The sequence below is a fragment of the Nitrospirota bacterium genome, from assembly GCA_016195565.1.
Classification (GTDB): Bacteria; Nitrospirota; Thermodesulfovibrionia; order Thermodesulfovibrionales; family UBA1546; genus UBA1546.
The window spans coordinates 57672-115342 of record JACPZK010000017.1 but is presented as its reverse complement, the minus strand read 5'-3'; the positions used below and the strand labels follow the sequence as shown (position 1 = coordinate 115342).

Below are 57671 nucleotides of genomic sequence, written 5' to 3'. Positions count from 1 at the left end.
TTATGCCGGCAATAACAAATAAAACTCTAAAATCGCCGCAAAATGTTGTTGTTGAAGTCGGCGGAGCTAAATCAGTAAATTTCATTATGCGCAACGGCGTTCGAACGGAAAAGGCGGTTAACGGTAAAATTAATTTTGTTTTAAATAAAGAACCGGTTTTTATAGAAACGGTTAACTGATAAATTTATCCAAAACATCCAAAGACAAGCTTGTATTTGTTGAAGAGAAATAATATGAACAAACTAATCATTCCAATAATTGTTACCGTAATCCCTGCCGCAGGTATCGGCGCCTTTTTTATTTTTCAAAAACCCGCTTTCCTGAGCCCAAAAATATCCGAAACTCTTTTTTTGAAGTGCATATGTAGCCTCAGCAGACTAAATCATTAAGGAGACTGCTTCAATTTTGCTGCAATCCGATGACGGCACGTAGAGATGAAAATGAAAAAGGGGTACTCGCTGTAACCCCTTGATTTTCAATGGCGTCCCCAACGGGATTCGAACCCGTGTTACCGCCTTGAAAGGGCGATGTCCTAGGCCGGGCTAGACGATGGGGACACATGGTGAGCCGCGAAGGATTCGAACCTTCGACCCACGCCTTAAAAGGGCGTTGCTCTACCAACTGAGCTAGCGGCCCGCGAAAAATAGATTTGTAGAATACAATTATTTTGATTTCATTGTCAACTTCAGGCTGGGTAAAATTGTATCCTTCTGACTGAGTGTCAAATGAAAAACTTTAAGTATTCTTGCATGGAGAGCACAGCATTCCCATAACCAAGACTTATTGATTCATTTCTATTTCTGCATTGACAGCCTTTCCTTTGCTGTGCTAATTTTAAAGTCCACATCTGAAAGGAATTTTTGGCATGGAGAAAACTCTTGAAAAGATTCTGAAAGAAAACAGAGAAAATGAGGGCAATCTCATATCTATTCTTCAGGATATTGAGAATGCCTTTGGATATATCTCTGAGGAAGCTGTCAACTGGTTTGCATCAAGGCTGGACGTCAATCCCAGCAGCTTCTACGGAATAGCCACATTCTATGCGCAGTTTCACCTGAAACCGCGGGGGAAAAATATTATCACTGCCTGCTGCGGCACTGCATGCCATGTCAAAGGCTCCGAGAGATTGATAAACGGAGTAAAAAAGGAGCTTGATATTTCGGAGGGTGAGGAAACAACAAAGGATATGCAATTCACGCTCGAAAAAGTAAACTGTATTGGCGCCTGCAGCATTGCTCCGGTCTTCATAATCAATAAAAAGGTCCATGGGAAGGCAGCAGCTGATAAACTCATTAAAGAAATACGTTCTATCAAGGGTGCAAACAGTGAAGCCGACTAACATTGTTATAAAAGTATGTATGGGCACGGGCGGAATAGCAGCCGGCGGCTCTGAAGTTATGGATGCCTTCAGGACAGAACTTGACGCATCCGGCATTGAGGCGACGGTAGCGAAAAACTGCTTGACGCATAAGGTGGGATGCCGCGGCCTGTGCGCTAAAGACGTTCTGGTGGATGTGATAGTAAAAGGACAAAAAACAACATACCAGTATGTAAAGCCTGAGATGATATCAAGAATAGTAAAAGAGCACATCATCGAAAACAATCCTGTAACCGATTGGGTTGTGGGAGATGACTATCATAACTTCCATAAAAAACAGCTTAAGGTTGTTCTTTCGGACTGCGGCTCTATAGATCCCGAGGACATAGATGCCTATATTGCAGGCAAGGGCTATGAGGCGGCAAGAAAGGTTCTTACCTCATCTGCCCCCGAGGATGTAATCGGAATTATCAAGGCTTCAGGCCTCAGAGGCAGAGGCGGAGCAGGGTTTCCTACGGGAGTTAAATGGGAAGCGGCAATGAAACAGGCCTCCAGGCAAAAATACATGATTTGCAACGCAGATGAAGGCGATCCCGGCGCATTTATGGACAGGTCTGTTATCGAGGGCAATCCCCATGCTGTAATCGAGGGAATGATAATAGGCGCTTATTCCATCGGCGCTGATAAGGGCTATGTTTACATAAGGGCTGAGTATCCGCTTGCTGTTGAAAGGCTGAGAAAAGCTCTCTCTGATGCGAGGACAAGAGGGTTTCTCGGAAAAGATATCCTCGGCACAAAATTCAGCTTTGATATAAAGGTAAAACTCGGCGCCGGGGCCTTTGTCTGCGGCGAAGAGACGGCTTTAATCGCCTCCATTGAGGGGCAGAGAGGAATGCCGAGGGCAAAACCGCCCTTCCCTGTCTACAGCGGATTATGGGGAAAACCAACAGTGATAAATAATGTCGAAACCCTTGCAAATATTCCATATATCATAAGGAACGGCGCGGAGTGGTTTTCTTCCTTCGGCACAGAGAAATCAAAAGGCACAAAGGTATTTGCCCTTACTGGAAAGATCAAGAACTCAGGGCTCATAGAAGTGCCTATGGGAATTCCGCTTCGGGAAATAATCTACGACATAGGCGGAGGCATTGAAGGCGACAGGGCGCTTAAGGCAATCCAGACAGGAGGGCCTTCAGGCGGATGTATTCCTGCGGAAATGCTTGATACCCCTGTTGATTTTGAGTCGCTTGCAAAAGTAGGTTCTATAGTAGGCTCAGGCGGAATGGTAGTGCTCGATGAAGATAACTGCATGGTTAACATGGCGCAGTACTTTCTCCAGTTCACGCAGATGGAGTCATGCGGGAAATGCGTGCCGTGCAGGATAGGAACTAAAAGACTTCTTGAAATTCTCGACAGAATAACAAAAGGCAAAGGGAAAGAAGGAGACATAGAACTCCTCGGGAAACTCAGCGCTGATATTAAGGCCGCATCACTCTGCGGTCTTGGCCAGACAGCGCCAAACCCTATCTTAAGCACTATAAAATATTTCAGAGATGAATACGAAGCGCATTTAAATGGAAAGTGCCCGGCGGCAGTCTGCAAAGAACTGCTGACTTACTATATTCTTGAGGAATTCTGTAAAGGATGCGGAGCGTGCTTAAGGGCATGTCCTGCAAAGGCAATAACAGGGGAGAAAAAGAAACTGCACAAGATAGACTCTGCAATGTGCATTAAATGCGGGGCCTGTTTTGATGTATGTAAATTCAAGGCAGTGGGGAAGGAGTAGATTCAAAGTGTCAGAGGGTCAGAGTATCAAAGCAATGATTAAACTGAATATTAACGGCAAAGCAATAGAGGTTGCGGAAGGCACAACTGTGCTTGACGCAGCGCGTATGCTGAATATAGAAATACCTACGCTCTGTTATCATCCGAAACTTACACCATTCGGAGGCTGCAGGCTCTGTATTGTTGAAGTAAAGGGTGTTCCGAGGCCGCTCACATCATGTACAACGCCTGTTTCAGAGGGAATGGAAGTGACAACTTCAACTCCAGCCCTTGAGGGCTTAAGAAAAACAGTGCTTGAACTTATTCTCTCAGACCATCCGAATGACTGTATGGTATGCGAAAAGGCAGGAGACTGCACCCTTCAGGAACTCGCATATTTCTATGGCATAAGGGAAAACAGGTTCGGAGGGGAAAGAAGGATATACGAAAAAAGGGACGGCAATCCTTTTATTGAAAGGGATATGGAGAAATGCATCCTCTGCGGCAGATGCGTAAAGGCCTGCGATGAGATACAGGGCGTGGGCGCTATAGATTTTGCATACCGCGGTTTTAAATCCAAGATATGCCCGACATTTGAAAAAGACCTTGACTGTGAATTCTGCGGACAGTGTGTGGCTGTATGCCCGACAGGCGCTTTAACAGGGAAAATGCGGCAACTCCGCGGCAGACAGAAAGACATAAAAGAAATTGACACTACCTGCTCATACTGCGGAACAGGGTGCAACCTCACCCTTCACGTAAGGCAGAATAAAGTTATAAGAGTGACTTCAAAGGAAGACAAGTGGAACGAGGGATGGCTGTGCGTTAAAGGCAGGTTCGGCTATTCGTTTATCAACAGCCCCGACAGGCTCACGAGACCTCTTATTAGAATAAAGCCAAAAGAGCATTCAGCGTTCAGCGTTCAGACACCCCCCCTTAATCCCCCCCTTAGTAAGGGGGGGCGTGGGGGGGTAGGCTTCGAACTCTTTAGAGAAGCATCGTGGGATGAGGCTCTCAATTACATAGCCTCAAGACTCAGGGAGATAAAGGAAAAGCACGGCGCTGATTCAATAGCAGGACTTTCTTCTGCAAAATGCACTACAGAAGAAAACTATCTGTTCCAGAAATTTATGAGGGCAGTAGTAGGGACCAATAATGTGGACCACTGCGCCCGTCTCTGACACGCTGCAACTGTAGCCAGTCTGGCTACAATATTCGGCTCAGGAGCAATGACCAATTCCATAAGAGAGATTGAGGGGATGGAGGTTCTCTTTGTAATCGGCTCCAACACGAAAGAGACCCATCCTGTTATCGCAAACAGGATGATAAAGGCATTCAGAAAGGGCGCAAAGATAATCGTAGCCGACCCGCGGAAAGTGCCTATGGCAAGATTTTCAGAAGTTTTCATGAACCTGAAACCGGGGACAGATGTTGCCCTGATTAATGGCATTGCCCATGTGATATTAAAGGAAGGGCTTCACGACAAAAAATTCATAGAGGAAAGAACCGAGTTCTTTGATGAATGGACAAAGTCATTGGAGAAGTTCCCACCAGAGGCAGTCTCACAGATTACAGGCGTGCCTGCGGAAAATATAATTAAGGCTGCAAAGCTTTATGGGGGCTCAAGAAAGGCGGGAATATTCTACACCTTGGGGATTACCCAGCACACTCACGGTACAGACAATGTAAATGCAATAGCCAATCTTGCCATTCTTACAGGCAATATCGGAAGAGAGCATACGGGAATAAATCCTCTCAGAGGACAGAACAACGTTCAGGGCGCTTGTGATGCGGGCTGCCTTCCTAATGTATATCCCGGCTATCAGAGGGTTGACATGCCCATGGTCAAGAAAAAATTTGAGGATGCATGGAAAGTCCGGCTTTCCGATAAAGAGGGGCTGAAATCAACAGAGATGGTAGAATCAGCCTTCAAAGGAAAACTCAAGGCGCTTTACATAATGGGAGAAAATCCAATAATTACAGACGCAAATGCAAATCATACGAAAGAAGCGCTGGAAAATCTTGAGTTCATGGTGGTTCAGGACATATTCCTTACAGAGACAGCGGCTCTCGCAGATGTAGTCCTGCCTGCTACCTGCTTTGCTGAAAAGAACGGCACTTTCATAAATACAGAAAGAAAAGTCCAGCTTGTAAGAAAAGCGGTAGAGCCGCCGGGAGACGCAAAAGAGGACTCATGGATAATAGCTGAATTATCCAACAGGATAGGATACCCCATGAAATACTCTTCTGTTGAAGAGATATCTGAAGAACTCGGCAGTTTATGGCCCGCTCTTTCAGGCATATCCTACAGCAGGATACGCACCCATGGCATCCACTGGCCCTGTCCTACAAAAGACCATCCCGGCACAGAATATCTGTACAAGGCAGGGTTTCCGAGAGGCAAAGTATCATTTACTCCGGTAAAATATCTTCCGTCTGCAGAGCTTGCAGACAGCGATTATCCATTTATACTCACGACAGGCAGAAACCTTTTTCAGTATCACAGCGCTACAATGACGATGAGAGTTGCGCCTATTGAAAAGCACGCAGGCGAACCTTATGTTGAGATAAACACGGAAGATGCGAAAAAAGCCGGAATAAAGAATGGTGAAAAAATCAAGGTCAGATCAAGGAGAGGGCAGATTGAGATAAAGGCGCGGATAACGGACATGGTATCAAACGGCGTTCTTTTTATCCCGATGCATTACAGCAAAGCCGCTGTAAACGTAATAACCTCAGACGCTCTTGACCCCCACTCAAAAACACCTGAACTCAAGGTGTGTGCGGTAAAGATAGAGAAATAAGAAAGGAGAGATTATGACAAGCATCAGCGAACTTAAAAAACAGATTCTATTTGAAGACATTGGCACTGCCGAACTTGAAAAGTTAACAAAAGTCATAAAAGAAGTCTCATTAAAAAAAGGAGAGTTTCTTTTTAAGGAAGGCGAGGACACAAAAGGCATTTATATGATTCGTTCAGGGAAGATTGAGATAAACAAGGTAACGCCTGACGGCTGGAAACAGACACTTGCGGTTCTGACTCCGGGACATTTTTTTGGAGAGCTTTCGATTATTGAGCATCGCCGGCATGAAGCTAATGCAATTGCCATTGAAAGCGCAGAACTGTTAAAGCTTCCCAAAGATGAATTCGAGAAACTGGAAAAAGAAGATGTTGTTCTGGCTTCCCAGATACTTAAGAAACTTGTATTGGTCCTGAGCAAAAACCTCAGGCGCATGAACGAGAAATTCTTAAATGCATTGATAAATTACTAAATAAGGAGGATTTTGAAAATGGCCTTTGATGCAACGAAGTTAGCTGACTGGCAGATTTCAGAAGAAGCTGAAAAAAATATGCCCTCACCTGAAGAGTGGCGTGAGAAACTCGGTCTGCAAAAAGACGAGATGCTCCCCATGGGACGCCTCTCCAAAATTGACTTTCTTAAGGTCATCAATCGTCTCAAAGACAAGCCCGATGGCAAGTACATCGAGGTAACGGCCATCACGCCGACCCCTCTGGGCGAAGGCAAAAGCACAACATCGTGCGGCTTGATGGAGGGACTTGGCAAGCGCGGCGTGAACGTTGGAGGAGCGCTGCGTCAGCCTTCCGGCGGCCCCACAATGAACGTAAAAGGCACTGCTGCCGGCGGCGGCAACTCTTTGCTGATTCCCATGACCGAGTTTTCATTGGGACTCACAGGTGACATCAACGACATCATGAACGCCCACAACCTGGCCATGGTAGCAATGACATCCCGTATGCAGCACGAGCGTAATTATAACGATGAGCAGTTGAAGCGTCTCACCAGGATGAGGCGGCTCGGCATAGACCCTACCCGCGTGGAGATGGGATGGATAATGGACTTTTGCGCCCAGAGCCTCCGCAATATAATCATCGGCCTCGGCGGCAGGCAGGACGGTTTTATGATGCAGTCAAAGTTCGGTATCGCAGTAGGCTCAGAGTGCATGGCAATTCTTTCAGTAGCCAATGACCTCGCTGACCTGAAACAGCGCCTGAACAATATCACAGTTGCTTTTGATAAGAGCGGCAAACCTGTTACCACAGGCGATCTTGAAGTCGGCAATGCCATGGCAGCCTTCATGCGCAATACAATCAATCCAACCCTCATGTGCACGGCTGAATACAACCCCTGCTTTGTACATGCCGGGCCTTTTGCCAACATTGCCGTAGGCCAGTCCTCAATCATAGCAGACAGGGTCGGACTGAAATTGTTCGACTACCATGTGACCGAATCCGGTTTTGCGGCAGACATCGGTTTTGAAAAATTCTGGAACGTCAAGTGCCGCTTCAGCGGGCTGAAACCCCACGTATCCGTGCTTACCACTACGGTCCGCGCCCTGAAGATGCACGGCGGCGGTCCCAAGGTAGTGGCCGGCAAGCCCCTGCCTGAAGAATACACAAAGGAAAATATAGCGCTGGTAGAAAAAGGCTGCGCCAACATGATACACATGATTAATGTTATCCGCAAGTCCGGCATAAACCCTGTGGTCTGCGTCAACCGTTTTTATACTGACACGAATGCTGAAGTGGCTGTTGTCAAAAAAGCCGCTGAAGCAGCAGGTGCCCGCTGCGCTGAATCCCAGCATTGGCTAAAGGGCGGTGAGGGAGCTTTGGAACTTGCCGATGCGGTCATTGACGCCTGCAACCAAAAAAATGACTTCAAATATCTGTATCCTATAGAAATGAAGCTGCGCGACCGCGTAGCAACCATCGCCAAAGAAGTATACGGCGCTGACGGCGTCTCATGGCTGCCTGAAGCTGAAGCCAAGGCGAAGATGCTGGAAGACGATCCCAAGTACGCGGACTTCGCCACCATGATGGTCAAGACCCACTTGAGCCTTACACACGACCCTGCCCTCAAGGGAGTTCCTAAAGGGTGGACGCTGCCCATCAGAGATATATTGATTTACTCCGGCGCCAAATTCCTCTGCCCCTGCGCAGGCACTATCAGCCTCATGCCCGGCACAAGTTCCGACCCTGCATACAGAAGGATTGATGTGGATGTGAACACCGGAAAGGTCAGCGGATTGTTCTAAGAGATTAAAAATTAAACTTAAAAAGCCTCCGGAATTTCCGGAGGCTTTTTAAAATTCACTTTCGCACTTCAAGGCCTGAGCCCCATTTTTGCTGTTTATGGCTGATAGTTGTAAGCCGACCCCTTCCTCTATTGCAATTATTGCTGAAAGCTTTTAATATTGAGGGGAAATTTTGCTGTGAATCAGAGAAGTCTCATGATTTGGTTATTTAAGTTTAACCGGGGCCGCTTCCTACTTCAACAACTCAAAGGGACATGGCCTAATTTCTTGAGGGAGGGATAATAACAACATGAGAAGGTTGAGTATATTTTCCCGGCTGATTAGTGTGTATCTCGCCATATTTGTTCCTGCTATGGCGGTGAATGCATATACCATTTTACAGTTACAACAATTTGAGCAGGTTACCCGTTATACGCTGGACGCTGATAATAAAATGAGAGACTACGAAAAGAAGCTCACAGACTCTCTTCTGTCACAGGTGAGGCACGAGAGGAAATATATTATTATAAAAGATGCTGCGCTTTACAGCCAGTTTCTGCTCGCTGAAAGGGATTTCAGTCAATATCTTAATGAGGCAATATACATAGCAGACACCGCCCATAAAAAAGATATATTGCTTAAGATAAAGGATTATCATCAACACTATAAATCTCTTTTTGATGAGGAAATAGGGTTTGTCAGGGCCGATAAAAACTATCCTCAAAATTCGTATAGAGGAGAGAAAGAAAGGATTGTGGATGGAATAATAGAAGAGTTGAGGAGATTGAAGGTCTACACCGAACAAGATACCTATGAAAAGATAAAAGGACTGGGAGAGACCGGAGCCAGGGCGCATAGAGTGGCCATGATGATGACTGTAAGCACTCTCCTTTTTGGAATCATAATCTCTATCTTTATTACAAGAAGTATCACCAGACCACTTTCTTTTATGAAGAAAAAGACCGGAGAGATTGCAAGAGGGGATTTTGAGGGTAACTTAAGCCTTTCCTTTCCACCCGAAATACGAGATTTAGCACAGGCCTTTAATCTTATGTGCAATAAACTTAAAGAGATGGATAAGATGAAGTCGGATTTTTTCTCATTGATGGCCCATGAACTGCGTACCCCCCTTGCCTCCATCAAGGAAGGGAGCAATCTCTTATGGGATGGTATCGGAGGAGAGGTTACGGATAAACAAAAAAGACTTTTGACAATCATCACTGAAGAAAGTAATCGTGTGATTGACCTGGTTAATTCCCTGCTGGATATTTCGAAGATGGAGGCTGGAATGGCGATATTCAACTTTACTGACTCAGATATTAGGCCTCTGATAAATAGGGCTGTTACTGAAATAGAACCCTTGGCGGTGGCTAAAAATATAAGTCTTAAAGTGGACATCACGCAGGAATTACCAACTGTCAAAATGGACAGTGAAAGGATACTTCAGGTACTTCGGAATTTGATAGGGAATGCTATAAAATTTACACCCAACGGTGGTCATGTTAAGGTATCTGCAAGACCTGTTGAGCAAGGCATGGAGGTCTCTGTGGCGGATACTGGACATGGTGTCCCAAGAGAGGATTTAAACATAATCTTTGATAAATTTAAGCAGGCAATGATCACAAGTTATAATAAAATCAAGGGAACAGGCCTAGGGCTGGCCATTGTTAAACATATCATAAAAGCCCATGGAGGTAAGGTTTGGGTAGAAAGCGAATTAAGACATGGAAGTACTTTCATCTTTGTATTACCGGCCTGATACTTCTATCCTTTCTTGGTTGCGCTACATTGAAGGAGATTGAAAATGGGAGAGAAGCGCGCGAATCTATTATTAGGAGTCAAAAACTCCTTGTCCAGGGAGATTACGAGGGTTCTCTGAAAGAAAACCGGAAGGCTTTATCTCTCTCTAATAACAACCCTCCTGGAGATGAGGCCCTTTTTAACATGGGGCTTATTCATGCCCATTCTGAATATCCAAAAAAGGACTATAAAAATTCTCTTAATTTCCTTAGAAGGCTGATTAAAGACTATCCCCAGAGCCCTCTGGTTGAGCAGGCCAAAATCTGGATAGGGATACTACAGGAGAACGAGAAATTAAGCAAAGGGAATGAGGAATTAAATAAAACTATCAGAGAACTAAATAAGGCTATCCAGAAATCACAGCAGGTGGATATCGAGATAGAAGAAAAAAAGAAAGGGCTTTAAAGTCATGTCTTCAAAAAAGATATTAGTAGCGGATGATGATAGTAACCTCTTAGAACTGATAAGGATGAGGCTTGAATCGGCAAACTATGATGTAGCCACCGCACTTAATGAAAATGAGGCGATAGAGGAGGTTAAAAAAGAGGCCTTTGACCTTTCTATTATTGACCTCAGGCTTGTTCACAGGGACGGTATATCATTGATGGAGGAGTTACATTTAATAAACCCTGATATGCCTGTCATCATACTCACTGCCCATGGAAGTATTGAGAGCGCTGTAGAGGCAATGAAAAAGGGGGCCTTTGACTATCTCACCAAACCCTTTAGTCCCCAAGAACTTCTTCTACAGGTCGCAAGGGCCATGGAGAATCGCAGGCTAACCTCTGAAGTCAAAAGGCTTGAAGGGCTTCTGCAGGAGAGATATGATTTTGAAAACATCGTGGCCAAAAGCCAAAGAATGCAGAGGGTATTGGAGCAGATATCCCGCATTGCAAACACTGACTCCACTGTTTATATCTATGGAGAAAGCGGCACAGGTAAGGAGCTCATTACCATGGCCATCCACCTTGCCAGCGAAAGGAAGGGCAAACACTTTGTTGCTATAAACTGTGCTGCTATCCCTGAAACACTTCTCGAAAGCGAACTCTTCGGTTATGAGAAGGGGGCCTTTACCGGCGCTATACGAAATTCAAAGGGTTTATTTGCCCATGCTGCTGGAGGCACAATATTCTTGGATGAAATTGGTGATATGCCCCTTCTGACTCAGGCTAAACTATTAAGGGTGCTTCAGGAGCGACAGTTCTATCCTGTTGGGAGCCAAAAACCAGTAGACATAGATGTGAGGGTCATCGTAGCCACAAATAAAGACCTGGAGGCTGAGGTCAAAAATGGTTCTTTCCGAGAGGATCTCTTTTACAGGATTCATGTCATTCCCATTTATCTGCCTTCTCTCAGAGAAAGAAAAGAAGATATCCCACTTTTAGTAGACCATTTCTTAAAAATATTCAGCCGGCAGATGAAAAAGGAGATAAAGGGCCTGACACCTATGGCAATGCAGAAACTCATGCTTTATGACTGGCCAGGGAATGTGCGGGAGCTGGAGAATACCATCGAGTATGCAGTTGCCATGACACAGCAGGATGTTATCACCGATGACCTGATCCTTCATACAAAGGGTATTGTCCAGGAACCATTAAAGCCCCTTAAGGAGGCAAGGGATGCCTTCGAAAGGGAATATCTCCTTCGCCTCCTTGAACTTACAAGAGGCAATGTCAGTAGAGCAGCAACACTGGCAGGAAAATATCGGGCTGATTTTTATAACCTCTTTAAGAAACACGACATCAAACCTGAGAACTTTAAGAAGACTTGAAAATGAGATACAGGATTGCTAATAAGGTTCTTTTCATAAGCATTCAAATGAGATAATTCAGTTCTTTTGATACGTAAAAGTAAAGAATGTTTTTGAGATGTAGGATAATCCATACATATGGATTATCCTTAAAATTTCTTGCTAAAGGACTATCTTTTATTCAATTCTCATAATCTCTACTGCATGAAAATCCATACAAAAGCCCCTTTAAGGTTAAGACGCCTATCACAATATTCTAATTTAAAATCAAGTACTTAAAGGATACTATTTCTTTTGGTATGCCTCTTGCTAATAAAGAAAAAGCAGCTTAGCTTAACATTAATACCAAGGGAGGGGTATGGAACACAAATCAGAAAAAAGGTCTAGTGGGAGACAAAGCTTTAACAGACCAGTCAGCTTTGAAATATGCGCGACAAAAACCAGCCAATCTATGGATATTCAGCAAAATGGACTTGGAGTAGATATAAGCGCGGAGGGTATAGGCCTCGCCACAGACTATGACTTGAGGAAGGGTGATATTTTAAAGCTCTATCTTCCGATTAATAACGTTGAAACGAGGTTGCCTGCTTATGCTGAGGTAATGTGGTCCAAGCCCGCTGATGAGAACCTCAGAGGGGGATTAAGGTTTTTGGCATGAAGAAAAGTTTGTTTAACCTATAGAACATCGTAAACAACTTATTAAGTTTCAAACTGAAAGGAGGAATTATATGTGCCAAAAGATGCGAGGTGGTGTATGCGATGTCGTGGGTATTGAACCATGGTATATCGAGTGTGCCGATAAAAGTCTCTGCCATTCTAACAACCCCTATGAACACTGCAAGCTCTACATAGCTGAGAAACTCATCAATTATGAATTCCAAAGGTCTATTCTCAGCAATGCAAGATGAGAGAACATAAAGACATAAATTTCTTAGCGCCTTCCCTCCCATTTTACAGGGATATAAGTATAAAGGGAAATTCAGGGCTTATATCCCCACCTCCCCTTTGTATCAAGGCCTCGAGGGAATATTTCCACTTGCTTGTTCCGGTACGGTGTCCACCTTAATAAGTCAATAAGATTGAGGAAAAAATAAATCCTGACTTTCTAACTTTTTGAAAACAAAGGAGGCAAATGAGATGTTAATACCTGGTCAATTTGTAAGTAAGCTAAAATTCAGCTTAATTCCTGTTGTTATGGTTATGATTATGATTATGGTTCTTGGGACTTATGCTCTTGGAAGTGAGATAAAGATCGGCGCAGGGGCTGCACCGGTAGAGAATATTTTAAAGCCTGTGAAGGAGCCATTCGAAAAGGCGACCGGAATAAAACTCACCATTATACCATCAGGGCCTAAGAATGCGTTGATTGACCTCGATAGAGGCCTGACAGATGCAGCAGCAGCAGGCCTCACACTCCAAGACTGGATGGACCTGATGGAGAAGGATGGAGCAAAAGTGAAGGATATGGCATCACTTCAGCAGATTACAATCGGGAAGGACATGATTGTTGTAATTCACCATAAAAATAACCCCGTTTCAAAACTCTCGCAGGAGCAGCTAAAGGGAATCTTTTCAGGAAAGATAACAAACTGGAAGGATGCCGGCGGAAAGGATATGCCCATTACTGTTGTCTGGGGGAAACTTATTCATGGAACTAACAGTCTATTTGAAAAGCGCATCCTTGATGGCAATCCACCAAAGGGAAACATCCTTGAGGCCACTACAGCCGATGATATCAAGCAAAAAGTAACATCAAATCCGGGAGCAATCGGGATCGGCCCATCAGGTATAGTTGATGATACCGTTAAGTCTCCCGAGACACCCGAAATATCAAGGCCGATAATTATGATTACAAAAGGTAACCCCTCACCAAATACCCTTAAACTCGTTGACTACATTAAAGGTGAAGGACAGAGATACATAAAGCAGTAAATAAAGAATGAGCCTGCCTGTATCCAAAGTCGGGGTTTAATCCGGGAGGGGGGTAGTGGAAATATGGGATGTGGAGTCTCATATTTCCACTACCCTCTCACCGCCCCACATAGCGCGATAGTTCAAAAATTCAAAAGCTGAAAAATCTCTATTCCACAACTTTCACCTTCATCTCAATCCTCTCATCAGGATTGTCGTGTGCGTCCCTTGGCTGGTTCACTATCCTGTCCACTGCATCCATGCCTGAGGCCACCTCTCCAAATACCGTGTACTGCCTGTCAAGGAAAGGCGCATCAGCAACGCAGATGAAAAACTGGGAGCCCGCACTGTCCGGATTTGCAGACCGAGCAGCAGAGAGAGTTCCTCTCTTATGCGGCATGTTATTGAATTCAGCTTTAATCGTATATCCGGGGCCTCCCATTCCATGTTTTGACTTGTCAGGACTTTTAGAATTTGGATCTCCTCCCTGTATCATAAAACCCGGAATAACACGGTGGAATATCGTGCCGTCGTAAAATCCTTTTTTTGCAAGCCCTGTAAAATTATTAACGTGATTGGGAGCAACATCAGGGAAAAACTTTAACTCAATATTCCCGAATTTAGTCTCTATTACTGCCTTTGTCTCTGCCATTTTATAATCTCCTTTTTTGTGATTTTATATTAATGCTTGAATACCCTCTGTCCTGTAAATACCATCGCCACTTTTGGATTCGCTTCGTTACACGCCTCAATAACCTCAAAATCACGCTCCGAGCCTCCGGGCTGGACAACTGCTGTAACTCCCTGCTTTATTCCTACTTCAATTCCGTCCCTGAACGGGAAGAACGCATCGGATACCATCACAGCGCCAATAAGCCCTCCTTTATTCTTCCTCGTCTCTTCATCAATCTCCTGAAGCAGGCCTGCATCACGCTCTCCTCGCGCAACTTCCATCTCAAGGGTCTTGTAAGGGATTCCATAGTTCTTAAAACATAATGCATCCGCATATTTTGTATATGCCTTGAATACCGCAATCTCCGCAACGCCCACCCTGTCCTGCTCTCCTGTGCCGATACCTACTGTCTCTCCGTTTTTAACATAGATGACAGAGTTCGATGTAATGCCCATCTCAACGCTCCAGCCGAAAATCATGTCTTCATATTCTTTATCAGTCGGCATCCTTTCTGTGGCATATTCTTTGTTCTTGTATACAGTCTTTGCGGGAAGAAAATCAGCTTTTGACTTTATCCTGCTTAACTGTGACTGCTGGACTATCAAACCGCCGTCAATCAACGACTTGAAATCAACAAAACGGAAGTTCCTGTATTTTTCAAGCTCATTGATTTTTTTGACTCTTATAATCCTGAGATTCTTCCTTTTTGCGAGAATATCAACAGTGCCTTCTTCAAAATCAGGCGCTGCAACAACCTCAAGGTAATTTTCGTTAACAGCTTCTGCTGTTTTTTTATCCATCGGCCTGTTTACAACAAGGCATCCACCGAATGCGGCAATCCTGTCTGCCATATTAGCCCTGTCATATGCATCAGCAATGTCTGTCCCATGCGCTGCGCCGCATGGGTTATTATGCTTCAAGATAACAGCAGCAGGTTTATTTGTGAGATATTTTAGTATGTTTAAGCCATTATCAAGGTCTGTCATGTTAGTTTTACCCGGATGTTTTCCTGCCTGTATCATGTCCTTTTCTGTGATACTGCTTACAAGCCCGTTTCCGGCATTGATATACTCGCATCCAGCGAAGACAAGATTTCCGTTTACCAGTTCATAAATGGCAGCCTGCTGGTCAGGGTTTTCGCCGTAGCGCAACCCCTTCTCTATAACCTCGCCTGTTCTTGCATCCGGAATCTTCCATGCACGCTTTTTATAAACGAGTGTCTGATTCCCTAATTTTATTGTCATATCATCCGGGAAATTGTCATCCATAATAGTGCGGTACATCTTTTTTAGTTCAGACATAGTGCCTCCTCGGGATTAAAAATAGATGTAAATATAATAACAAAAATATAAATAAAAGATTATGAAAATTCATCAAGAGGCTGTGTCTGGATTGAAGCAAGATTCACGGGTCAATCAGAATAGGGGCTGAAGTCGTAATGAAATGTAGCGGATAGCCCCGCACGGGAATTTGCAAAAACCTTAATATATGGTACTAACATCTTCACTTTTACAAAGGTAGTTTAATATTGCCGAAAAACAGATACAGCCTCCTGTATTCCTCATGTAAAGACAACAGGAACAGTTTTGAGCGGAAAAGTTTTTGAATTCTGTTATTATTTATGATATGAAAAAGGTTGGATTAATCTATGACGATATATTCCTTGCGCATGAAACTCCGCAGTGGCATCCCGAGTGCAAAGAGAGATTAATCGCAATTATGGATGCGCTCAAATCCTCGGCGATTTGGGATAAACTCATACACATAAAACCCCGCAAGGCTGAGTTCAAGGATATAGAGGCTGTTCATCTGCACGATTATATTGAAAGGCTTAAGGGGATGAGAACCGGCTATGCCGACCCTGACACATACATATCAGTGAACAGCCTTGAAGCTGCGCTGTATGCGGCAGGCGCTGTGATAGAGGCAATAGACAGATGCAAAAAAGGAGAAATTGAGAGGGCCTTCTGTGCTGTTCGGCCTCCGGGACATCACGCAGAGGCAGGCAGGGCCATGGGCTTCTGCATATTCAATAATGTCGCAGTTGGAGCGCGGTATGCGCAGAAAAGAGGATACAAAAAAATATTCATCATAGATTTTGACGTCCATCACGGAAACGGCACGCAGCATATATTTGAGGAAGATGATACAGTGTTTTATTTCAGCACCCATGAGTATCCTCACTATCCCGGAACAGGCAGCGGCTCTGAAAGAGGAAAAGGCAAAGGCGAAGGATACACTTATAATGTACCTCTGAATTCCGGCTCCGGCAATAAAGACTATCTCCATATATATCAGGACATGCTTCCTGATCTTGTAAGAAGGTTCACGCCGGATATTATCATTGTGTCCGCCGGTTATGACATCCGCGCCGAAGACCCCTTGTCAGGCATAAGGGTTTCTGACGAAGGAATAAGAGGCCTTGTGAACAGCATATTGTCATGCGCAGAGGTTCCTGTTATCTTTGCGCTTGAAGGAGGTTATGATTTGCAGGCGCTCGGCAAGTCGGTTTTACTAACAATCAAAGAGATGCTGGCATAGTCCGAATTACTCTTTAAGTCTCTTGAAAACCAGACAGGCGTTTGTTCCGCCAAAACCGAATGAATTGGACATAACGCAGTTAACATCCATCTTCCGTGCTTTATGAGGAACATAATCAAGGTCGCACTGCGGGTCGGGATTATCAAGGTTTATTGTCGGAGGAACAATATTATCTCTCATGCATAAAACACATACAACAGCCTCAACGCCTCCTGCCGCGCCGAGCAGATGCCCTGTCATGGATTTTGTTGAACTCACTGCAAGCTTATATGCATGGCCTTTAAATACTGTCTTTATAGCGATACTCTCAAGTTCATCCCCGTATTTTGTGGATGTCCCGTGTGCATTTATATAGTCAACTTCTGAAGCGGCAACTCCTCCGTCTTTTAAAGCTATAGCCATGCACCGTGCAGCGCCTTCTCCCTCAGGAGCAGGAGACGTCATATGGTAAGCGTCTGCTGTCATCCCGTATCCGGCAATCTCGGCATATATTCTGGCGCCCCTTGAGCGTGAGTGTTCGAGGCTCTCAAGCACCATTATGCCAACGCCTTCTCCCATAACAAAACCATCCCTGTCTGCGTCAAACGGCCTGCTTGCCTTTTCAGGTTCATCGTTTTGTATAGAAAGCGCCTTCATTGCATTGAACCCGCCGATTCCCATCGGCGTTATAACAGATTCAGCGCCGCCTGCAATCATTGCATCTGCGTCTCCTCTCTGAATTATCTTGAATGCGTCGCCTATTGAATGGCTGCCGGTAGCGCATGCGGTTGCAACTGCAGAAATTGGGCCCTTGGCGCCATATTTCATGGACACATGGCCGCCTGCAAGGTTTATTATTAGCATAGGGATAAAGAAAGGAGTTATCCTTCTGGGGCCTTTTTCAAGGAGAACAGAATGGTAATGTTCAATTGCCGGCAGTCCGCCCATGCCTGAGCCGATTATCACACCGACACTTTCGGCATTGCTGTCCGTTATCTTTAACCCCGAATCCTTTACAGCCATATCCGAAGCTGCAATGGCAAGATGGATAAAACGGTCCATCTTCTTTATTTCTTTAGGCTCTATATAGTCCTCAGGGTTAAACCCCTCCACCTCGCCTGCTATCTGAGTTGCAAAAGCAGAAGCGTCAAACCGGGTCAGTTTTTTTATACCCGACCTGCCTTCAATAAGCCCTTTCCAGCTTTCTTCGACTCCAATCCCTACAGGCGTGATAAGGCCTACACCCGTTACAACAACTCTTCTTTTTTCCATTAAGCTTTTTTACTGTTGATATACGCTATAGCGTCCTTGACCTTTGTTATCTTTTCAGCATCCTCGTCGGGTATCTCTATGTTGAATGACTCTTCAAATGCCATTACGAGCTCAACCGTATCCAGCGAGTCTGCGCCCAGGTCTTCAACAAAGGATGCTTCCGGCGTCACCTCTGAAGCATTGACGCCAAGCTGTTTTGATATAATCTCTTTTACCTTTTCTTCTACCATTTAAAACACCTCCAAGTTTAGTTCAAGTTATAAGTTAAGAGTTAGGAGTTAAAAATTCACAACTTTCAACTTCTAACTTTTAACTCTTAATTTGTGTTACATATACATCCCGCCGTTAACATGTATCACCTGTCCTGTTATATAACCCGCTTCCGGCGATGCGAGAAAGACAACGGCATTTGCAACATCATCTGTAGCGCCGAACCTTCCAAGCGGAATCGCCCTCTTCATATCCTCCTTAACGTTTTCAGGCAGGGCCTCGGTCATGGCAGTTGTTATAAAGCCCGGCGCAACTGCATTTGCGGTAATCCCCCTGCTCGCATATTCTTTTGCGGTAGTCTTTGTCAGTCCGACTATTCCCGCTTTTGATGCGCTGTAATTTGCCTGTCCCGGATTCCCCATAAAAGCAACCACTGACGATATATTTATAATCCTGCCGTATCTCTGTTTTGCCATTACTTTAACCGCCTCCTTAGAACAGAGGAACACGCTCTTCAGGTTAATATTAATCACGGCATCCCAGTCTTCTTCCTTCATCCTCATTATAAGCCCGTCTCTTGTTACGCCTGCATTATTTACAAGAATGTCTATTTTACCATAGTCTTTTGCTATCTCTCCGAATACTTTAGCCACTTCTTCTGACTTTGAGACATCAAGCCCGACTCCGGTTGCCTTAACACCCAGCTTTTCTATCTCAGCCGCTGTCCCCTGCGCCTGCTCGCTGCTGATATCGGCAATAACGATATTGACGCCTTTTCTTGCAAGCGCCTCGGCTATTGTCTTTCCAATCCCGCGTGCGCCGCCTGTGATAACAGCCACCTGTCCTTTAAAATCCATCAATTCCTCCAATCAAAAAATCGGCTATAATTTTAACAGAGAGTTCTATTTATTTTCCAGTCCTCTCAGAAAAATTTCCGATTAAAGACAAAAAAGCAGAATAAAATTTACCGATGAATCTTATCTCACAAAAACAGAAAAAACAAGTGTGATATATGTTATAATTTAAAATTGCAATGCACTATCTTATCACAGTAGTCTAATTTTTATGAAGAAAAAAATGCGTAAACAAATAAGGAAGGCTATATTCCCTGCAGGCGGGCTTGGCACAAGGTTTCTGCCTGCTACAAAGGCATCGCCCAAGGAGATGCTCCCGATTGTTGATAAGCCGATGATACAGTATGCGGTAGAAGAAGCCATCGCATGCAACATTGAGGAGTTCATAATAATCACAGGCAAATATAAGCGCGCTATCGAAGACCATTTTGACTCGGCATACGAACTTGAAGAAAATCTCAGGCAGATGAAAAAGAAAAAGCTTCTCAACGAAATAACAAAGCTCAACCATTTGAACTTCGCATACATAAGGCAGAAAGCGGCGCTCGGCCTCGGGCATGCAATTCTCTGCGCAAGGCCGTTTGTAAAGGATGAGCCATTTGCGGTGCTGTTAAGCGACGATGTAATCGCTCCGGAAGAAACATTGCTGAGAGATATGCTGGGGCTGTATGAAAAACTTGGCTGTCCGATACTCGCGCTTGAAGAAGTTCCAATGACTGAGATACATAAATACGGCGTAATAAAGGGGAACCCTTGCGGCAGCGGGGTATATAAAATCAGCGACCTCGTTGAAAAACCCGCAAGAGAAAAGGCGCCGTCCAACCTTGCAATAATAGGCAGATACATTCTCACACCGCAGATATTCGGCGTACTCGAGAAATTGCCTCCGGGCAGGGGCGGAGAGATACAACTGACAGACGGACTCAAAAAACTTCTTAAAAAGGAACCCATTTACGGTTATATTTTCAAAGGCCGGCGGTATGACGCAGGAGACAAGTTAGGTTATCTTAAGGCAACGGTAAACTTTGCCCTGAAAAATCCGGAGGTCTCGAAACCGTTCACCGAATATCTGATTGATATAGCGGCAATGATTAAAAAATAAAGGGTCAGGGATTCAGGTAAATTAACCGGACGGATTCGCACCCTGTATTCAGGAGATAAGAATGGCAAAAGCAGCGGAAAAAGAAGAAAAAGAAAAAGAGATTGAGATTCCTCAAAGCCTTCCTGTGCTTCCTATAAGGGACATCGTTGTCTTTCCTTATATGATACTCCCTCTTTTTGTGGGAAGAGAAATGTCCATAAAGGCGATAGAGCATTCATTAAGCACAAACAAGATGATAATGCTAATTGCTCAGAAAGACCTTAATGCTGAGAATCCGTCGCCTTCCGACCTCTACCATGTAGGCACTGTAGGACTCATAATGAGGATGCTCAAACTCCCTGACGGCAGAGTCAAGGTGCTTGTGCAGGGGCTGAGCAAGGCAAAGGCAGTGAAGTTTCTCAAAGAAGAGCCGTTCTTTACTGCGACCATAGAAAAAATAACAGATACTCAGCCCGAAGAAATAACTATAGAGACTGAGGCCATAATGAGAACTGTGAAGGAACAGATAGATAAAACAGTCTCTCTCGGAAAAACAATACTCCCTGATATCATGATTGTGATTGAAAATCTTGAAGACCCCGGGAAACTTGCCGACCTCATAGCCTCAAACATCGGATTAAAAACAGAGCAGGCGCAGGAAGTGCTTGAAATAACCGAACCTGCCCGGCGGCTGAAAAAAGTCAGTGAAATACTGAACAGAGAGATAGAACTCCTCACTGTTCAGCAGAAGATTCAGACAGAAGTCAGGGGTGAGATAGACAAGAATCAGAGGGAATATTTCCTCAGGGAACAACTGAAGGCTATACAGAAAGAGCTTGGAGACATTGATGAGCGCTCAGAAGAGATAAAGGAATTCAAGAAAAAGATTTTGGAAGTAAAGATGCCTGAAAAAGTTCAGAAAGAGGCAGAGAAACAGCTTAAGCGCCTTGAGAAGATGCACCCTGACAGCGCCGAGGCAGGAACTGTAAGGACCTATCTTGAATGGATGGTTGAACTGCCGTGGTCCAAACAGACAAAAGACAATCTTGATATAAAAGCAGCAAAAAAAGTGCTTGATGACGACCACTATGACTTAGAGAAGGTAAAAGAGCGGATACTTGAATATCTCAGCGTAAGAAAGCTGAGGAAAGAAAAGATGAAAGGCCCTATACTCTGTTTTATAGGCCCTCCGGGAGTTGGAAAGACATCACTGGGAAAATCCATTGCAAGGTCCCTCGGAAGGGAATTCGTCCGCATGTCTCTGGGAGGAGTCAGAGACGAAGCAGAAATCAGAGGGCACAGAAGGACCTATGTAGGAGCGCTTCCCGGCAGGATGATACAGGGTATAAAAACAGCAGGCACCAACAATCCTGTTTTCATGCTTGACGAGATAGACAAGATTGGAATGGATTTCAGGGGAGACCCGTCATCAGCGCTTCTTGAGGTGCTGGACCCTGAACAGAACAACACCTTTGTGGACCATTACCTTACAGTTCCCTTCGACCTTTCAAGGGTGATGTTCATAACAACCGGGAACCTTGTTGACACAATACCAAACCCCCTGCGCGACAGGATGGAGATAATCTATCTCTCGGGATATACGTCAGAGGAAAAGCTCGGCATTGCAAAAAATTATCTTATCCCGAAACAGCTTGAAGAACATGGGATAACAGGCAAGGTGTTGAAGATAGCAGACTCCGCAGTTCTTACAATAATATCTCAGTATACAAGAGAGGCGGGCGTCAGAAACCTTGAAAGGGAGATAGCCAATCTTTGCAGAAAAGTTGCAAAGAAAATAGCGGAGGGGAAACAGAAAAATTTTCTTATAACTTCAAGAAATCTGCATAAATTTCTCGGCATCCCAAAATACCTTCTCGAAGAAGAGATGGAAAAAGACGAGGTCGGCGTTTCAACCGGCCTTGCCTGGACCGAGTCGGGAGGCGACATAATTTATGTTGAGGCTACTACCATGAAGGGCAAGGGCAGTCTCACGCTGACAGGACAACTCGGAGACGTTATGAAGGAGTCTGCACAGGCAGCTTTAAGCTATGTCCGCTCAAAGGCTAAGTCACTTGGGATAAAGGATGAGGTCTTCTCAAAAACAGATATTCACATACATGTCCCTGCAGGCGCAACACCCAAAGACGGACCTTCAGCAGGCATAACAATGGCGACTGCAATTGCATCAGCGCTCACAGGAAAACCTGTAAGAAAGGATTTTGCAATGACAGGCGAAGTGACATTGAGAGGCCGGGTGCTTCCGATAGGCGGACTCAAAGAGAAGGCTTTAGCGGCAAAGAGAATGGGCATAAAACATATAGTTATTCCGAAAAGAAATAAAAAAGACCTTGAAGATATTCCGAAATACGTAAAAAAAGACCTGACATTCATCTTTGCCGATACAATGGATGATGTGCTTAAAGCAGCGCTGAAAACCAACAAGAAAAAGTGAACAGTTTTTTAACTAATACAAACTCAATAAATACTTTTTCATTGTCATTGCAAGCGACCAACGGGAGCGTGGCAATCTCACTTGTAGCTATGAGATTGCTTCGTCGTTTCACTCCTCGCAATGACACCTTACTTATTGCATTTGTATTAAATACTATTCACTAATAACTGTCATGAAACTTTCTGCTATCGGCGAATTATCCCTTCTGAAAACAATCCGCAGAAGATTTACCGTAAAATCAAGAGATGTCATCGTAGGCATAGGCGATGACACGGCAGTAATAAAACCGTCGGGCAATAATTTATTGGCAACCACCGATATGATGGTTGAAGGCATTCACTTTGACCTGAATCTTATAACGCCCTATCAGCTCGGATTTAAACTCGTCTCCGTGAATGTGAGCGACATATATGCCATGGGCGGAAGGCCTCAATACCTTTTGCTTGATATTGCATTGAACAAAAACACGGAGCAGTCATTTGTTGACAGATTTTTTGACGGCATACGCTGTGCAATGAAATTATACGGAGTCTCTCTCATAGGCGGAGACATTTCTTCCTCAAGGAAAGATTTGGTCCTTGCAGCAACGCTCATAGGCGATGCGAAAAAGCATATAAGACGCTCAGGCGCAAAACCCGGTGACAGGATATACGTAACAGGGAATCTCGGTGATTCAGCATGCGGGCTTGAGATTCTTAAAAGACTGACGCCTAAATCAATACAAACAGTTAAAAGTGAAAAGTTAAAAGTGAAAAATGAAACGATAAAAAATATTTTCTTAACTCTTAACTCTCAACTCTTAACTCTCAACTGGAGCATGGCGAAGCCATTGCTTAGAAGGCATCTCATGCCTGAGGCAAGAAATCCAAAAAATTTTACCAGATATGCAACAGCGATGATTGACTTAAGCGACGGGCTTTTTATTGACCTCTCAAGGCTCTGCGACGAAAGTAAAACCGGCGCAAAGATATACATGGAGCGCATCCCTGTTTCCGGCAAGATGAGAACTGCGTCTTCTCTGCTTGGGCTGGACGCCATGAAACTTGCCTGCTCAGTCGGAGAGGACTATGAACTGCTTTTCACGACATCTCCAACCTCCCCCATCCCCTCCTTGTTAAGGAGGGGCTTAGGGGAGGTTAAAATAACTTATATCGGAGACATTGTAAAATCAGGAAGAAAAATCATAGATACAAACGGCAGAGAGAAAAAGTTCTCTCCTTCAGGATACCGGCACTTTGAAATTCAAAGATAGACTCAGAGACATCTTAACCATCAAGGATTCTCCTCACAGGCTGGCAATTGCCTTTGCCGCCGGTGTTTTCATAGGCATGTCTCCCCTGCTGGGCTTTCATACTATTCTCGGAATCGCAGCAGCCTGGATTTTCGGACTGAACAGGATTGTCACCATCACAGGTGTGTTCGTCACAAACCCGTGGACTATCGTCCCTATCTATACTTTCAGCGTTTATATCGGCGCAAAATGCCTCGGCATAAAACAGGCGATGCCCAAAATAGACTGGGCGCATATTACCTTCAGCCGCTTTGTGCATGAACTAAAGCCTCTGCTCATACCTTTTGTCTTTGGCACACTTTTGATTGGTTTCATCTCAGCTGTTATCAGTTATTTTATTATCTACCATGCGGTGAAAAAGGCGCACTCCTATGGCAAATAAATTTTCTCTTGTAAGCCTGGGGTGTCCGAAAAACCTTGTTGACTCTGATAATCTTACGGAGAGACTCGTCAACAGCGGATTATCGTACCTTGATAATCCTGAAAATACAGACATTCTCCTTATAAACACATGCGGTTTCATACAAGACGCAAAAAAAGAGTCAATAGCAGAGATACTAAAGCTTGCTGAAATAAAGAAAAGGACTCATGTTAGCGTGACAGTGAATAGTGACAGTGTCGGTAAAAAACTGACACTGAAACCTGACACTGATACTAACCTGCCCTCTCAAACCCATGAACACCATCCAAAACTGATTGTCTTCGGATGTCTTGCAAAGCGATATAAAAACGACCTGATAAAAGAGATTCCCGATATAGATGCTATATTCGGAGTCGGAGAAGAGGAAAAGATAGTTGAATACTGCGAAAAAATACAGGTTCCAAGTGTTAGCGTGTCAGTGAATAGTGTCAGTGTCGGTAAAAAACTGACACTGAAAACTGACACTGACACTAATCTAACCCCTTCACCCATTCACCCATTCAGCAGCTACGCCTATCTCAAAATTGCGGAAGGTTGCAGCAGGAAATGCACATACTGTGTTATCCCCTCAATCAGAGGAGAATACAAAAGCATCACGCCTGATGAAATCCTTAAAAAAGCAGAGGGATATATAAATGCAGGGATAAAAGAGCTTATTCTTATTGCACAGGACACTGCTTCCTACGGCAAAGGCCTCAAGGGATATGACATTGCTGCTCTCCTTAAAGGCCTCTGCTCAATAAAAGGTGATTTTTGGATACGGCTGCTCTATGCCTATCCTGCGTCAATAAAAGACCCGCTCCTGAAGGTTATTGCCGGAGAAGAAAAGATATGCAAGTACCTTGATATACCTTTTCAGCACTCTGAGGACAGAATCCTCAAGCTCATGAAAAGAGGAGGCAGCAGAAAGGGATACCTGAACCTCATCAGAAAAATCAGGCACACCATACCTGATATTGCGTTAAGGACAACATTCATAGCGGGTTTTCCCTCCGAGACAGAGGAGGAATTCAATTCGCTTATAAAATTCATAGAGGAAGCAGAATTTGACAGGCTTGGCGCCTTTAAATATTCAAAAGAAGAAGGCACACCTGCCGCAAAACTCAAAGAACATCTGACAGAGGCAATAAAAAACAGAAGGTTTGATACAATAATGAGGCATCAGGCAGATATATCGCTGAAGAAAAACAAGGCATTAATAGGCAGTAGATTTAAGGCTATAGTTGACGAGATTGACAATGGGATAGCCATCGGAAGATTGTATTCCCATGCGCCTGAGATAGACGGAGTGGTGATTATTGAAAATTTAAAGTTAAAAATTCAAAATTCAAAATTGAAAGTCGGAGATTTTGTGACTGTAGAGATTACAGATGTTTATGATTATGACTTAAGAGGAATCATTATAAGTAAAGAGTCATTGCGAGGAGCATTAGCAACGAAGCAATCTCAAGAGATAAGATTGCCACGCCTTCGGCTCGCAATGACACAAAGAGGTCGTTCCAGATGAAAAAAATTCCGTGGCTGCACATAGTTCTTTTTATCGCCACATTTTTTTCCACTCTTACAGTGGGCGCACTCCAGACACAGACAATAGAAGACATAATTAAAACTCCGTCAAAAATAACAGCCGGACTGCCGTTTTCAGTTACCCTTATGCTTATACTTCTCTGTCATGAGTTATCGCATTATATTGCCTCAAGAAAGCATCATGTGAAGGCAACCCTGCCCTATTTCATTCCCGCGCCTACCTTAATTGGAACACTCGGCGCATTTATAAAAATGAAATCTCCCATCACTACAAGAGAAGCGCTTATAGACATTGGCGCATCAGGCCCTATCGCAGGCTTTATAGTCTCGCTTATGGCAGTCATCATAGGACTTCCGCTGTCCAGGATAATAGTGGCAAAAGGGCTGGAAGGCGGCCTGTCTCTCGGAGACTCTCTGCTTTTCTCTCTGCTTTCGCGATTAATTCTGGGCGATCTGCCGGAATCGTATGATGTGCTTTTGCACCCCATTGCATTTGCAGGGTGGATAGGTTTCTTTGTCACGGCGCTGAATCTGATACCCGTAGGCCAGCTTGACGGAGGGCACATTGCGTATGCCCTGTTGGGAGAAAAACATGAGAACATGTCAAAGATATTGGTCCTTTCCATGCTGATACTTGGGTTCTTATTCTGGGAGGGATGGATTATATGGGCCGTGCTCCTGCTTATTCTGGGTCTGAGGCATCCGCCTGTTATGTACTGGGAAACGCCTCTGGACGGCAGAAGAAGGCTCATCAGCTGGATTACGGCAATAATATTCATCCTGACATTTATTCCTGTGCCGTTTAAGGTAATGCCGTAAACCCTTTTGCGCCCAACACTGCTTCGGCTTACCTTGCCTCGTGACTTCAAATCATTTGTGATATACTTATGCTATGAGTAAAGAAATAATAGAAATTAAGGATACCCTTATGCCGGTCTTTCAGAAATACGGTGAGAGAATTTTGTTTGCTTACCTCTTTGGTTCAGTCTCGCAGGATGAAGCCCTTCCCTTAAGTGATATAGATATTGCAGTGTTTTTCTCGGGCAAAGCGGGAGAATCTTTTTTTGAGTTGAGAGTCTCCTTGTATGCTGACATCTGCAGGGCATTAAAAAGGAATGACATTGATATGGTTGTCCTCAATACAACACGCAATATAATGCTTCTTGACGAGACAATAAGACAGGGTGTTGTTTTATTTGATAAAGATGCAGAATTCAGAGAAGAGTTTGAACACAGAATTCTGCACCGTGCAATTGACTTTAAAGAACAAAGGCTTTCTGTTATAGGGATTTAATGGAAAGAATTCATCAAAAGATTGAAAGGATTAAGGAATATCTTTCATTAATCAGGTCAATCAAGGAGGATTGCCTGAAGCGTTTTGCCGCTGACTCAATTTATCGCGGGGCGCTGCTTCATTATCTTTATTTGCTTACAGACAGCTGCATAGCCCTTGCAGAGCTTGTCATTAAACACAAAAAACTCAGGCCCCCTCAGTCTTATCATGAGGCGTTTGATATATTGGGAGACAATAAGATATTAGAGCCTGATTTCGCCTATTCCTTCGCAAAGGTAGCAGGTTTCAGAAACTTCTTAGCGCATGACTATGAACAGATAGATGCAAAGTTCATCTGTGAAGAGATAATATCCAGACTTAAGGATGTGGATATTTTTATTAACCAAATTGAAAACAATCTGGGGCAGAACTAAAGTCCCTCCTGTCATCTTAAAAAACCTCAGATTCCCCTTGATTTTTATCATGGTTTAAACCAAAATAGTAGTTACTAATAAGACCATAAGTAACGCCACGTGTTCAGCCTGTTTTGTCATTCCGTGCTTGACACGGAATCCAGTGTCTTTTCTGGATTCCCGTTTTCACGGGAATGACAATCATGTGGTCTTACTTATGAACTCCTTAGTAAGAAATACAATTCGCTACCAAAAATCATTATATATTGGAGTTCAATAAAAAAGGAGGCCTATAAATGAAAGTAATTCTCAAAGAAGACGTGAAGAATCTCGGCAAGATGGGCGATATTGTCAATGCCGCTGAAGGTTATGCAAGAAATTTTCTTATCCCAAAAAAACTGGCAGTGGAGGCAATCACAAAAAACATAAAGGAGCTTGAGCACCAGAAAAAAATAATTCAGGCAAAGGCAAAGAAACAGAAGAACTCGGCTCAGACGCTTTCCGGGAAAATAGCATCGCTTAACCTGTTCATAAAGGCAAAGGCGGGCGAAGAAGAGAAGCTCTTCGGCTCCATAACCTCGATGGACATTGCATCAGCGCTCAAAAATGAGGGCATTGATATAGACAAGAAAAAAATATCCATAGAAGAGCCGATTAAAAGGCTCGGCGCTTACACTGTGAGCATAAAGGTTCACTCTGATATAACAACACAACTGAATATTACGGTAATCGCAGAATAATGAAAGATACAGACCTGACAACAAACAAGCTGCCGCCTCAGAACATTGAGGCAGAGCAGTCTGTCCTCGGCGCAATCATGATAGAAAACGATGCGTTCCCGAAAATCATCGAGATTATCACGCGTGAAGATTTTTACAAGGAATCGCACAGGAAAATTTTCGATGCGATGATAGAACTCTTTGAAAAAAACGAGCCTATTGACCTGATAACAATCTCGGAAGAACTCAGGAAAAGAAACGACCTTGACGCAGTGGGCGGAGAACCATATCTGTCCGCCCTTGCAAGCCAGGTTCCCACCGCTGCGAACATAAAATATCATTCAAAGATAATCCGCGAAAAAGCTCTCATGAGGTCGCTCATAAAATCCGCTTCTGAAATTGCAGGCAAGGTTTATGAAGACAACCTGGACGCCGACGAACTTGTTGATAATGCGGAGAGAATAATTTTCAATATATCGGACAAGCGCATAAAGGCGTCCTTTGTAACTTTGAAAGACCTGATAAAGGGCAGCTTTGAGACTATAGAGTACCTTTATGACAAAAAGAGCGCAATAACAGGCGTTGCGTCAGGGTTTACCCAGTTGGATGAGCTGACGTCAGGATTTCAGAGGGGCGACCTGATAGTAATAGGCGGAAGGCCTTCTATGGGGAAAACAGCATTCAGCCTTGATATTGCCCGTCAGGTTGGTGTTGAGCTGAAAGAACCAGTCGCAATATTCAGTCTGGAAATGTCAAAGGAACAGCTGGCGCTGAGAATGCTCTGTTCGGAAGCAAGGGTTGATTCCAACAGCGTAAGAAAAGGTTTCATAAGAAAAGAGGACTGGAGCAAACTCACCAATGCCGCAGGCAAACTCACAGAGGCGCCTGTCTTCATAGATGATTCCTCAAACATAAATGTCCTTGAGATGAGGGCTAAGGCGCGGCGGCTTAAACTTGAACACAAGGGATTAAGCCTTATAGTAGTGGACTACCTCCAGCTGATGAGAGGCAGAGGAGGCTTTGACAAGAACAGGGAACAGGAAATCTCCGAGATATCCCGTTCGCTCAAGGCGCTGTCCAAAGAACTGCAAGTGCCCGTAATAGCTCTGAGCCAGCTAAACAGAGGCGTAGAGCAAAGAAACGACAAAAGGCCTAATCTCTCTGATTTGAGAGAGTCAGGCGCAATAGAGCAGGATGCGGACGTCATAATCTTCCTCTACAGGGATGAATTCTACAATAAGGATTCTAATGACAGGGGCAAGGCGGAAATCAATGTTGCAAAGCAGAGAAACGGGCCGACCAAAACAATCAATCTCGCATTCTTCCCGCAATACACAAGGTTTGAAAATTACAGCGACAGGGAATATCAGGAAACTGAAGATGTCTTTTAATGTCATTGCAGGAGCAATAGATGCCTCACCTGTCATTGCGAGGGACGAAGTCCCGAAGCAATCTCATTACAGGCTCGGAACAGTCTCCGCAATCTCAAAAAACAAGATTGCTTCGCTCCGCTCGCAATGACAAAAGCGAAGGGACTTGCAATGACAGATGAGAGGAAAGCATGAGAAGGTCTCCCGCAGTTGCAGGACAGTTCTATCAGGGCACAGCATCAAAACTGACACAGCAGGTCCAACAATACATAAACATCAACGCCGTAAAAGAACACACAATCGGGATACTCTCTCCTCATGCCGGACTCATATACTCGGGCTCTGTTGCAGGAGAGGTATACTCAGCAATAGAGTTTCCTAAAACATTTGTGCTTATAGGCCCTAATCATACAGGCATTGGCGCAAAGGTTTCCATGATGGCGTCAGGCGAATGGGAAATACCAACAGGTGTTTTTTCCATAGATGAGAAGCTTTCACGGAGAATAGCCGCAAACACACCGATAATTTCAGAGGATGCACAGGCACATGCATTTGAGCATTCACTTGAAGTGCAGCTTCCGTTCATAGCTTATTTTTCAAAAGAGCCGTCCTCCGCCTTAGGCGGATCAGGCGGGCCGAAGATCGTGCCGATTACAGTTATGTCAGCCTCTCTTGAAGAGTGCCGTTTGCTCGGCGAGGGAATCGCAAAATCAATAAAAGAGGTTAATTATGCCGTTGTCATAGCTGCAAGCTCTGACATGAGCCACTACGTGCCTGATGATGTAGCAAGGCAGAAAGACAAAAAAGCGATAGAAATGATTAGGTCCCTGAAACCTGAAGGGCTTTATGAAGTTGTAGGAAGGGAGAGAATTTCTATGTGCGGCTATCTTCCGGCAACAATAATGCTCTTTGCGGCAAAGGCGCTCGGAGCTATTGAGGCAAGGCTCGTAAAATACGCCACATCAGGCGAAGTCAGCGGAGACTATGACCATGTAGTGGGTTACGCAGGCATGATAGTGAAGTAGACCCCGTTAGAAGACTTTGCCTATTAACGGGAAGGCTCACACGGGGCATTCTAACGGGGTAGAGAAGCCGGCGGGGTGGACCCCGATATTATCGGGACGACCTCCCTCAAAGGTATGGCGGGGTGGACGGGGCTCGAACCCGCGACCTCCGACGTGACAGGCCGGCGTTCTAACCAGCTGAACTACCACCCCAAGGCAAAAATCTGTAAAACAGATTTTTGAGTTACAAGTTAGAAGTGAAAAGTTGAAAGTGAAAAAAACTCTTAACTTCTCACTCCATTTTTGCCATAGGCAAAAATGGTAGGCGGAACAGGGATTGAACCTGTGACCCCAGCCTTGTAAGGGCTGTGCTCTCCCATCTGAGCTATCCGCCCTAATAGAACAAAAGAGTTATTATTAAACTACACACAGATAACTTTTGTCAAATATGACGCTTGTGATAAAATCTAAATGCAATGAAAGTTAAGAGTTTAAAGCAAAGAGTTAAAAGTTATAAGCTGCAAACGGAAACTTTAATCTTAATATTTCAAGTAAACACCCCCATCAAAAATCAGAATCTTCCGTCATGAGGTTATCTGACAGGCTTAATTATTCCTGATGTTCACAGTCCCTGTCTGAGGGTCATAGCTGTATTTCGACATATCCATTTCAGCGCCGATTAATTCTTTAACATCATCGAGGGACTGAGGATATTTATCATTGGCGGCATGATATGCCTGAATGGTCTTTCTTAACGCATCAAGGTCTGCAGTTTCTTTAACAGCCTGCCCTTTTTTATATGCGTTAATCATCGCATCGCCGTATTCTGAGACAGGGTTTTTGGGCTTTTCATCACAAGCCGCAATAAGAGATAAAACAGCCAAGCCTAAAAACAACCTTTTCATGGAAATATAATATCACATTTTTAATCTTTATTATAAAATAACTGGATGTGGGTGGTTTTTGCGTTAATATCAGCTTTTACTCTCGCAACAAGCGATGCGCTTACCAAAAAGGCTTTGAAAGACAGCAATGAATATCTTGCCGCCTGGTTCAGGTTCTTTTTTTCTCTCCCCCTGCTCCTGATTCTCTGTCCCTTTATTCCAGTGCCGAAACTTGATGCGGAATTTTACAGGGCCTTTGCAATCGCACTGCCGCTTGAGATTGTGACGATTATCCTGTATATAAAAGCTTTGAGGGTTTCGCCCCTCAGCCTCACGCTTCCGTTCCTTGCGATTACACCTGTGTTTTTAATTTTCATCTCCTATCTGATTGTTGGGGAGAAAGTCTCGTTCCGGGGAGGCGCAGGCATATTCCTCATTGCAGCGGGAAGTTATACACTGAATATCAGTGAAATAAAAAAAGGCATACTTGAGCCGTTCAGGAGCATACCAAGAGAAAAAGGCTCGGTCTTTATGATAGGAGTTGCGCTTATTTACTGTTTTACCGCATCTCTCGGCAAGATAGCGATAGAGCATTCCTCTCCTTTGTTTTTTGTAATAACCTATTACATAGCCCTGACAATTTGTTTTGCGCCCATAGCCTTCTGGATGGGCAGAAAGGAACTGGGAGTTTTTTTCAGAGACAAACAATTCAGGAAGCTTGTCCTCCCGGGTGTTTTTTTTGCCGTCATGGCAGCAACACACATGCTTGCCATGAACCTGACAAAAGTGGCTTATATGATTTCAGTGAAAAGGTTAAGCCTGATTATAGGGATAATGTACGGCTACTTTCTTTTCAGGGAAGAGAATATTAAAGAAAGATTCCTCGGCGCAGTCCTCATGCTCATCGGCTTTGTGTTGGTCGTAACGGCTTTGTGAAAAAATAAAAATGTGATACCTTTTTATTTGTCATTCCGCACTTGATGCGGAATCCAGACATATGATTTTACTGGATTCCCACTTTCGCGGGAATGACGAAAAATATTGAAACGTGAGGACTAACTTGCTGCTACGGTCTGCTCTACTGCGGGCTCTGTTATCGGATATACACTTATCTTGAGCATTGAGCGGTTCTTCCTCTCAAAAGAAACTTTGCCGTCAACCTTTGCAAACAGAGTATCGTCAGTTCCTTTTCCGACATTAAATCCCGGATGGAACTTTGTGCCCCTCTGCCTTACAATGATATTGCCTGCACGGACTACCTGCCCTCCGTATATCTTAACGCCGAGACGCTGAGACTCGCTGTCACGGCCGTTTCTTGAACTTCCTACGCCTTTTTTATGCGCCATCTTTTCCTCCGATTACAATCTCGTTTATCTTCAGTGCTGTATACTGCTGCCTGTGCCCGTTGGTTTTTCTGTACACCTTTCTCGGCCTCTGCTTATGCACAATGACCTTGTCGCCTTTTACAGCGCCTATTACCTCAGCCTTAACCTCTGCGCCCTTTACAAAAGGAGCGCCTATTTTATTCTTCTTGCCTTTCTCATCCCTGACTACTGCAAGCACTTTATCCAGCGTCACGGCAGAGCCGGCTGCTTCAGCCATCTTATCCACCTTTATCGTATCGCCTGATGAGACTTTATATTGCTTTCCGCCTGTTTCTATAATTGCATACATGATTTTCATTACCTCCGGAATAATTATTAAACACTATTCACCGTATAAAAGTCAAGAAAACTGTCGCAAATTAAGCTGTTGACAAACCCTTTGAGCGACATCAGAGAATTTTTGATAACAAATCTCGGTGAAGTGGAGGAAAAGCAATTTCAACTGTCTGAGCTGAAGGCGAGTTTTGAAATTGCCTGCAACGAGCCATAGATTTGTCAAAAAATCTCTGCAAAAAGCGAGAGGGGTTAGGCAGCAGTTTTGGAATGAGGCAAAACAACCTTTATTCTCCCAGATACGCCTTCCTTACCTCTTCACTATTCAAAAGTTCCTTCCCCTGCCCGTGCATCTTTATCCTGCCGGTTTCAAGGACATATCCTCTGCCTGATAGATTTAAGGCTGCATGCGCATTCTGTTCAACAAGCAGGATTGTAACTCCTTCCTTATTTATTTCCTGTATCGCCTTAAATATCCTGCTCACTATTATCGGCGCAAGCCCCAGTGACGGCTCGTCAAGGAGAAGAAGCTTCGGCTCCGGCATCAACGCCCTTGATATCGCAAGCATCTGCTGTTCTCCGCCGCTCAGAGTCCCGCCCAATTGCTTCTCCCGCTCCCGAAGCACAGGAAACATCTCATAGACTTTATCAAATTGAGATTTGATTTTTGAATTTTGATTTTTGAATTTTGATTTTTTTGAGTACGCTCCCATTTCGAGATTTTCCTTTACGGTAAGCTTTGGGAATATCCTCCTCCCTTCAGGCACATGGCTTATCCCCATTTCAACAATGCTGTGAGGCGGCATATCGGAGATGTCACTTCCGATAAAAGATATTGTTCCAGCCTTAGGCTTTAATATGCCGGATATGGTCATGAGCGTGGTGGATTTCCCTGCGCCGTTGTTCCCTATAAGGCATACTATTTCACCCTGATTTACTTTCAGGGTAATGCCTTTCAAGGCCTCTATCGGGCCGTAGAATGTGTGTATGTCATTAAGCTCTAACATAAATAGCTCAACAGCGCAGCAGCGCAGCAGCGCAATAGCGAAACAGACTTCTGCTCTTCTGCTCTTCTGCTCTTCTGCTCTATTTTAGTGTTCCTTTCCAAGATACGCCTCTATCACCATCGGATTGCTCTTTATCTCAGAAGGAGTTCCTTCCGCAATCTTAACGCCGTGGTCCAGCACTACAATATTCTCCGAAATCCCCATTACAACCTTCATATCATGCTCTATAAGAATTATCGTCTTGCCGAGTTCCTGAAGTTTTTTAATAAGCCCCATCATCTCTCCTGTCTCCTGCGGGTTCATGCCTGCCGTTGGCTCATCAAGAAGAATGAGCCTCGGCTCTGTTGCAATCGCCCTCGCTATTTCAAGCCTCTTCTGGCTTCCGTATGGAAGACTTCCTGCAATAGTGTCAGAATATGCCTCCAGCCCGACGAGTTCAAGATATTCAAGCGCCTTTTCCCTTATTGCCTTCTCTTCATCCCTGAAGCTGCTGCTCCTGATTATTGCTGACAGGAGTCCTGACTGTGTCCTGCAGTGCTGCGATACCATAACATTCTCAATGACGGTCATCTCCCTGAATAGCCTTATATTCTGAAAGGTCCTTGCTACGCCGAGCCTCACAATGCTGTCTGGCTTAAGCCCTGTTATCTCCCTGTCAAAAAAACTTATCGCTCCCTTTGTCGGCCGGGTTATTCCTGTAAGGCAGTTAAAGAGTGTTGTCTTCCCTGCGCCGTTAGGCCCGATGATGCTCATGATAGAGCCTTCCTTAGCCCTGAACCTGACTTCCTCTATCGCTCTTATTCCGCCAAAATGTTTTGTGAGGTCCCTAACCTCTAAAAGATACACCCTTCCCTCCCATCAACCCCTGCGGCCTGAATATCATCAGCATGACAAGCCCGCTTCCAAGCGCAAGCATGCGGTATAACTGCACTTCTCTGAGCATCTCAGGGAGTATAACGAGTATTATTGCCCCTAATATTACACCCGGAATGCTTCCCAGCCCTCCGAGTATCACCATGCAAAGTACCAGAACAGACTCCATGAATGTGAAACTCTCAGGAGATACAAACTGCATCTTAGCGGCAAAGAGAACTCCTGCAAGCCCGGCCCAGAATGCTCCGAATGCAAATGAATAAAGCTTGTATGCTGTTGTATTTATCCCTATGGAAGATGATGCAATCTCATCCTCTCTTATCGCTATCCAGGCCCTTCCAATCCTTGATGCAGATACCCTTCTTATTACGAATACGGCAAGCAGCACAAATATAATGATGAAATAATAGAACTGCCCCAGTTTGCTTATCTGCATCCCGAAAATATGCGGCGGCTCAATTCCGCTGATTCCGTTCGGCCCCTTAGTAAAAGAATCCCAGTTATTCAGCACAAGCCTCACAATTTCTCCAAAGCCGAGAGTCACTATGGCAAGATAATCTCCCCTCAGCCTCAATGCCGGAATAGCGAGTATGAATCCCGATAAAGTTACAAGCATGACTGAAAGAGGCAGAGACGCCCAGAAACCGAGCCCCAGTTTTGTATTGAGAAGCGCATAGGAATATGCGCCTATCGCATAGAAAGCTACAAAGCCGAGGTTTAATAATCCGGTAAAACCTACAACTATATTCAATCCCTGTGCCAGTATTATGTAGATGCCTGAAAGCACTGCAATGTCAATCAGATAATCATGCCCGTAAAAAGGCAGGGCCATGACAACGACAGACATGAGAAGAGTCAGGGCTATTGAACGAGTTTTTGATTCCGGCAGTTTTATCCTGATTCTGCCTGAAAGGTATTTTTTAAAATCGCTGAAAACTCCCTTCATGGTTCCAACATACTTTTTAAACATGTTCAGCATGGAAACCGCAGCAAATAACACAATGAAGAGAATCCCCGCTGCTTCTAAACCCTTAAATGGAAGAAAAAGCAGCGCCAGCCACAGAGCAATAATCAGCGGTCTTAAAAAAAGATTAAGACTTCCACCCCCTTCCTTACCCTCCCCCCTCGAGGGGGAGGGAATATCAAAAGAGTCCCCCTCCCCTTGTGGGAGGGGGTGAGGGGGAGGGGAGACATCTTCTGTGTTCTGTATTTTGTGTTCTACCTTATTCATACTTTTTCTTCCTGTGTTTTTCCGAACAGGCCTGAGGGTTTAATAAACAGAATGATAATCAATATGATAAATGCGTATGCATCCTTGTATTCACTTGATATGTAGCCCGCGCTGAAGCTCTCAATAAGACCGAGAAGGATTCCGCCGAACATTGCGCCCGGAATGCTTCCGATGCCGCCTAATACTGCTGCCGTGAATGCCTTAATTCCTGCCATATAGCCAATAGAATAATTCACAAGGCCATAATACGCCGCAACCATAAGGCCGGCAACTGCGGCAAGGCCTGAACCTATTATAAAGGTCTCTGAGATGACGGTATTTATGTTTATCCCAACGAGTGACGCCATCACCTTATCCTGCGCAACCGCCCTCATTGCTTTGCCCCTTCGTGTCTTTGTGATAAACAGATTCAAAGAGAGCATTAAGATTGCTGAGGCCGCTATTATGAAAATTTGCGTATATGTAACTCTTGCCCCCATAAGTTCAATTCCTGCCTTTTCAAAAAGATGCGGGAAAATTTTATCGGTTGCTCCCTGCGTAAGCATCACATAATTCTGGAGGAATATTGACACGCCTATTGCGCTTATCAAAGGACTGAGCCGCGGCGCATTCCTCAGAGGCTTATACGCAATCTTTTCTATTGTAAAACCATAGGATGAACAGAAGACGACAGAGAGAACAAACGTCAGAATCAGCGCAAGCGGAAAGCTGTATGATGTAAGTCCTATTGCCGTGAAAAAAGCAAGAAATATAATTCCGAGATATGCGCCGAGCATATAAATCTCGCCGTGCGCGAAATTTATAAGCCCAAGTATGCCGTAGACCATTGTGTAGCCGAGCGCTATAAGCGCATACACGCCGCCGAGCGTAAGGCCGTTGATTAACTGCTGGGTGAACACAGGAGATTTTAGCAGAAAAAAGAGTTGTTTTTAAATACCTCTTCCATTTTTCATCCAAAAATATATAGAATATGTATTCAAATTACGCTCAAGGAGGTTGCCAATGGCAAGAAAGAACTATTTTTTTACTTCTGAATCTGTAACTGAGGGCCATCCTGATAAGATAGCCGACCAGATATCAGATGCAATTCTTGATGCGATAATCGCGCAGGACCCGATTGCAAGAGTGGCATGTGAGACTCTTGTGACAACAGGACTGGCGTTTGTCGCAGGCGAGATTTCAACAACGTGTTATGTCCATATACCTGACATCGTTAGAGAAACCATTAAGAACATAGGTTACACAAGAGCAAAATACGGTTTTGATTATGAAACCTGCTCGGTAATAACCTCCATTGACCAGCAGTCCGGCGATATAGCAATGGGCGTTGACACAGGCGGCGCAGGAGACCAGGGACTGATGTTCGGCTTTGCATGCAATGAAACAGAGGAGCTTATGCCCTTGCCGATAATGCTTGCGCATAAGATTGCAATGCGGCTTTCGGAGGTCAGAAAAAATGATATCCTTCCCTATATCAGGCCTGACGGAAAATCGCAGGTTACAATTGAATACAAGGACGGGAAGCCCTTCAGGATAGACACAATTGTCGTCTCTTCTCAGCATAGCCCTGACGTGCACATGAAAGATATGAAGGAAGACATCATCGAAAAAGTCATCAAGCCTGTTGTCCCAAAAAAACTCCTTGATGAGGAAAACGTGAAATACTACATTAATCCCACAGGACGTTTTGTTGTCGGAGGCCCTATGGGTGATACAGGACTGACAGGAAGAAAGATAATAGTTGACAGCTACGGCGGCGTAGGCAGCCACGGAGGAGGATGCTTCTCCGGAAAAGATCCAACGAAAGTGGACCGCTCAGGCGCCTATGTTTCGCGGTACATAGCCAAAAATATCGTTGCGGCAGGCATAGCTGACAGAGTTGAAGTCCAGCTTGCGTATGCCATCGGCATCCCTGAACCTGTGTCAATACTCGTTGACACATTCGGCACGGGAAAGGTTGAACAGGAAAAGATTGTACAACTCATAAGAAAGAACTTCAACCTTACGCCTAAAGGCATTATTGAACACCTGAACCTGAGGAGGCCCATATTCAAAAAGACTGCCGCATACGGACATTTCGGCAAGAATGACCCTGACTTCACATGGGAAAAAACAGATAAGGCGGAAGTATTGAAAAAAGAGGCGGGACTGTAGAAAAAGAGTTAAGAGTTAAAAGTTAAAAAATAAAAAACAAGAGGTGATAATGGTAAAACACGATGTAAAAGATATCAAGCTGGCTAAGAAAGGGAAATTACGGATTGAATGGGCTGCTAAAGAGATGCCTGTTCTCAAGAGCATAACAGAGCGGTTCAGAAAGGAAAAACCTCTAAAAGGCGTAAGGCTTGCCGCATGCCTGCATGTAACCACCGAGACTGCAAACCTTGCTGAAACTCTGAAGGCAGGCGGAGCGCAGGTATATCTGTGCGCATCAAATCCATTAAGCACACAGGATGACGTTGCCGCATCGCTCGTTAAGAACTCAGGCATTTCTGTTTTTGCCATAAAAGGCGAAGACCACAAGACTTATTACAGGCATATAATGGACGCCCTGTCTCTTAAGCCGAACATAACAATGGATGACGGAGCCGATATTGTTTCAACGCTCCATACAAAGAAAAAAGAACTCTTGAAAAACCTGTTAGGCGGGACAGAAGAGACAACCACAGGGGTCATAAGGCTGAGGGCCATGGCTGAAAAGGGGGTTTTGAAATACCCTATCATCGCAGTGAATGACGCATATACAAAATATTTGTTTGATAACCGTTACGGCACGGGACAGTCAACCATAGACGGAATAATGCGGGCTACAAACAGGCTGATTGCAGGCTCAGTATTCGTTATAGCGGGCTACGGGTGGTGCAGCAAAGGAATAGCGATGAGGGCCAAAGGCATGGGAGCAAAGCTTATTATCACAGAGGTCAATCCTCTTCGCGGGCTTGAAGCTGTTATGGACGGATTTGATGTTATGCCCATGAGAGATGCAGCGCGCATCGGAGATATATTCGTTACAGCCACCGGAGATATTAACGTCATATACAAAGAATGCTTTAATCTTATGAAAGACGGAGCCATTTTCTGTAATTCAGGGCATTTCAATGTTGAGATAGCAATAGACGCCCTTAAGAAAATGTCAAAGTCAAGGAGGACCATAAGGGATTTCGTGGAAGAATATACTCTAAGGAACGGCAAAAGGGTGTATCTCCTCGGAGAGGGGCGGCTTATTAATCTTGCAGCGGCAGAGGGGCATCCTTCCGCTGTTATGGACATGAGCTTTGCAAACCAGGCCTTGTGCGCAGAATATATGGTGAAAAACTACAGAAAGCTCGAAAGAAAAGTTTACAGCGTCCCTGAAAAAATAGATGCTGAAATATCAAAACTGAAACTCAGATCCTTGGGAATCAGGATAGATGCGCTTACTCCTGAGCAGAAAAAATATCTTGAGAGCTGGGAGATGGGGACATAAATAAAAGTTAGAAGTTTTAAGTTAGAAGTTTAAAAAACAGCAAAGCACCGATTTTAACTTTTCACTTTCAACTTTTAACTTTTAACTTTCTAATATGCATAAGGTAGAGATATATGACACAACGCTGAGGGATGGTTCCCAGGCAGAGGACATTGCATTCTCCGTTGAGGACAAACTCAGGATTACCGGGAAGCTTGATGAACTCGGAGTGCGTTATATTGAGGGAGGCTGGCCCGGTTCAAACCCGAAAGACGCAGACTACTTTAAAAAGTCAAAAAAACTGAAGCTGAAAAATTCCGTGGTAGTTGCCTTCGGGAGCACGCACAGGCCCAAACACAAAGCTAAAGATGACGCAAACATAAAGGCGCTTATCGCATCAGAAACTCCTGTAATAACCATATTCGGAAAGACCTGGGATTTTCACATAAAAGAATCCCTGATGATAACGCCTTCAGAAAACCTTGAGATAATCCATAATTCAGTGGCCTATCTTAAAAAATACGCAGACCAGGTATTTTTTGATGCAGAACACTTCTTTGACGGATACAAGGACAATCCATCCCTTGCATTGAAATGCCTCATCGCTGCTCAGGATGCAGGCGCAGACTTCCTCGTGCTGTGCGACACAAACGGAGGCACGATGCCTGATGAAATGCGAAAAATAGTCGCCAGCGTCATTAAAAAAACAAAAGCTCCAATCGGGATACATACGCATAATGACTCTGAATGCGCAGTGGCAAATTCAATAATCGCGGTTGAGTTAGGCGCATCGCAGGTGCAGGGGACCATAAACGGCATTGGAGAAAGATGCGGAAACGCCAACCTCTGCTCCATAATCCCTAATCTTAATCTCAAACTCGGGATAAAATGCATTACGGATGAACAGATGAAAAGGCTCAGGGACGTTTCCAGGTTCGTAAACGAGATATCAAATATGAGGCATTTCAAGCGCCAGCCGTTTGTCGGAGACAGCGCATTTGCTCATAAGGGCGGAGTGCATGTAAGCGCTGTTATGAAAAGACCTGAGACATACGAGCATATAAAACCCGAGCTTGTGGGAAACTCGCACAGGGTCCTAATCTCAGACCTTGCAGGGAAAAGCAACATTCTCAGAAAGGCAAAGGAATTTAACATCCACATAGAGCCGGATTCCCCGCAGCTTCAGGACATATTAAACAGATTGAAGGATCTCGAACATCAGGGATTTCAGTTTGAAGGGGCGGATGCGTCATTTGAGCTTCTTCTCAAAAAGGAGCTCGGGCTGCACAGAAAATTCTTTGACCTTATCGGGTTCAGGGTAATTGTAGAAAAAAGAAAAGAAGGCGAGATCCCATTGACCGAGGCTACAATAATGGTAAGGGTCGGAGGGAAGACCGAGCACACTGCCGCCACAGGCAGCGGCCCTGTGAACGCGCTTGACAATGCCCTGAGAAGCGCCCTTGATAAGTTCTATCCTGAATTAAAAAATATAAAACTTCACGATTACAAGGTAAGGGTGCTTACGGCAGGCAAGGGAACTTCCGCAAGAGTCAGGGTGCTTGCAGAATCAGGAGATGAAAAAAACAGGTGGAGCACTGTCGGCGTATCGGAGAATATCATAGAGGCGTCATGGCAGGCGCTTGTTGACAGCATTGAATATAAGCTGCTTAAGGAAGAAGAATAGCAATTTTCATCCTTCTCTTCTGAGAAGTTGTTTCACAGGCTTGAACCGAGATAAAAAACAGGACTTTTAAGAAAATAACACAGTATGTTAAAATGCCATTGCTATGGAGGAAATCGGCACAGTAAAAAGCACAGCGGGGGCTTTTGCAAAAGTCTCTGTTCCGAAAAAGAGCGTCTGTGAGGGATGCACGGCAGGCACATGCAAGCCTGATGAACAGTCCATGGAGATTGATGCGGTTAACAAGGCAGGCGCAAAGGCAGGGCAGAGGGTCAGGGTTGTCATAAAGTCATACACATATCTCAAAGGTTCAATCCTTGTTTACGGCATTCCTGCAATAGCTCTGATTGCAGGCGCGGTCCTTGGAAAAGAAATTTTCAGCCGTCAGTTTAAAGATACAGACCCCGACATACTGTCAGCAATATTCGGTTTCGGTTTATTTTTGATTGCTTTTTTAGGCATCAAGATATGGAGCCTGACAGCAGAGAAAAAAACAGAAACAAAGCCTGTTATAGAAGAAATACTTGAGTAAAATTCAACATTCAATATTTAAAATTTAATATACCTGATTTTTGAATCTTGAATTTTAAATTTAATATAGGAGGGGTTTCATGGCTAATCTTGATGTTAACAAAATCAGAAATGTCGCTGTAATTGCGCATGGAGGCGCGGGGAAAACATCCCTGACCGAGGCAATGCTTTTTAATTCAGGTTCTATTGACAGGCTCGGCAGAATTGAAGAAGGCAACACAACGACTGACTGCGAACCTGAAGAAATATCAAGAAAGATAACCATTACATCGGCTTTCGGCTTCTGCAACTGGGACGGCCACCGCATAAACTTGATTGATACGCCTGGATTCATAAATTTTGTAGAAGACACCAGAGGAAGCCTCAAGGCTGTTGACGGAGCTGTCGTTATAGTCAGCGCCCTATCAGGAGTTAAAGCAGAAACAGAGAAGGTCTGGAAATACGCCTGTGAATATGAAATCCCGAGAATAGTCTTTATAAACAAGATGGATAAAGAATCAGCCAACTTCCCGGGCGCCCTTGATGAACTTGTCCAATCCTTCGGCACAGAAGGCGTTCCGCTTCAGATACCAATAGGTTCAGGAGAAACTTTCAGTGGAATAATCAATCTCATTAACATGAAGGCATATAAGTTTTCAGGCGGCAAGGCAGCGGAATCAGACATCCCCTCTGATATGCTGTCCGAGGCTCAGGAATACAGGAAAAAGCTTGTAGAAAAGATTGCTGAATCAGAAGACGCGCTCCTTGAAAAATACCTTGAAGGCGGTGAACTGACACAGGAAGAAATTATAAGAGGGATAAAAGAGGGGTCTCTGTCAAGAAGGTTTATCCCTGTTGTATGCGGCTCAGCAACCAAAAACATAGGCATCCCCCAGCTCATGGATGCAATAATGCTCTGCCTGCCTTCTCCCCATGACCTCGTAAGAATTTTTCCCATTAAAGGCAAAAATCCGAAAGACTCAAAAGACGTGCAGAGAAAGCCTGACGAAAAAGAGCCGTTCTCCGCATACGTCTTTAAGACAATAGCAGACCCTTATGCGGGAAAGCTGTCTGTGTTCAGAGTCTATTCAGGCGCGCTGAAGGCCGATTCAACTGTGCTGAATGCAACATCAGGAGCGAAAGAAAGAATAGGCCAGATATTCTATCTCCTCGGCAAAAAACAGATACCGGCAAGCAGTTTAGGGCCCGGCGAGATAGGAGTTGTATCAAAACTCAAAGAGACAAACACCGGAGACACGCTCTCAGACGAGGCTCATCCCATTATATTTGAGAAGGTGAAGTTTGCAGAACCGATAATCTCCTATGCTATAGCGCCGAAAAGCAAAGGGGACGAAGAAAAAGTCAGCACAGGCATTCACAGGATGCTTGAAGAAGACCCGACCATTAAATTCCACAGGGACGAAGAGACAAAAGAGATGATACTCTCAGGCATGGGACAGGTGCATCTTGAAGTTGCGCTTGAAAGGTTGAAGAGAAAGTTCGGAGTTGAGGTTGTCATGAAAACTCCGAAGATTCCATACAGGGAAACAATCCGGGCTTCATCCGATGCGCAGGGCAGGTATAAAAAACAGTCAGGCGGAAGAGGACAGTACGGAGACTGCCGGATAAAGATAGAGCCGAGGCCGAGAGGCAAGGGCTTTGAGTTTGTCGATAATATAGTCGGAGGATCAATACCAAGGCAATATATACCTGCTGTAGAAAAAGGAATTGTAGATGCAATGCACGAAGGGATAATTGCCGGTTATCCTATGGTGGATGTAAAAGTAACCCTTTATGACGGCTCATATCATACAGTGGATTCATCGGAAATGGCGTTTAAGATTGCAGGGTCATTGGGTATAAAAAAGGCTGTTGAAAATGCAAAGCCGATACTCCTTGAACCCGTAATGAAAGTAGAGATAACAACTCCTGATGAGGCCCTCGGCGCAGTTATAGGCGACCTCAATTCAAAGAGGGGCAAGGTTCAGGGAGTTGAATCACAGGCGAGAAACCAGAAGATAACAGCCTTAGTGCCTATGTCCGAGATGCTGACATACGCAAACCAGCTCCACAGCCTCACATCAGGAAGAGGGCTGTATTCAATGGAATTTTCGCATTACGAAGAAGTGCCTTCACACCAGGCGCAGAAGATAATCGCTGATAAGGCTGCGCAGAAGAAAGAAAAAGCAGAAGAGAAATAAGACAAGGGGAGCATTTTCTGACATGGCAAAAGACATAAAAGACACTCTCAATCTTCCACAGACAGGTTTTCCCATGAAGGCGAACCTTACACAGAAAGAGCCTGAAATGCTCAGGTTCTGGGAAGAGAATAAGATATACGAAAAGCTGCAAAACAAAAATTCAGGCAGTAAACATTACATCCTCCATGACGGCCCTCCTTATGCTAACGGCCACATCCATATCGGGCATGCGCTTAATAAGATACTCAAGGACATAATAGTAAAATTCAAATCCATGCAGGGTTTTTATTCGCCATACGTTCCGGGCTGGGACTGCCACGGCCTTCCGATTGAGCTTCAGGTGGACAAAAACCTCGGAGAAAAAAAAGACAAGGTTGACATCCTTGAGAAAAGAAAGCTCTGCAAGGAATACGCAGAAAAATTTGTGGACATTCAGAGAGAGGAATTCAAGAGGCTCGGAGTTATGGGAGACTGGCAAGAGCCGTATCTCACAATGTCATACGGATATGAAGCGACGATTGTCAGGGAATTTTTAGAATTTGTAAAAAAAGGCTATGCATATAAAGGCAAGAAACCTGTGCACTGGTGCCCATCCTGTGTTACTGCATTAGCAGAGGCAGAGGTGGAATATGCTGAGAAGGAGTCGCCGTCTGTATTTGTAAAGTTCGGAGTGGAGAGTTCGGAGTTTGGAGATAAGATGCCCTCGTTGAAGGGCAAAAAGATCTTTTTTGTAATATGGACAACTACTCCGTGGACACTGCCTGCAAATCTTGCACTCGCATTTCATCCCGAACTTGTTTATGCTGCCGTTGAACAGGGTGATGAAGTCTACATTGTTGCTGAGGGAAGGCTTGAAGCGCTGAAAGAAAGAATCGGCTTGGACGGAAAGATTATTGCAAAGATAACAGGCAGAGAGCTTGAAGGCGTGAATGCAGAGCATCCTTTTATCCTGAGGGAATCAAGGGCTGTACTCGGAGAATTTGTATCCCTTGAAGAAGGAACAGGAATAGTTCACATTGCGCCCGGCCACGGCGAGGACGACTATAAAACAGGCTTAAAATACGGGCTTGATATTTATGCGCCTGTTGATGACAAAGGTAAATTCACAAAACAGGCAGGAAAACTTGAAGGGCAGTTCGTATTCAAGGCAAACGCACAGATAATTGAGATATTGAAAAGCAAAAATGCGCTCATCAAGGAAGAAAAGATAACACATTCCTATCCTCACTGCTGGAGGTGCAAAAAACCTGTCATATTCCGCGCAACAGAGCAGTGGTTCATATCTGTTGAGCATAACAGCCTCAGGGGAAAATGCCTTGAGGAGATAGACAGAGTCAACTGGATTCCTAAATGGGGCAGAGACAGAATATACAATATGGTCTCAGGCAGGCCTGACTGGTGCATATCAAGACAGAGGGCCTGGGGAGTGCCTATAACGCTTATCAGCTGCGAAGGCTGCGGAGAATTTGTCAAAAAAGATTCGGTTCTTGATGCAATCACAAAGCACGTTGAGGAAAACGGGGCTGATATATGGTTCATGAAAAAAGCAGAGGAATTTCTGCCGTCAGGATACAAATGCGAAAAATGCGGCGGGACATCTTTTTCAAAAGAGATGGACATACTGGATGTATGGTTTGATTCAGGCGTAAGCCACGCTGCCGTAATGGAGAAAAATGCGAAGCTCTCCTGGCCCGCTGATATGTATCTTGAGGGCAGCGACCAGCACAGAGGGTGGTTCCAGAGTTCCCTTCTTACGTCAGTGGGAACAAGGGGGACATCTCCGTATAAAACAGTCCTTACGCACGGATTTGTAATGGACGGCTCAGGCAAGAAGATGTCAAAGTCTCTCGGCAATGTTGTTGCGCCGCAGGAGATCATTAAAGCAAACGGCGCCGAGATACTGAGGCTGTGGGTCTCTGCTGAAGATTACAGGGATGATGTCAGGATATCAAAGGAAATTATAGACAGGCTTACAGAGGCCTACAGAAAAATTCGGAATACCGCAAGATTTCTGCTCGGCAATCTTTCTGATTTTGACGGGAAGGACGGAAAAGATTATAGCAAGGACCTGCTTGAGATAGACAGGTGGGCCATGTCAAGACTTCAGACTCTGACTGCAAAAATCACATCTGCATACGAGAGATTTGACTTCCATGAAGTTTATCATCTCCTGCATAACTTCTGCGTTGTGGATATGAGCTCCTTTTATCTTGATATTCTCAAAGACAGGCTATACACCTTCAAAGCTGATTCAAAAGAAAGAAGGGCTGCACAGTGGGTTTTAAACAGAATACTTTTATCTATGACCGGGCTTATGGCTCCGGTAATTTCTTTCACGGCAGAAGAGATATGGAGATTCATTGCCGGCAAAAAAGAGGAGAGCGTGTTTCTTTCGCCTTTCCCGATGGCAGATGAAAAATACCTCGATCCGGCGCTTGAAGAAAAATGGGCAAAACTCATAGCAATAAGAAATGCGACAAACAAGGCTCTTGAGCTTAAGAGGCAGAACAAGTTCATAGGCAACTCTCTTGAGGCAAAGGTGATTATATGCCTTCCTGAAAATGAGTTTAATCTCCTGAATGAATATAAAGAATTCCTTCCGGCGCTTTTTATCGTCTCATCAGCAGAGGCAAAGCAGGCATCAGGAAAAATAGACAGCGCTTATGAAAGCGAAGAGATAAAAGGCATGTCAGTCATTGTAGAACGGGCCAGCGGCAAAAAATGCGGGCGCTGCTGGAACTGGAGCGCATCCGTTGGAACACACACCGGCGCCGCTGAATTATGCGATAGATGTTATAATGTCGTTAAATGAAAAAAACAGCTTTTATCATTATCCCCCTGCTTGTAATCTTGGACCAGGCAACAAAATATCTCGCGGATAAACTTATAAGTACTTTCAAGCCGGTTGAACTTCTCCCATTTCTCCATCTCGTGAACCTGAGAAATGAAGGCGCTGCATTCGGCATGTTCAAAAGTTTCGGGAATAACATCTTTATAATCATATCCCTCATTGCAATTGGAGTCATCTTTTTTATGCTTATAAAAGAGAAAGAAGACCCATTAGGGCTTTCTCTCATTCTCGGAGGCGCAATAGGGAATTTGATAGACAGGCTCTTCAGAGGCTCTGTCGTTGATTTCATAGATGTTTTTGCAGGCAGGCATCACTGGCCGGCATTCAATGTTGCGGACTCAGCGCTGACAATAGGAATAGGATTGATATTTATAAAATTGTTTTTAAAAAAACATGAGGGAACCACTAATGCATCCGATATTAATTAGAATAGGCCCGCTGACGATACATACCTACGGCGTTCTCATTGCCGCAGGTTTTTTGCTCGGGCTTGCGCTTGCCGTAAGACAGGCCAAGAAACAGGGAATCTCTTCAGATAAAATCGTGGACCTTGGTTTTTACATGCTCATTGCAGCGCTGATAGGCTCAAGGCTTTTCTTTGTGCTTGTGGAGGCAGGCCATTTTCTGAGAAACCCTCTGGACATATTCAAAATTTGGGAAGGCGGCCTTGTATTCTACGGAGGCGTTATATTCGCAATTCCAGTTGCTGTCTGGTATGCAAAAAAGAAAGGGCTTGATATCCGGGCTACCGCTGATATTTTCGCGCCGTCACTTGCAATCGGGCATGCAATCGGAAGGCTTGGATGCTTCTCAGCAGGCTGCTGTTACGGAAGCCCTGCGGAAGGATGTCCTCTGGCAGTGACATTCCTTGACCCTGAATCCCTTGCAAGGATTGGCATTCCACTTCATCCAACACAGTTATACGAATCAGCGGGAGAATTCATAAACTTTCTTATACTCATAACCCTGAGAAAGCGCCAGTCATTCAAAGGACAGTTATTCTGGGCATACCTTTTAATTTACTCTGTCATCAGGTTTACTGTGGAATTCTTCAGAGGCGATGAGGTGAGAGGCTTTCTCTTTGGAAATATCTCAATATCGCAGGGGATAAGCGTTTTACTATTCCTGTCCGCTGTTGCGGCAATCCTTGTCTTCAGAAAAAAGAAGATATAAGCCGTTCCTGAAATTGCAGACACAGATAATTTTCGCCCCTTTACTTTAAGCCGGGATATGCTAAAATAGCCCCATGGAAAAAAGGCGTTTCAGGAGAATACGGGTCAATCTGAAGGCTGAGCGGATATCCGGCAATGAAAAATATGCTGTCTTCATAGAGAATATCTCAGAATCCGGCATCTACATGCTTACCACAACTTCAAGCGATAATAAAAAATATGCTGCCGGCACAGAGATTGAATTGAGGCTAAAACTCTCAACAGGAGAAACAATCCACCTCCGCGGCATAACAAAATGGGCCTATTACAAGATGCCGCCGGACGGTTTAACAGACAGCATAGGCATTGAAATCATAGACCCGCCGCAGGAATACATAAGCTTTGTCAGGGCGCTGTATTAATCCGATAAACCGCATCGGCTAAAGCGGAAGGTATGCCTTGGGATTCAGGCTTGCTCCTGCAAAGTCCTTATTTAAAAAGTGATTATACCCTGCCGAGGCAATCATGGCAGCATTATCCGTGCACAGATTTATGGATGGAATAAATATCTCTGCTTCCCTTTCATCTCCCATTTCTTTCATTCTCTTTCTTAATTCGCTGTTTGCCGATACGCCGCCTGAGAGAGTGACACGCCTTAGGCCCTCTTTTTTTATCGCCCATTCTGTCTTTCTTACAAGCACATCAACCATGCATGCCTGAAATGAGGCGGCAATATCTGCGAGTGATAAATCAGCTTTCAGCTTACAGCTATCAGCCTTCAGCTTTTTTTCACTGACCGCTAACTGCTGAACGCTGATAGCCATTCTCACTGCTGTCTTCAAACCGCTGAAGCTGAAATCAAATGATTCAGGAAGATACGGCCTTGGAAAATCTATCGCCTTTGGATTTCCTTCGGATGCAAGCTTGTCAATTATAGGGCCTCCCGGATAACCAAGCCCAAGAAGCTTGGATATCTTGTCATAAGCCTCGCCTGACGCGTCATCCCTGGTCCTGCCGAGTTCTCTGTATTTCCCAAAACCGTCAACGCGGTAAAGGCTCGTGTGGCCGCCTGATGCTATCAGCGAGATGAACGGAAATTCCGGCTGCGGTTCTTCCAGAAAACAGGAAAACATGTGCCCCTCAAGGTGATTTACCGCGAGCAAAGGAATATTCTTTGAAAAACATAATGCCTTTGCAAATGAGCATCCGACAAGAAGAGAGCCGATCAATCCGGGCCCATGGCAGACCGCAACAGCCGAGACGTCTTCAAGCCCTGCGCCTGCGCCCTTCAACGCCTCATCAACAACAGGCAGTATCATCTCTATATGCCTTCGCGATGCAAGCTCCGGAACAATGCCTCCGTATTTTTTGTGAATATCCGTCTGGCTTGAGACAATATTGGAAACTATTCTGACACCGTTCTCAACAACAGCGGCAGCAGTGTCATCGCATGATGTGTCTATTCCGAGTATAAGCATGGGATATTATATAAGATGTTTCGTGTTTTCAGCTTGATTTAATTATCAAAATCTTGTTAGATAATGTGTTATATGACAGAGAAATCAGGCCAGTTGCACATTACCTCAGACATCCCGCTCAGGTTTAACGTAAACATTAAGCTCGGAGAAAAAAGCTATCATGTCCAGACAGAGCACGGCGGAATCAAAGAACCCCTGCTCACAACCCTCATTTACCATAAAGGGGAAATAGTTTATTCAAAAAAAGAGGATTGCTCTGATATTATGGACAAAAAAGACTATGAGGATAAGCTCCATGAGTTTATGGAGAATCATCATAAGAGCGCCATTGAAGAATTTACAGCCCTACTTAAAGAAAGCAGGAAAAAGACAGAGTATCTTGACACCGCAAAAAAACTTCTCGCAAGGAAAAACAATAAGGAGGCATTAAAAATATTAAGGGAAGCGGTTGAGGAATACTCCGAAGACCCGCTCATTGTATCCTATTACGGATGCCTCACAGCAATTGTTGATAAAAAATATACCAGGGGGATAAATATATGCAAGAAGGCCATGGAAAGGCTTGACCTTGCATTCCCGCCTATAACCAAATCCATCCACGCCACGCTGTATCTTAACCTTGGCAGGGCCTACGTTGCCGGCGGAGAAAAAAAAGCAGCCCTTGCCGCATTTAATAGCGGGTTAAAGATTGACGGGGCTAATCACGACCTGCTGTGGGAAATCAAAAAACTCGGGACCAGGAAAAAATCTCCTCTGCCGTTTCTCTCACGAGGCAATCCGATTAACAAGTACATAGGGCTTCTGCTCACAAAATTAAAAAACAGGTAAAAATCTATGCAGCCGGCTATAAAGGAAAAACACTATTCCGAGTCTACAAGAAAACTGCATCTGCCTTGTCCTTATGCAGAAGAGACAGGCATTCACATCCATGTTGTTATAAAAGACGGCAACTGTTACCGCTCAGAGCAGTGCATGGCGCTCAAATGTAAATTCAACCGGCTTCAGTCGGATGTAAAGTCAATTCTTTCCCTTACGTGGTAACAATGCTAAAGCTTGTAAGAAATGACCGCGGTTTTATGGTTGAGCGCATTCTTCTCGTCTTTCTAATAATCATCGCCCTCACAGTCGGAATCTCACAGTATCAAAAATACGGAATCCCCGGCTTTATTCTCGGATTCTTAATTACAATCGCAGGCGTTGTCGCAGCGGTCTTTGTATTGTTCGGAGCGCTTGACCGCATCGGCTATTTGCATGACAGGCTGCATGAGAAAACTTGGTATAAGAATACATTAAAAATTTCTCTGTTGATTCTCATATTCCTGTCCCTCTCATTATGGAGCATGGCTCTTCTGGGCCTTGCAACTCTCAGATTTGAAATTCTGAAAAAGATGCCGGAACCGGCATTCCTCGCCATCGCATTTACTGCCGGAGCAGTAGCAACAGTAATTAGCTGGTTTTTAAAAGATGTCTTCTGGACTAATTTCTGGAGGCTCTGTGGATTTCTTGGGCTCTCAATCGCCTGTGCATTTTTTGGCATGGTCCTCGGACAGATGCTTTTCACCTCCGTATCTTCACAAATGCGCGTAGTTGACATAGCATTCATTATCCCGCTGATTGTTTACCTCTTTATGACATTTACAGGCAAGTTCAAGGCGAAAAAGCAGGATGAGTGAAACTTACAATAATCTCTTCATCCCCAGCAACTCCTACCCCGTCAATATCCCCAATATCGCCCTGTACCTTGCCGCTGTCTTTTCAACAATCTCATCAGGAAGTTTGGGGCCGGGATATGTCTGGTTCCAATCGAGGGTTAAAAGATAATCTCGGACGATCTGCTTGTCAAAACTGTCCTGACCTTTCCCGGGCTTATAATCCTTCATAGACCAGAAGCGCGATGAATCAGGCGTAAGGATTTCATCAATCAGAAGCAACTTATCATTATAGACGCCGAATTCCATCTTCGTATCAGCGATTATTATTCCTTTCTTCTCTGCCATCTCCCTCGCCTTTTTATAGACTCTGAGGCTTGTATCCCTGAGCTTGTTTGCAGTATCATCACCGACAAGCTTTCTCGTCTCATCAAAACTTATATTTATGTCATGCCCCTCTTCCGCTTTAGTGCTTGGAGTGAATATCGGCTCATCAAGCCTTGCGGATTCAACAAGCCCGTCAGGAAGTTTTATGCCGCAGACTGTGCCTGATTTTTTGTATTCCTTCCACCCTGAACCTGAGAGATAACCCCTTACAATGCATTCAACAGGCATGGGCTTTGCCTTCTTAACGAGCATGCTCCTGCCTTCAAGGATGTCTTTGTATTTATGCAGAACCTTCGGATAGTCTTTTACATCTGTTGCAACAATATGGTTTTCTATTATGTCCTTCATCCGGTTGAACCAGTATATTGAAATCTGTGTAAGAATCCTGCCCTTATCAGGAATTCCATTCGGAAGAACGACATCAAATGCAGAGACCCTGTCAGTTGCTATTATCAGAAGATAGTCATCTATTTCATAGACATCACGCACCTTCCCTCTTCTCAGAAATTTAACATCGGATAAATTAGTTTCCATTACTATATTCGACATCTCCGCCTCCTGATTAATTTTTCTATTTCCACTGCAAAGAATACCACAGATGACAGGACGAGTGTAAACACCAGTTCATTTAAAGTAAGCGGCTCTGTCTTGAATATGGGATTTAAGAAAGGCACATATATAGTCGCCATCTGCAGGATGAATGTAAATATCACTGCGCCGAGGAGATATTTATTCGAAAACAATCCGATTTTAAATAACGACTCCCTCTCAGACCTTATGGCAAGGACATGGCCGAGCTGTGTCAGGCAGAGAACGGTAAACACCATTGTCTGCCAATGGGCATGTTCAGTTTTGATAGACCATGCCTGGACAAACAGAACAACTCCACCCATCAAGAGACCCACCCATATGGCATGTAGTCCTAATCCGTGGGCAAATATGCTCTCCTTCGGATGCCTCGGAGGCCCGCTCATCACATCTCCCTCTGCAGGCTCGGCAGAGAGGGCAAGGGCAGGAAGCCCGTCTGTAACAAGGTTTATCCAGAGTATATGGATCGGCAGAAGCGGAATCGGCAAGCCGACAAGGGGTGCGAGGAAGAGGGTCCATATCTCTCCTGAGTTTGTTGTAAGAAGGTACTTTATAAACTTTCTTATATTGTCATATATCTTTCTGCCCTCTCTTACAGCCTTCACTATAGTGGCAAAATTATCATCAAGGAGTATCATATGAGCAGCCTCTTTTGAGACGTCTGTTCCTGTAATCCCCATTGCAACGCCGATGTCCGCTCTCTTTAATGCAGGAGCATCATTCACACCGTCTCCTGTCATTGCAACAAACTGTCCCTTGTCCTGAAGCGCCTTCACAATCTTCAGTTTCTGTTCTGGCGCAACACGGGCATAGACCTGAATGTTCTCAACCCTCTCTTCAAATTCCTTAAGAGAGAGTTTTTCAAGCTCCCTCCCTGTTATAAGGTTGAAATTTACATCCTCATCTCCAAGCATTCCAATCCTCCGCGCAATTGCCCATGCTGTAATCGGATGGTCTCCTGTAATCATAACGGGTTTTATCCCTGCAGTTTGGCACATTGCCACTGCCTCCCTTGCCTCCTCCCTCGGAGGGTCCATTATTCCTACAAGGCCTATGATTATAAGCCCTCTTTCCACATTCTCATGGGACATGTCTGAGGGAAGCTCATTCCATCCCCTCATTGCAATGCCGAGAACCCTGAGTCCGTCAGCAGCCATCCTTTCATTAACTCTGTGAATCTCTTCCCTGTCTATCTTTACTGTCCCGCCTGATTTGAGGATGCCGTCTGATTTTTCCAGAAGAACTTCAATAGCGCCTTTTGTGAAAGAAACAAAGTTGAAAGTTAGAAGTTGGGAGTTAGGAGTTAAAAGCTTCTCTAATTCTTCACTTTTAATTTTTAACTTTTCACTTTTCACTTCATGAAATGTCGTCATGCATTTTCTCTCGGAATCAAACGGTATCTCCTCAACTCTCGGGAACAACTCTTCACGCGAAGACTTATCGAATCCGTTTTCTCTGGCAGCAGAAAAAAGAGCTACCTCTGTAGGATCGCCGATGATATTGCCGTCCCTGTCAGGTTTCGCGTCATTGCTTAAAGCAATTGCAGTGAAAAAAGTTGAGAGTTGAGAGTTGAGAGTTAAGAGTTGTTCTATTCTCCCACTTTTAACTTTTAACTCTTCACTTTTAAGTATTTCCCCGCCTATATACATCTCTTCCACACTCATCCGGTTCTGTGTCAGCGTCCCTGTCTTGTCGGAGCATATGTATGTGACGGAGCCGAGGGTCTCAACAGCAGGGAGCTTTCTTATCAGGCCATTCTGCTTAACCATCTTCTTTGCGCCGAGGGCAAGGGAAATGGTTATCACAGCCGGAAGCGCTTCAGGAATCGCTGCTACGGCAAGGGATATGGCGGTCAGAAGCATCAGCAAGGGCTGTTCACCTCTTAATATCCCGATACCAAAAACAATTGCGCATATTGCAAGCACAGCAATGGCAAGCTTCTTCCCAAATGCAGCGAGCCTTTTTTGAAGGGGTGTTTTGACCTCTTCTTCCTCCTGAAGCATGGTTGCAATCTTTCCAAGCTCGGTGTCCATCCCGGTAGCCGCTGCAATACCGGCGCCTCTGCCGTAAGACACGGTAGTGCCTTTGTATGCCATATTTTTTCTGTCACCAAGCGGCAGCATCTCGTCATGCAATGCCTTTATATGTTTTTCTACCGGGATAGATTCGCCGGTAAGGGCTGCCTCTTCAACTTTCAACTGTGCGGTTTCTATCAGCCTCATATCAGCCGGAACTACCTTCCCTGCCTCAAGCAATACAATGTCGCCCGGAACAATTTCTACTGCGGGGATATTTGCAGGCTTTCCATCTCTTATTACAGTGGCAATCTGCGCTGCCATTTTTTTCAATGCTGCCATCGCCTTTTCTGCCCTGTATTCCTGAATAAATCCTATGACGGCATTAAGGACAACGATTACTATAATGGCTATGGTATCCGCGGGTTCGCCGATAATGCCGGAAATTATTGCAGCTCCGATAAGGATGAGTATCATGAAGTCCTTGAACTGGCCAAGGAACATCATAAAAAGAGTTCTCTTTTCTTTTTCCTTTAATTCATTCGGGCCATATTCGAGCAGCCGCTTCTGCGCCTCTTCTGAAGAAAGCCCTTTTGAAGACGACTGCAGGCCGTCTAATATATCTTTAGTCTCTTTCTGGTGCCAGCGCATATATGCCCCTTTAGAATTAATCAAACAGTTCCTGAGGGAACCATTTCTTTTTATGATTTATATGACGACTGATCCTCTGTCTGAATCATGTTTTTTTGCCGAGGGCTTCAACCCTCTCGCAGACATTCGCCAACTGAGGCTCTTTGCCTCCTATCCTGTACATGACATATATGGAAAGCCCGAGCAGGGCAGCGCCGGCCGCAACAATGGCAGGGTTCCAGATATGCTCCGGAATAATATCATACAGGCCATAGATGCCGAAACCGATAAATATCATTGCAGCAGCCCATTTTATCGCATTCTCAGGAATCCTCTTGCCCATCACGTTTCCAAATATTATCCCAATGGCATTGGAAATGAGCATACCAAGCGTTGTCCCAAGCCAGACAGGGATTATGGTGTTGTATTCCACTGCAAGGGCTATAGTTGCCAATTGGGTCTTGTCGCCCATCTCAGCTATGAAAAAAGCTATCGTTACTGTCCAGAAAGGACTGAATTTATATTTTTTGTCCTCATCTTGCAGTTTGTCTCCGCGTATAGTCCACAAGCCAAAAATGATGAAAGATGCAGCCGCCGCTGTCTTTACATATTCCATGGGCACAATTGCGTTCAGGTAATTACCCAGTGCAGCAGCCATAAGATGGTTTGCCGCAGTTGCGGCAAATACGCCCCACATGACCGTCTGCCAGCGATACCTGCAGGCAAAAGCCATCGCAAGAAGCTGTGTCTTGTCACCCATTTCTGCTAAAACAACAAAGATGAGCGACGCTAAAAAAGCCGGCATATCATGAACCCCCAAATAATTAATATCCACCCAACGGCCATTTTACTTTTTAAATACGCTAAACAACTTTTCCAGTCCGCCTTTCTCAAGCTTTGACACAGCCTCAAGTTCTCCTGCATCAAGCCATATACCTTCGCACTCAGAGCACTTATCAACTTTTATGCTCTTATAATCAATCTCTATCATCTCCATGCCGCACTTCGGACATCTCATGTAATGAAGTTCTTTCAACTTATTCTTTTCCTCTGCTTTAAGTTTCTTATGCTTTTCCTCCTCGATCTTCTTCAATCTCTCATACTCCATCCTTGCGATATACTCTGCTTCCCTTTCACTTGGTTTCATCTGTAATTCCTCCTTTTTTAAAATTCTGAATTTTATATTTTACCCTTTTCAGCAACCTGCGCGCCCATGCAAATTCCAGCGCAAGTATCCCAAGCCCAACAGGAATTACTATAAAGGCAGGGCCTGGCAGCACAATCATGGCAAGTCCGATTAACAGCACTGTAAAACCGACTATTGCTATTATAAGCTTTTTTGTATGGTTGATACTCTTTAAGAGAAATGAATTCATTCAGCGCCTTTAAACCCATTATCCGGAGTTTTGCTTAATCCGACTTCTTTAAACATATCCGCATCTGTGTCGTAAGCGTAAATCTTGCCTGTCTCGATATTGTAGTTCCAGCCATGCAGGTGAAGCGCACCTGAGTCTAATGCCTCCCGAACACACGGATATGTTTGAATATTATGCAGTTGACACAAAACGTTTTCTTCTTCGGTAATCCTCTGTCGGATTTCTGCAGACGTTTCAGGATAATGCTTCAAAACAATATTTCTCACAGAATCAGCCAACTTCAGCCAGTCTTTTAAATGGGGCATATTTGTCAATTCTCTTTCATCCTTATAAAGCGCCTCCATGGCGCCGCAATTTGAATGGCCGCACACAATAATATCTTTTACCTTTAAGCTCAATACTGCAAATTCTATCGCTGCTGCAACGCTGTTTTTGTCCTTTATGGCGTCATATGGAGGAATAATATTCCCCACATTCCTTACGATAAAAATCTCACCGGGTTTGCTTTGAGTAACCAGATTAGGGTCTATGCGTGAATCAGAGCATGTGATAAAAAGGACTTCCGGTTCTTGCCTTTTTGAAAGCCGTTTAAAAAAGACTTTCCCCTTCTTAAAATATGACCCTTGAAATTTGTGAATCCCCTTATAAAGCTTTTTCATCTGGTTTTCTATGCAATCTTATTAAAACCAAAACACTACGCCTTTTCAATGACAAAAAGTAACTGTCCTTCATGGACAGTGTCATTAAGTTTTACGCAGACCTCTGCGATCTGGGCATCAAAGGGAGCTATGATGGCATTTTCCATCTTCATTGCCTCAAGGTTTGCAATCTCCTCTCCTTTATGGACAATATCTCCAGCCTTAATACTTCCCCTTTCATGATTGCCGATTCTCCAGATGTTCCCATTAATCGGTGCACCGATCTCGTTGTGCCCTTTAGCCATCCTTATCTCAATCTTCTTAGCCCTCGGCGTCTCAACAGGATAGACCCTTGTCTTGTTATTTACCTTCATAACAACATGGATGATACCGTCATTCTCTGCTCCTATTGATAGAAGCTCTATTGTATAGGGTTTTCTCCAGAGTTCAAAATCCACCCTGTCGCCGGATTTTTTAAGTCCTTCTCTCCAGACATCCGTAGGAAGAACCAATGGCGCCTCTCCGTATTTTTCGCGAAACTCTATATATTCAACAGCATCCTTCGGATGCATGAGATATAATATAAACTCTTCCTCATTCGGCTCCCTGCCGAGGCTTTCGGACAGTTCCCTTCTTATCTTTTCGAGGTCGTCGCCAGGCATTGAATCGAGGGGTGAAAGTTCCCTTCTTTCTTTTGTCTTTTCTTCCCATTCTTCTCCGAATGTGCTTCTGTATACCCATTCTGCAGGCCAGCCTACAGGAAG

Annotated in this window: 58 protein-coding genes and 4 tRNA genes (2 of these 62 cut by a window edge); 38 read left to right on the top strand and 24 right to left on the bottom strand. The window is 44.5% G+C overall.

Annotated elements, in window-relative coordinates; genetic code table 11:
- Window positions 1-179, top strand: the 3' portion of a protein-coding gene (locus HY035_06195; GenBank protein ID MBI3377972.1) for a cellulase family glycosylhydrolase. Its footprint begins 1531 nt before the window's first position; only the last 179 of its 1710 coding nucleotides appear in the window; the start codon falls outside the window, past its left edge; the stop codon is at window positions 177-179.
- A gap of 300 nt (window positions 180-479) precedes the next feature.
- On the opposite strand, the gene HY035_06190 is transcribed toward HY035_06195, so the two are convergent.
- Together HY035_06190 and HY035_06185 are read right to left on the bottom strand one after the other, a co-directional pair.
- Window positions 480-557 (bottom strand) — tRNA-Glu (locus HY035_06190).
- A 3-nt stretch (window positions 558-560) separates the two neighbouring features.
- A tRNA-Lys gene (locus HY035_06185) sits at window positions 561-636 on the bottom strand.
- Between the two features lie 229 nt (window positions 637-865).
- On the opposite strand from HY035_06185, the gene HY035_06180 reads away from it, so the two are divergent.
- From HY035_06180 to HY035_06130, 11 genes are all read left to right on the top strand, one after another.
- On the top strand, window positions 866-1339 hold the full coding sequence (locus HY035_06180; protein MBI3377971.1) for an NAD(P)H-dependent oxidoreductase subunit E: 474 nt from the start codon (window positions 866-868) through the stop codon (window positions 1337-1339).
- The gene (nuoF, locus tag HY035_06175) at window positions 1266-3104 is read left to right on the top strand and encodes an NADH-quinone oxidoreductase subunit NuoF (GenBank protein MBI3377970.1); all 1839 of its coding nucleotides are present in this window, start codon (window positions 1266-1268) and stop codon (window positions 3102-3104) included. The genes HY035_06180 and nuoF overlap by 74 nt, the downstream gene beginning before the upstream one ends.
- 34 nt (window positions 3105-3138) lie before the next feature.
- The gene (fdhF, locus tag HY035_06170; protein ID MBI3377969.1) at window positions 3139-5886 is read left to right on the top strand and encodes a formate dehydrogenase subunit alpha; all 2748 of its coding nucleotides are present in this window, start codon (window positions 3139-3141) and stop codon (window positions 5884-5886) included.
- Window positions 5887-5899: 13 nt separating this feature from the next.
- Window positions 5900-6355, top strand: coding sequence for a cyclic nucleotide-binding domain-containing protein (locus HY035_06165; protein MBI3377968.1), 456 nt, complete (start codon window positions 5900-5902; stop codon window positions 6353-6355).
- Between the two features lie 18 nt (window positions 6356-6373).
- A complete protein-coding gene (locus HY035_06160; GenBank protein ID MBI3377967.1) occupies window positions 6374-8137 on the top strand; it encodes a formate--tetrahydrofolate ligase in 1764 nt (587 codons plus the stop codon).
- 289 nt (window positions 8138-8426) lie between these two features.
- Window positions 8427-9875 carry a HAMP domain-containing histidine kinase gene (locus HY035_06155; GenBank protein ID MBI3377966.1) on the top strand — a complete coding sequence of 483 codons (1449 nt, stop codon included), beginning with the start codon at window positions 8427-8429 and terminating at the stop codon, window positions 9873-9875.
- Window positions 9818-10321, top strand: a complete 504-nt coding sequence (locus tag HY035_06150) for a hypothetical protein (GenBank protein MBI3377965.1) — start codon at window positions 9818-9820, stop codon at window positions 10319-10321. Before HY035_06155 ends, HY035_06150 begins: the two co-directional genes overlap by 58 nt.
- Before the next feature lie 4 nt (window positions 10322-10325).
- Entirely contained in the window at window positions 10326-11687 is a 1362-nt protein-coding gene (locus tag HY035_06145) for a sigma-54-dependent Fis family transcriptional regulator (GenBank protein ID MBI3377964.1), read from the top strand.
- 337 nt (window positions 11688-12024) lie between these two features.
- Window positions 12025-12324: a PilZ domain-containing protein gene (locus HY035_06140; GenBank protein ID MBI3377963.1), complete on the top strand. Its 300-nt coding sequence runs from the start codon at window positions 12025-12027 to the stop codon at window positions 12322-12324.
- Window positions 12325-12394: 70 nt separating this feature from the next.
- Window positions 12395-12574: a hypothetical protein gene (locus HY035_06135; protein MBI3377962.1), complete on the top strand. Its 180-nt coding sequence runs from the start codon at window positions 12395-12397 to the stop codon at window positions 12572-12574.
- Between the two features lie 286 nt (window positions 12575-12860).
- Window positions 12861-13598: a substrate-binding domain-containing protein gene (locus HY035_06130; GenBank protein MBI3377961.1), complete on the top strand. Its 738-nt coding sequence runs from the start codon at window positions 12861-12863 to the stop codon at window positions 13596-13598.
- A 148-nt stretch (window positions 13599-13746) separates the two neighbouring features.
- Here HY035_06130 and HY035_06125 read toward each other — a convergent pair whose 3' ends face one another.
- Together HY035_06125 and HY035_06120 are read right to left on the bottom strand one after the other, a co-directional pair.
- Window positions 13747-14229: a peptidylprolyl isomerase gene (locus HY035_06125; protein ID MBI3377960.1), complete on the bottom strand. Its 483-nt coding sequence runs from the start codon at window positions 14227-14229 to the stop codon at window positions 13747-13749.
- A gap of 29 nt (window positions 14230-14258) precedes the next feature.
- Window positions 14259-15551, bottom strand: a complete 1293-nt coding sequence (locus HY035_06120; GenBank protein ID MBI3377959.1) for an IMP cyclohydrolase — start codon at window positions 15549-15551, stop codon at window positions 14259-14261.
- A 325-nt stretch (window positions 15552-15876) separates the two neighbouring features.
- On the opposite strand from HY035_06120, the gene HY035_06115 reads away from it, so the two are divergent.
- Complete coding sequence (locus HY035_06115; protein MBI3377958.1) at window positions 15877-16791, top strand: histone deacetylase; 915 nt, start codon at window positions 15877-15879, stop codon at window positions 16789-16791.
- Window positions 16792-16797: 6 nt separating this feature from the next.
- Here HY035_06115 and fabF read toward each other — a convergent pair whose 3' ends face one another.
- The 3 genes from fabF to fabG all read right to left on the bottom strand — a co-directional run bounded on the left by fabF (window position 16798) and on the right by fabG (window position 19109).
- The gene (fabF, locus tag HY035_06110) at window positions 16798-18042 is read right to left on the bottom strand and encodes a beta-ketoacyl-ACP synthase II (protein MBI3377957.1); all 1245 of its coding nucleotides are present in this window, start codon (window positions 18040-18042) and stop codon (window positions 16798-16800) included.
- Window positions 18042-18272 carry an acyl carrier protein gene (gene acpP / locus HY035_06105; protein ID MBI3377956.1) on the bottom strand — a complete coding sequence of 77 codons (231 nt, stop codon included), beginning with the start codon at window positions 18270-18272 and terminating at the stop codon, window positions 18042-18044. Before acpP ends, fabF begins: the two co-directional genes overlap by 1 nt.
- Window positions 18273-18368: 96 nt before the next feature.
- The gene (gene fabG / locus HY035_06100; GenBank protein ID MBI3377955.1) at window positions 18369-19109 is read right to left on the bottom strand and encodes a 3-oxoacyl-[acyl-carrier-protein] reductase; all 741 of its coding nucleotides are present in this window, start codon (window positions 19107-19109) and stop codon (window positions 18369-18371) included.
- Window positions 19110-19329: 220 nt separating this feature from the next.
- Between fabG and galU the strand changes: the two genes are divergently transcribed.
- The 12 genes from galU (at window position 19330) to amrB (ending at window position 30678) form a co-directional block, all read left to right on the top strand.
- On the top strand, window positions 19330-20208 hold the full coding sequence (gene galU / locus HY035_06095) for a UTP--glucose-1-phosphate uridylyltransferase GalU (GenBank protein ID MBI3377954.1): 879 nt from the start codon (window positions 19330-19332) through the stop codon (window positions 20206-20208).
- A 61-nt stretch (window positions 20209-20269) separates the two neighbouring features.
- Complete coding sequence (gene lon, locus HY035_06090) at window positions 20270-22639, top strand: endopeptidase La (protein MBI3377953.1); 2370 nt, start codon at window positions 20270-20272, stop codon at window positions 22637-22639.
- 172 nt (window positions 22640-22811) lie between these two features.
- Window positions 22812-23891, top strand: a complete 1080-nt coding sequence (gene thiL / locus HY035_06085) for a thiamine-phosphate kinase (GenBank protein MBI3377952.1) — start codon at window positions 22812-22814, stop codon at window positions 23889-23891.
- Complete coding sequence (locus HY035_06080; protein ID MBI3377951.1) at window positions 23875-24312, top strand: DUF2062 domain-containing protein; 438 nt, start codon at window positions 23875-23877, stop codon at window positions 24310-24312. The genes thiL and HY035_06080 overlap by 17 nt, the downstream gene beginning before the upstream one ends.
- The gene (gene rimO, locus HY035_06075) at window positions 24302-25858 is read left to right on the top strand and encodes a 30S ribosomal protein S12 methylthiotransferase RimO (GenBank protein MBI3377950.1); all 1557 of its coding nucleotides are present in this window, start codon (window positions 24302-24304) and stop codon (window positions 25856-25858) included. Before HY035_06080 ends, rimO begins: the two co-directional genes overlap by 11 nt.
- Window positions 25855-26697, top strand: coding sequence for a site-2 protease family protein (locus HY035_06070; protein MBI3377949.1), 843 nt, complete (start codon window positions 25855-25857; stop codon window positions 26695-26697). Before rimO ends, HY035_06070 begins: the two co-directional genes overlap by 4 nt.
- A gap of 73 nt (window positions 26698-26770) precedes the next feature.
- The gene (locus HY035_06065; protein MBI3377948.1) at window positions 26771-27172 is read left to right on the top strand and encodes a nucleotidyltransferase domain-containing protein; all 402 of its coding nucleotides are present in this window, start codon (window positions 26771-26773) and stop codon (window positions 27170-27172) included.
- A complete protein-coding gene (locus HY035_06060) occupies window positions 27172-27585 on the top strand; it encodes a DUF86 domain-containing protein (GenBank protein MBI3377947.1) in 414 nt (137 codons plus the stop codon). The genes HY035_06065 and HY035_06060 overlap by 1 nt, the downstream gene beginning before the upstream one ends.
- Before the next feature lie 275 nt (window positions 27586-27860).
- Window positions 27861-28304 (top strand): 50S ribosomal protein L9, encoded by a 444-nt coding sequence (locus HY035_06055; protein ID MBI3377946.1) that lies wholly within the window; start codon window positions 27861-27863, stop codon window positions 28302-28304.
- Window positions 28304-29674, top strand: coding sequence for a replicative DNA helicase (dnaB, locus tag HY035_06050; GenBank protein MBI3377945.1), 1371 nt, complete (start codon window positions 28304-28306; stop codon window positions 29672-29674). Before HY035_06055 ends, dnaB begins: the two co-directional genes overlap by 1 nt.
- Window positions 29664-29804, top strand: coding sequence for a hypothetical protein (locus tag HY035_06045; GenBank protein ID MBI3377944.1), 141 nt, complete (start codon window positions 29664-29666; stop codon window positions 29802-29804). Before dnaB ends, HY035_06045 begins: the two co-directional genes overlap by 11 nt.
- A 40-nt stretch (window positions 29805-29844) precedes the next feature.
- Entirely contained in the window at window positions 29845-30678 is an 834-nt protein-coding gene (amrB, locus tag HY035_06040) for an AmmeMemoRadiSam system protein B (protein ID MBI3377943.1), read from the top strand.
- A gap of 115 nt (window positions 30679-30793) precedes the next feature.
- Here the strand turns inward: amrB and HY035_06035 are convergent.
- The 3 genes from HY035_06035 to HY035_06025 form a co-directional block, all read right to left on the bottom strand.
- Window positions 30794-30870, bottom strand: a tRNA-Asp gene (locus HY035_06035).
- A 106-nt stretch (window positions 30871-30976) separates the two neighbouring features.
- Window positions 30977-31052 (bottom strand) — tRNA-Val (locus tag HY035_06030).
- A gap of 210 nt (window positions 31053-31262) precedes the next feature.
- Window positions 31263-31562 carry a hypothetical protein gene (locus HY035_06025; protein MBI3377942.1) on the bottom strand — a complete coding sequence of 100 codons (300 nt, stop codon included), beginning with the start codon at window positions 31560-31562 and terminating at the stop codon, window positions 31263-31265.
- A gap of 45 nt (window positions 31563-31607) precedes the next feature.
- On the opposite strand from HY035_06025, the gene HY035_06020 reads away from it, so the two are divergent.
- A complete protein-coding gene (locus HY035_06020; GenBank protein MBI3377941.1) occupies window positions 31608-32477 on the top strand; it encodes an EamA family transporter in 870 nt (289 codons plus the stop codon).
- Between the two features lie 119 nt (window positions 32478-32596).
- Here HY035_06020 and rpmA read toward each other — a convergent pair whose 3' ends face one another.
- From rpmA to HY035_05990, 6 genes are all read right to left on the bottom strand, one after another.
- On the bottom strand, window positions 32597-32887 hold the full coding sequence (gene rpmA / locus HY035_06015) for a 50S ribosomal protein L27 (GenBank protein ID MBI3377940.1): 291 nt from the start codon (window positions 32885-32887) through the stop codon (window positions 32597-32599).
- On the bottom strand, window positions 32877-33215 hold the full coding sequence (gene rplU / locus HY035_06010; GenBank protein ID MBI3377939.1) for a 50S ribosomal protein L21: 339 nt from the start codon (window positions 33213-33215) through the stop codon (window positions 32877-32879). The genes rpmA and rplU overlap by 11 nt, the downstream gene beginning before the upstream one ends.
- Window positions 33216-33486: 271 nt before the next feature.
- Window positions 33487-34206 (bottom strand): ABC transporter ATP-binding protein, encoded by a 720-nt coding sequence (locus tag HY035_06005; GenBank protein MBI3377938.1) that lies wholly within the window; start codon window positions 34204-34206, stop codon window positions 33487-33489.
- Window positions 34207-34290: 84 nt separating this feature from the next.
- On the bottom strand, window positions 34291-35052 hold the full coding sequence (locus tag HY035_06000; GenBank protein MBI3377937.1) for an ABC transporter ATP-binding protein: 762 nt from the start codon (window positions 35050-35052) through the stop codon (window positions 34291-34293).
- On the bottom strand, window positions 35033-36058 hold the full coding sequence (locus HY035_05995) for a branched-chain amino acid ABC transporter permease (protein MBI3377936.1): 1026 nt from the start codon (window positions 36056-36058) through the stop codon (window positions 35033-35035). The genes HY035_06000 and HY035_05995 overlap by 20 nt, the downstream gene beginning before the upstream one ends.
- A gap of 248 nt (window positions 36059-36306) precedes the next feature.
- Window positions 36307-37209 carry a branched-chain amino acid ABC transporter permease gene (locus tag HY035_05990; protein MBI3377935.1) on the bottom strand — a complete coding sequence of 301 codons (903 nt, stop codon included), beginning with the start codon at window positions 37207-37209 and terminating at the stop codon, window positions 36307-36309.
- Between the two features lie 103 nt (window positions 37210-37312).
- Between HY035_05990 and HY035_05985 the strand changes: the two genes are divergently transcribed.
- The 9 genes from HY035_05985 (at window position 37313) to HY035_05945 (ending at window position 48568) form a co-directional block, all read left to right on the top strand.
- Window positions 37313-38464: a methionine adenosyltransferase gene (locus HY035_05985; GenBank protein ID MBI3377934.1), complete on the top strand. Its 1152-nt coding sequence runs from the start codon at window positions 37313-37315 to the stop codon at window positions 38462-38464.
- 49 nt (window positions 38465-38513) lie between these two features.
- A complete protein-coding gene (locus tag HY035_05980) occupies window positions 38514-39773 on the top strand; it encodes an adenosylhomocysteinase (protein ID MBI3377933.1) in 1260 nt (419 codons plus the stop codon).
- Window positions 39774-39867: 94 nt separating this feature from the next.
- On the top strand, window positions 39868-41436 hold the full coding sequence (locus tag HY035_05975; protein ID MBI3377932.1) for a citramalate synthase: 1569 nt from the start codon (window positions 39868-39870) through the stop codon (window positions 41434-41436).
- 103 nt (window positions 41437-41539) lie between these two features.
- Complete coding sequence (locus HY035_05970) at window positions 41540-41965, top strand: SoxR reducing system RseC family protein (GenBank protein ID MBI3377931.1); 426 nt, start codon at window positions 41540-41542, stop codon at window positions 41963-41965.
- A gap of 79 nt (window positions 41966-42044) precedes the next feature.
- A complete protein-coding gene (gene fusA / locus HY035_05965) occupies window positions 42045-44144 on the top strand; it encodes an elongation factor G (GenBank protein MBI3377930.1) in 2100 nt (699 codons plus the stop codon).
- Window positions 44145-44166: 22 nt separating this feature from the next.
- Window positions 44167-46956 carry an isoleucine--tRNA ligase gene (gene ileS / locus HY035_05960; GenBank protein ID MBI3377929.1) on the top strand — a complete coding sequence of 930 codons (2790 nt, stop codon included), beginning with the start codon at window positions 44167-44169 and terminating at the stop codon, window positions 46954-46956.
- A complete protein-coding gene (gene lspA, locus HY035_05955; GenBank protein MBI3377928.1) occupies window positions 46953-47423 on the top strand; it encodes a signal peptidase II in 471 nt (156 codons plus the stop codon). The genes ileS and lspA overlap by 4 nt, the downstream gene beginning before the upstream one ends.
- Window positions 47404-48168: a prolipoprotein diacylglyceryl transferase gene (gene lgt / locus HY035_05950; protein ID MBI3377927.1), complete on the top strand. Its 765-nt coding sequence runs from the start codon at window positions 47404-47406 to the stop codon at window positions 48166-48168. Before lspA ends, lgt begins: the two co-directional genes overlap by 20 nt.
- A gap of 73 nt (window positions 48169-48241) precedes the next feature.
- Window positions 48242-48568 (top strand): PilZ domain-containing protein, encoded by a 327-nt coding sequence (locus tag HY035_05945; protein MBI3377926.1) that lies wholly within the window; start codon window positions 48242-48244, stop codon window positions 48566-48568.
- 18 nt (window positions 48569-48586) lie between these two features.
- On the opposite strand, the gene tsaD is transcribed toward HY035_05945, so the two are convergent.
- Window positions 48587-49624: a tRNA (adenosine(37)-N6)-threonylcarbamoyltransferase complex transferase subunit TsaD gene (gene tsaD / locus HY035_05940; GenBank protein ID MBI3377925.1), complete on the bottom strand. Its 1038-nt coding sequence runs from the start codon at window positions 49622-49624 to the stop codon at window positions 48587-48589.
- A 72-nt stretch (window positions 49625-49696) separates the two neighbouring features.
- Here tsaD and HY035_05935 point away from each other — a divergent pair, with 72 nt between their 5' ends.
- Genes HY035_05935 through HY035_05925 form a run of 3 tightly spaced genes read left to right on the top strand, consistent with a single transcriptional unit; the run spans window position 49697 to window position 51297 of the window.
- Window positions 49697-50452, top strand: coding sequence for a hypothetical protein (locus tag HY035_05935; protein ID MBI3377924.1), 756 nt, complete (start codon window positions 49697-49699; stop codon window positions 50450-50452).
- Between the two features lie 6 nt (window positions 50453-50458).
- Window positions 50459-50665 (top strand): hypothetical protein, encoded by a 207-nt coding sequence (locus HY035_05930; protein MBI3377923.1) that lies wholly within the window; start codon window positions 50459-50461, stop codon window positions 50663-50665.
- Window positions 50666-50667: 2 nt separating this feature from the next.
- Window positions 50668-51297: a hypothetical protein gene (locus HY035_05925; protein MBI3377922.1), complete on the top strand. Its 630-nt coding sequence runs from the start codon at window positions 50668-50670 to the stop codon at window positions 51295-51297.
- A 33-nt stretch (window positions 51298-51330) separates the two neighbouring features.
- Here the strand turns inward: HY035_05925 and HY035_05920 are convergent, their stop codons facing one another.
- The 7 genes from HY035_05920 to HY035_05890 form a co-directional block, all read right to left on the bottom strand.
- Window positions 51331-52209, bottom strand: coding sequence for a phosphoribosylaminoimidazolesuccinocarboxamide synthase (locus HY035_05920; protein MBI3377921.1), 879 nt, complete (start codon window positions 52207-52209; stop codon window positions 51331-51333).
- Entirely contained in the window at window positions 52197-54914 is a 2718-nt protein-coding gene (locus HY035_05915) for a cation-translocating P-type ATPase (GenBank protein ID MBI3377920.1), read from the bottom strand. Before HY035_05915 ends, HY035_05920 begins: the two co-directional genes overlap by 13 nt.
- An 85-nt stretch (window positions 54915-54999) precedes the next feature.
- The gene (locus HY035_05910; GenBank protein MBI3377919.1) at window positions 55000-55698 is read right to left on the bottom strand and encodes a TMEM165/GDT1 family protein; all 699 of its coding nucleotides are present in this window, start codon (window positions 55696-55698) and stop codon (window positions 55000-55002) included.
- A 42-nt stretch (window positions 55699-55740) separates the two neighbouring features.
- Window positions 55741-56040, bottom strand: a complete 300-nt coding sequence (locus HY035_05905) for a zf-TFIIB domain-containing protein (protein MBI3377918.1) — start codon at window positions 56038-56040, stop codon at window positions 55741-55743.
- Window positions 56027-56269, bottom strand: a complete 243-nt coding sequence (locus HY035_05900; protein MBI3377917.1) for a PGPGW domain-containing protein — start codon at window positions 56267-56269, stop codon at window positions 56027-56029. The genes HY035_05905 and HY035_05900 overlap by 14 nt, the downstream gene beginning before the upstream one ends.
- On the bottom strand, window positions 56266-56928 hold the full coding sequence (locus HY035_05895; protein ID MBI3377916.1) for a carbonic anhydrase: 663 nt from the start codon (window positions 56926-56928) through the stop codon (window positions 56266-56268). The genes HY035_05900 and HY035_05895 overlap by 4 nt, the downstream gene beginning before the upstream one ends.
- 35 nt (window positions 56929-56963) lie before the next feature.
- Window positions 56964-57671, bottom strand: partial view of a biotin attachment protein gene (locus tag HY035_05890; GenBank protein ID MBI3377915.1) — the final stretch only. It continues 1329 nt past the right edge of the window; the window shows 708 of its 2037 coding nt (coding positions 1330-2037); its start codon lies off the right edge, out of view — the gene reads right to left on this strand; its stop codon occupies window positions 56964-56966.

Excerpts from the sequence above, each read along its gene's own strand:
- HY035_06180 (MBI3377971.1), top strand. The coding sequence starts at position 866 with ATGGAGAAAACTCTTGAAAAGATTCTGAAAGAAAACAGAGAAAATGAG.
- nuoF (MBI3377970.1), top strand. The coding sequence starts at position 1,266 with ATGGGAAGGCAGCAGCTGATAAACTCATTAAAGAAATACGTTCTATCA.
- HY035_06165 (MBI3377968.1), top strand. The coding sequence starts at position 5,900 with ATGACAAGCATCAGCGAACTTAAAAAACAGATTCTATTTGAAGACATT.
- HY035_06160 (MBI3377967.1), top strand. The coding sequence starts at position 6,374 with ATGGCCTTTGATGCAACGAAGTTAGCTGACTGGCAGATTTCAGAAGAA.
- HY035_06155 (MBI3377966.1), top strand. The coding sequence starts at position 8,427 with ATGAGAAGGTTGAGTATATTTTCCCGGCTGATTAGTGTGTATCTCGCC.
- HY035_06145 (MBI3377964.1), top strand. The coding sequence starts at position 10,326 with ATGTCTTCAAAAAAGATATTAGTAGCGGATGATGATAGTAACCTCTTA.
- HY035_06140 (MBI3377963.1), top strand. The coding sequence starts at position 12,025 with ATGGAACACAAATCAGAAAAAAGGTCTAGTGGGAGACAAAGCTTTAAC.
- HY035_06135 (MBI3377962.1), top strand. The coding sequence starts at position 12,395 with ATGTGCCAAAAGATGCGAGGTGGTGTATGCGATGTCGTGGGTATTGAA.
- HY035_06130 (MBI3377961.1), top strand. The coding sequence starts at position 12,861 with ATGGTTATGATTATGATTATGGTTCTTGGGACTTATGCTCTTGGAAGT.
- HY035_06125 (MBI3377960.1), bottom strand. The coding sequence starts at position 14,229 with ATGGCAGAGACAAAGGCAGTAATAGAGACTAAATTCGGGAATATTGAG.
- HY035_06120 (MBI3377959.1), bottom strand. The coding sequence starts at position 15,551 with ATGTCTGAACTAAAAAAGATGTACCGCACTATTATGGATGACAATTTC.
- HY035_06115 (MBI3377958.1), top strand. The coding sequence starts at position 15,877 with ATGAAAAAGGTTGGATTAATCTATGACGATATATTCCTTGCGCATGAA.
- fabF (MBI3377957.1), bottom strand. The coding sequence starts at position 18,042 with ATGGAAAAAAGAAGAGTTGTTGTAACGGGTGTAGGCCTTATCACGCCT.
- acpP (MBI3377956.1), bottom strand. The coding sequence starts at position 18,272 with ATGGTAGAAGAAAAGGTAAAAGAGATTATATCAAAACAGCTTGGCGTC.
- fabG (MBI3377955.1), bottom strand. The coding sequence starts at position 19,109 with ATGGATTTTAAAGGACAGGTGGCTGTTATCACAGGCGGCGCACGCGGG.
- galU (MBI3377954.1), top strand. The coding sequence starts at position 19,330 with ATGCGTAAACAAATAAGGAAGGCTATATTCCCTGCAGGCGGGCTTGGC.
- lon (MBI3377953.1), top strand. The coding sequence starts at position 20,270 with ATGGCAAAAGCAGCGGAAAAAGAAGAAAAAGAAAAAGAGATTGAGATT.
- thiL (MBI3377952.1), top strand. The coding sequence starts at position 22,812 with ATGAAACTTTCTGCTATCGGCGAATTATCCCTTCTGAAAACAATCCGC.
- rimO (MBI3377950.1), top strand. The coding sequence starts at position 24,302 with ATGGCAAATAAATTTTCTCTTGTAAGCCTGGGGTGTCCGAAAAACCTT.
- HY035_06070 (MBI3377949.1), top strand. The coding sequence starts at position 25,855 with ATGAAAAAAATTCCGTGGCTGCACATAGTTCTTTTTATCGCCACATTT.
- HY035_06065 (MBI3377948.1), top strand. The coding sequence starts at position 26,771 with ATGAGTAAAGAAATAATAGAAATTAAGGATACCCTTATGCCGGTCTTT.
- HY035_06060 (MBI3377947.1), top strand. The coding sequence starts at position 27,172 with ATGGAAAGAATTCATCAAAAGATTGAAAGGATTAAGGAATATCTTTCA.
- HY035_06055 (MBI3377946.1), top strand. The coding sequence starts at position 27,861 with ATGAAAGTAATTCTCAAAGAAGACGTGAAGAATCTCGGCAAGATGGGC.
- dnaB (MBI3377945.1), top strand. The coding sequence starts at position 28,304 with ATGAAAGATACAGACCTGACAACAAACAAGCTGCCGCCTCAGAACATT.
- HY035_06045 (MBI3377944.1), top strand. The coding sequence starts at position 29,664 with ATGTCTTTTAATGTCATTGCAGGAGCAATAGATGCCTCACCTGTCATT.
- amrB (MBI3377943.1), top strand. The coding sequence starts at position 29,845 with ATGAGAAGGTCTCCCGCAGTTGCAGGACAGTTCTATCAGGGCACAGCA.
- HY035_06025 (MBI3377942.1), bottom strand. The coding sequence starts at position 31,562 with ATGAAAAGGTTGTTTTTAGGCTTGGCTGTTTTATCTCTTATTGCGGCT.
- HY035_06020 (MBI3377941.1), top strand. The coding sequence starts at position 31,608 with ATGTGGGTGGTTTTTGCGTTAATATCAGCTTTTACTCTCGCAACAAGC.
- rpmA (MBI3377940.1), bottom strand. The coding sequence starts at position 32,887 with ATGGCGCATAAAAAAGGCGTAGGAAGTTCAAGAAACGGCCGTGACAGC.
- rplU (MBI3377939.1), bottom strand. The coding sequence starts at position 33,215 with ATGTATGCAATTATAGAAACAGGCGGAAAGCAATATAAAGTCTCATCA.
- HY035_06005 (MBI3377938.1), bottom strand. The coding sequence starts at position 34,206 with ATGTTAGAGCTTAATGACATACACACATTCTACGGCCCGATAGAGGCC.
- HY035_05995 (MBI3377936.1), bottom strand. The coding sequence starts at position 36,058 with ATGCTGAACATGTTTAAAAAGTATGTTGGAACCATGAAGGGAGTTTTC.
- HY035_05985 (MBI3377934.1), top strand. The coding sequence starts at position 37,313 with ATGGCAAGAAAGAACTATTTTTTTACTTCTGAATCTGTAACTGAGGGC.
- HY035_05980 (MBI3377933.1), top strand. The coding sequence starts at position 38,514 with ATGGTAAAACACGATGTAAAAGATATCAAGCTGGCTAAGAAAGGGAAA.
- HY035_05975 (MBI3377932.1), top strand. The coding sequence starts at position 39,868 with ATGCATAAGGTAGAGATATATGACACAACGCTGAGGGATGGTTCCCAG.
- HY035_05970 (MBI3377931.1), top strand. The coding sequence starts at position 41,540 with ATGGAGGAAATCGGCACAGTAAAAAGCACAGCGGGGGCTTTTGCAAAA.
- fusA (MBI3377930.1), top strand. The coding sequence starts at position 42,045 with ATGGCTAATCTTGATGTTAACAAAATCAGAAATGTCGCTGTAATTGCG.
- ileS (MBI3377929.1), top strand. The coding sequence starts at position 44,167 with ATGGCAAAAGACATAAAAGACACTCTCAATCTTCCACAGACAGGTTTT.
- lspA (MBI3377928.1), top strand. The coding sequence starts at position 46,953 with ATGAAAAAAACAGCTTTTATCATTATCCCCCTGCTTGTAATCTTGGAC.
- lgt (MBI3377927.1), top strand. The coding sequence starts at position 47,404 with ATGCATCCGATATTAATTAGAATAGGCCCGCTGACGATACATACCTAC.
- HY035_05945 (MBI3377926.1), top strand. The coding sequence starts at position 48,242 with ATGGAAAAAAGGCGTTTCAGGAGAATACGGGTCAATCTGAAGGCTGAG.
- tsaD (MBI3377925.1), bottom strand. The coding sequence starts at position 49,624 with ATGCTTATACTCGGAATAGACACATCATGCGATGACACTGCTGCCGCT.
- HY035_05935 (MBI3377924.1), top strand. The coding sequence starts at position 49,697 with ATGACAGAGAAATCAGGCCAGTTGCACATTACCTCAGACATCCCGCTC.
- HY035_05930 (MBI3377923.1), top strand. The coding sequence starts at position 50,459 with ATGCAGCCGGCTATAAAGGAAAAACACTATTCCGAGTCTACAAGAAAA.
- HY035_05925 (MBI3377922.1), top strand. The coding sequence starts at position 50,668 with ATGCTAAAGCTTGTAAGAAATGACCGCGGTTTTATGGTTGAGCGCATT.
- HY035_05920 (MBI3377921.1), bottom strand. The coding sequence starts at position 52,209 with ATGTCGAATATAGTAATGGAAACTAATTTATCCGATGTTAAATTTCTG.
- HY035_05915 (MBI3377920.1), bottom strand. The coding sequence starts at position 54,914 with ATGCGCTGGCACCAGAAAGAGACTAAAGATATATTAGACGGCCTGCAG.
- HY035_05910 (MBI3377919.1), bottom strand. The coding sequence starts at position 55,698 with ATGCCGGCTTTTTTAGCGTCGCTCATCTTTGTTGTTTTAGCAGAAATG.
- HY035_05905 (MBI3377918.1), bottom strand. The coding sequence starts at position 56,040 with ATGAAACCAAGTGAAAGGGAAGCAGAGTATATCGCAAGGATGGAGTAT.
- HY035_05900 (MBI3377917.1), bottom strand. The coding sequence starts at position 56,269 with ATGAATTCATTTCTCTTAAAGAGTATCAACCATACAAAAAAGCTTATA.
- HY035_05895 (MBI3377916.1), bottom strand. The coding sequence starts at position 56,928 with ATGAAAAAGCTTTATAAGGGGATTCACAAATTTCAAGGGTCATATTTT.